Annotated in this window: 55 protein-coding genes (2 of these 55 only partly in view); 5 read left to right on the top strand and 50 right to left on the bottom strand. The window is 39.8% G+C overall.

Translation table 11 applies throughout. From position 1 onward, the window contains the following. The 4 genes from coaE to I7804_RS09985 all read right to left on the bottom strand — a co-directional run. Window positions 1–383 carry the 5' portion of a dephospho-CoA kinase gene (coaE, locus tag I7804_RS10000; protein WP_248403235.1) on the bottom strand. The gene continues 235 nt to the left of window position 1, outside the view, so only the first 383 of its 618 coding nucleotides appear in the window; the start codon lies at window positions 381–383; the stop codon falls past the left edge of the window. A gap of 433 nt (window positions 384–816) precedes the next feature. Continuing rightward, a complete protein-coding gene (polA, locus tag I7804_RS09995) occupies window positions 817–3,885 on the bottom strand; it encodes a DNA polymerase I (RefSeq protein ID WP_248403234.1) in 3,069 nt (1,022 codons plus the stop codon). A 107-nt stretch (window positions 3,886–3,992) separates the two neighbouring features. Next, window positions 3,993–5,267 (bottom strand): hypothetical protein, encoded by a 1,275-nt coding sequence (locus I7804_RS09990; RefSeq protein WP_248403233.1) that lies wholly within the window; start codon window positions 5,265–5,267, stop codon window positions 3,993–3,995. Then, window positions 5,257–6,627, bottom strand: coding sequence for a radical SAM protein (locus tag I7804_RS09985; protein ID WP_248403231.1), 1,371 nt, complete (start codon window positions 6,625–6,627; stop codon window positions 5,257–5,259). The genes I7804_RS09990 and I7804_RS09985 overlap by 11 nt, the downstream gene beginning before the upstream one ends. Window positions 6,628–6,816: 189 nt before the next feature. Here I7804_RS09985 and I7804_RS09980 point away from each other — a divergent pair, with 189 nt between their 5' ends. Further along, on the top strand, window positions 6,817–7,242 hold the full coding sequence (locus I7804_RS09980) for a hypothetical protein (RefSeq protein ID WP_027204942.1): 426 nt from the start codon (window positions 6,817–6,819) through the stop codon (window positions 7,240–7,242). Window positions 7,243–7,255: 13 nt separating this feature from the next. After that, the gene (locus tag I7804_RS09975) at window positions 7,256–7,492 is read left to right on the top strand and encodes a zinc-ribbon domain-containing protein (protein WP_022755789.1); all 237 of its coding nucleotides are present in this window, start codon (window positions 7,256–7,258) and stop codon (window positions 7,490–7,492) included. Between the two features lie 42 nt (window positions 7,493–7,534). Here the strand turns inward: I7804_RS09975 and I7804_RS09970 are convergent, their stop codons facing one another. The 35 genes from I7804_RS09970 to I7804_RS09795 all read right to left on the bottom strand — a co-directional run bounded on the left by I7804_RS09970 (window position 7,535) and on the right by I7804_RS09795 (window position 43,522). Continuing rightward, window positions 7,535–8,500, bottom strand: coding sequence for a GNAT family N-acetyltransferase (locus tag I7804_RS09970; RefSeq protein ID WP_248403229.1), 966 nt, complete (start codon window positions 8,498–8,500; stop codon window positions 7,535–7,537). After that, window positions 8,490–8,690, bottom strand: a complete 201-nt coding sequence (locus tag I7804_RS09965; protein WP_248403228.1) for a hypothetical protein — start codon at window positions 8,688–8,690, stop codon at window positions 8,490–8,492. The genes I7804_RS09970 and I7804_RS09965 overlap by 11 nt, the downstream gene beginning before the upstream one ends. Before the next feature lie 43 nt (window positions 8,691–8,733). Next, window positions 8,734–9,246 (bottom strand): GNAT family N-acetyltransferase, encoded by a 513-nt coding sequence (locus tag I7804_RS09960; protein ID WP_248403226.1) that lies wholly within the window; start codon window positions 9,244–9,246, stop codon window positions 8,734–8,736. 386 nt (window positions 9,247–9,632) lie between these two features. Next, window positions 9,633–9,869, bottom strand: a complete 237-nt coding sequence (locus tag I7804_RS09950) for a GNAT family N-acetyltransferase (protein ID WP_248403225.1) — start codon at window positions 9,867–9,869, stop codon at window positions 9,633–9,635. After that, window positions 9,851–10,084, bottom strand: a complete 234-nt coding sequence (locus I7804_RS09945) for a hypothetical protein (protein ID WP_248403224.1) — start codon at window positions 10,082–10,084, stop codon at window positions 9,851–9,853. Before I7804_RS09945 ends, I7804_RS09950 begins: the two co-directional genes overlap by 19 nt. A 23-nt stretch (window positions 10,085–10,107) precedes the next feature. After that, on the bottom strand, window positions 10,108–10,674 hold the full coding sequence (locus I7804_RS09940; RefSeq protein ID WP_026493806.1) for a TetR/AcrR family transcriptional regulator: 567 nt from the start codon (window positions 10,672–10,674) through the stop codon (window positions 10,108–10,110). Between the two features lie 147 nt (window positions 10,675–10,821). Then, complete coding sequence (locus tag I7804_RS09935; protein WP_248403222.1) at window positions 10,822–11,253, bottom strand: GNAT family N-acetyltransferase; 432 nt, start codon at window positions 11,251–11,253, stop codon at window positions 10,822–10,824. Between the two features lie 329 nt (window positions 11,254–11,582). After that, on the bottom strand, window positions 11,583–12,377 hold the full coding sequence (locus I7804_RS09930; protein WP_248403220.1) for a class I SAM-dependent methyltransferase: 795 nt from the start codon (window positions 12,375–12,377) through the stop codon (window positions 11,583–11,585). Window positions 12,378–12,462: 85 nt separating this feature from the next. Then, window positions 12,463–13,017 carry an NAD(P)H-dependent oxidoreductase gene (locus I7804_RS09925; protein WP_248403218.1) on the bottom strand — a complete coding sequence of 185 codons (555 nt, stop codon included), beginning with the start codon at window positions 13,015–13,017 and terminating at the stop codon, window positions 12,463–12,465. 245 nt (window positions 13,018–13,262) lie between these two features. Continuing rightward, a complete protein-coding gene (locus I7804_RS09920) occupies window positions 13,263–13,808 on the bottom strand; it encodes a DUF402 domain-containing protein (RefSeq protein ID WP_248403216.1) in 546 nt (181 codons plus the stop codon). 90 nt (window positions 13,809–13,898) lie between these two features. Beyond that, a complete protein-coding gene (locus tag I7804_RS09915; RefSeq protein ID WP_248403214.1) occupies window positions 13,899–14,102 on the bottom strand; it encodes a hypothetical protein in 204 nt (67 codons plus the stop codon). 104 nt (window positions 14,103–14,206) lie between these two features. Beyond that, window positions 14,207–14,728 (bottom strand): HIT family protein, encoded by a 522-nt coding sequence (locus tag I7804_RS09910; protein WP_248403212.1) that lies wholly within the window; start codon window positions 14,726–14,728, stop codon window positions 14,207–14,209. A 275-nt stretch (window positions 14,729–15,003) separates the two neighbouring features. Then, window positions 15,004–15,768: a carbon-nitrogen hydrolase family protein gene (locus tag I7804_RS09905; RefSeq protein ID WP_248403210.1), complete on the bottom strand. Its 765-nt coding sequence runs from the start codon at window positions 15,766–15,768 to the stop codon at window positions 15,004–15,006. Between the two features lie 146 nt (window positions 15,769–15,914). After that, on the bottom strand, window positions 15,915–17,207 hold the full coding sequence (locus tag I7804_RS09900) for a hypothetical protein (protein WP_248403208.1): 1,293 nt from the start codon (window positions 17,205–17,207) through the stop codon (window positions 15,915–15,917). A gap of 20 nt (window positions 17,208–17,227) precedes the next feature. Then, window positions 17,228–17,365 (bottom strand): hypothetical protein, encoded by a 138-nt coding sequence (locus tag I7804_RS09895; RefSeq protein WP_248403207.1) that lies wholly within the window; start codon window positions 17,363–17,365, stop codon window positions 17,228–17,230. Window positions 17,366–17,513: 148 nt separating this feature from the next. Then, window positions 17,514–17,744, bottom strand: a complete 231-nt coding sequence (locus I7804_RS09890) for a hypothetical protein (protein ID WP_248403206.1) — start codon at window positions 17,742–17,744, stop codon at window positions 17,514–17,516. Continuing rightward, a complete protein-coding gene (locus tag I7804_RS09885) occupies window positions 17,732–18,244 on the bottom strand; it encodes an NUDIX hydrolase (RefSeq protein ID WP_248403205.1) in 513 nt (170 codons plus the stop codon). The genes I7804_RS09890 and I7804_RS09885 overlap by 13 nt, the downstream gene beginning before the upstream one ends. A 425-nt stretch (window positions 18,245–18,669) precedes the next feature. Further along, complete coding sequence (locus I7804_RS09880; RefSeq protein ID WP_248403203.1) at window positions 18,670–19,440, bottom strand: tyrosine-protein phosphatase; 771 nt, start codon at window positions 19,438–19,440, stop codon at window positions 18,670–18,672. 112 nt (window positions 19,441–19,552) lie between these two features. Then, entirely contained in the window at window positions 19,553–20,707 is a 1,155-nt protein-coding gene (locus I7804_RS09875) for an AAA family ATPase (protein WP_022755678.1), read from the bottom strand. Between the two features lie 766 nt (window positions 20,708–21,473). Continuing rightward, entirely contained in the window at window positions 21,474–23,561 is a 2,088-nt protein-coding gene (glgX, locus tag I7804_RS09870) for a glycogen debranching protein GlgX (RefSeq protein ID WP_022755677.1), read from the bottom strand. A gap of 31 nt (window positions 23,562–23,592) precedes the next feature. Beyond that, on the bottom strand, window positions 23,593–25,458 hold the full coding sequence (locus tag I7804_RS09865) for an AMP-binding protein (RefSeq protein ID WP_110073730.1): 1,866 nt from the start codon (window positions 25,456–25,458) through the stop codon (window positions 23,593–23,595). Window positions 25,459–25,737: 279 nt separating this feature from the next. Further along, entirely contained in the window at window positions 25,738–26,823 is a 1,086-nt protein-coding gene (locus tag I7804_RS09860) for a glycosyltransferase (RefSeq protein ID WP_022755715.1), read from the bottom strand. Between the two features lie 44 nt (window positions 26,824–26,867). Then, window positions 26,868–28,604 (bottom strand): ABC transporter ATP-binding protein, encoded by a 1,737-nt coding sequence (locus I7804_RS09855; RefSeq protein ID WP_248403201.1) that lies wholly within the window; start codon window positions 28,602–28,604, stop codon window positions 26,868–26,870. Beyond that, on the bottom strand, window positions 28,601–30,361 hold the full coding sequence (locus I7804_RS09850; RefSeq protein ID WP_110073732.1) for an ABC transporter ATP-binding protein: 1,761 nt from the start codon (window positions 30,359–30,361) through the stop codon (window positions 28,601–28,603). The genes I7804_RS09855 and I7804_RS09850 overlap by 4 nt, the downstream gene beginning before the upstream one ends. A gap of 15 nt (window positions 30,362–30,376) precedes the next feature. Continuing rightward, a complete protein-coding gene (locus I7804_RS09845) occupies window positions 30,377–31,456 on the bottom strand; it encodes an acyltransferase (RefSeq protein ID WP_248403199.1) in 1,080 nt (359 codons plus the stop codon). A gap of 12 nt (window positions 31,457–31,468) precedes the next feature. Beyond that, complete coding sequence (locus tag I7804_RS09840) at window positions 31,469–32,767, bottom strand: hypothetical protein (RefSeq protein WP_073388458.1); 1,299 nt, start codon at window positions 32,765–32,767, stop codon at window positions 31,469–31,471. 38 nt (window positions 32,768–32,805) lie between these two features. Next, on the bottom strand, window positions 32,806–34,101 hold the full coding sequence (locus tag I7804_RS09835) for a hypothetical protein (protein WP_073388456.1): 1,296 nt from the start codon (window positions 34,099–34,101) through the stop codon (window positions 32,806–32,808). A gap of 12 nt (window positions 34,102–34,113) precedes the next feature. Then, window positions 34,114–36,684 (bottom strand): GH3 family domain-containing protein, encoded by a 2,571-nt coding sequence (locus I7804_RS09830; RefSeq protein WP_248403197.1) that lies wholly within the window; start codon window positions 36,682–36,684, stop codon window positions 34,114–34,116. Next, window positions 36,684–37,772, bottom strand: coding sequence for a glycosyltransferase family 2 protein (locus I7804_RS09825; RefSeq protein WP_248403195.1), 1,089 nt, complete (start codon window positions 37,770–37,772; stop codon window positions 36,684–36,686). Before I7804_RS09825 ends, I7804_RS09830 begins: the two co-directional genes overlap by 1 nt. Before the next feature lie 299 nt (window positions 37,773–38,071). Beyond that, window positions 38,072–38,548: a GNAT family N-acetyltransferase gene (locus tag I7804_RS09820; RefSeq protein WP_027206537.1), complete on the bottom strand. Its 477-nt coding sequence runs from the start codon at window positions 38,546–38,548 to the stop codon at window positions 38,072–38,074. 73 nt (window positions 38,549–38,621) lie between these two features. Then, window positions 38,622–39,041 (bottom strand): helix-turn-helix domain-containing protein, encoded by a 420-nt coding sequence (locus I7804_RS09815; RefSeq protein ID WP_248403193.1) that lies wholly within the window; start codon window positions 39,039–39,041, stop codon window positions 38,622–38,624. A gap of 77 nt (window positions 39,042–39,118) precedes the next feature. Then, complete coding sequence (locus tag I7804_RS09810) at window positions 39,119–40,216, bottom strand: acyltransferase family protein (RefSeq protein WP_248403191.1); 1,098 nt, start codon at window positions 40,214–40,216, stop codon at window positions 39,119–39,121. Between the two features lie 269 nt (window positions 40,217–40,485). Further along, window positions 40,486–41,427 carry a carbohydrate kinase family protein gene (locus tag I7804_RS09805; RefSeq protein WP_248403189.1) on the bottom strand — a complete coding sequence of 314 codons (942 nt, stop codon included), beginning with the start codon at window positions 41,425–41,427 and terminating at the stop codon, window positions 40,486–40,488. Between the two features lie 32 nt (window positions 41,428–41,459). Further along, on the bottom strand, window positions 41,460–41,789 hold the full coding sequence (locus tag I7804_RS09800) for a zf-HC2 domain-containing protein (RefSeq protein ID WP_022758719.1): 330 nt from the start codon (window positions 41,787–41,789) through the stop codon (window positions 41,460–41,462). Window positions 41,790–41,887: 98 nt separating this feature from the next. Then, window positions 41,888–43,522: a class I adenylate-forming enzyme family protein gene (locus I7804_RS09795; protein ID WP_022755700.1), complete on the bottom strand. Its 1,635-nt coding sequence runs from the start codon at window positions 43,520–43,522 to the stop codon at window positions 41,888–41,890. Between the two features lie 204 nt (window positions 43,523–43,726). Between I7804_RS09795 and I7804_RS09790 the strand changes: the two genes are divergently transcribed. Together I7804_RS09790 and I7804_RS09785 are read left to right on the top strand one after the other, a co-directional pair. Then, window positions 43,727–44,020, top strand: coding sequence for a BrnT family toxin (locus I7804_RS09790; RefSeq protein ID WP_248403187.1), 294 nt, complete (start codon window positions 43,727–43,729; stop codon window positions 44,018–44,020). Beyond that, on the top strand, window positions 44,017–44,256 hold the full coding sequence (locus I7804_RS09785) for a CopG family antitoxin (RefSeq protein WP_248403185.1): 240 nt from the start codon (window positions 44,017–44,019) through the stop codon (window positions 44,254–44,256). The genes I7804_RS09790 and I7804_RS09785 overlap by 4 nt, the downstream gene beginning before the upstream one ends. 49 nt (window positions 44,257–44,305) lie before the next feature. Here the strand turns inward: I7804_RS09785 and I7804_RS09780 are convergent, their stop codons facing one another. The 7 genes from I7804_RS09780 to I7804_RS09750 all read right to left on the bottom strand — a co-directional run bounded on the left by I7804_RS09780 (window position 44,306) and on the right by I7804_RS09750 (window position 53,241). Then, on the bottom strand, window positions 44,306–46,138 hold the full coding sequence (locus I7804_RS09780; RefSeq protein ID WP_248403183.1) for a glycosyltransferase: 1,833 nt from the start codon (window positions 46,136–46,138) through the stop codon (window positions 44,306–44,308). Window positions 46,139–46,309: 171 nt separating this feature from the next. After that, entirely contained in the window at window positions 46,310–47,470 is a 1,161-nt protein-coding gene (locus I7804_RS09775) for a glycosyltransferase family 2 protein (protein ID WP_248403181.1), read from the bottom strand. Between the two features lie 129 nt (window positions 47,471–47,599). Continuing rightward, entirely contained in the window at window positions 47,600–48,655 is a 1,056-nt protein-coding gene (locus I7804_RS09770; RefSeq protein ID WP_248403180.1) for a hypothetical protein, read from the bottom strand. Between the two features lie 138 nt (window positions 48,656–48,793). Then, window positions 48,794–49,786 carry a glycosyltransferase family 2 protein gene (locus tag I7804_RS09765; RefSeq protein ID WP_248403179.1) on the bottom strand — a complete coding sequence of 331 codons (993 nt, stop codon included), beginning with the start codon at window positions 49,784–49,786 and terminating at the stop codon, window positions 48,794–48,796. A 53-nt stretch (window positions 49,787–49,839) separates the two neighbouring features. Beyond that, window positions 49,840–50,490: a hypothetical protein gene (locus tag I7804_RS09760; protein ID WP_248403178.1), complete on the bottom strand. Its 651-nt coding sequence runs from the start codon at window positions 50,488–50,490 to the stop codon at window positions 49,840–49,842. 58 nt (window positions 50,491–50,548) lie between these two features. Then, complete coding sequence (locus tag I7804_RS09755) at window positions 50,549–52,321, bottom strand: hypothetical protein (protein ID WP_248403176.1); 1,773 nt, start codon at window positions 52,319–52,321, stop codon at window positions 50,549–50,551. 152 nt (window positions 52,322–52,473) lie between these two features. Further along, complete coding sequence (locus I7804_RS09750) at window positions 52,474–53,241, bottom strand: hypothetical protein (RefSeq protein WP_248403174.1); 768 nt, start codon at window positions 53,239–53,241, stop codon at window positions 52,474–52,476. A gap of 481 nt (window positions 53,242–53,722) precedes the next feature. Here I7804_RS09750 and I7804_RS09745 point away from each other — a divergent pair, with 481 nt between their 5' ends. Continuing rightward, the gene (locus tag I7804_RS09745; protein ID WP_248403172.1) at window positions 53,723–54,238 is read left to right on the top strand and encodes a helix-turn-helix domain-containing protein; all 516 of its coding nucleotides are present in this window, start codon (window positions 53,723–53,725) and stop codon (window positions 54,236–54,238) included. A gap of 113 nt (window positions 54,239–54,351) precedes the next feature. Here the strand turns inward: I7804_RS09745 and I7804_RS09740 are convergent, their stop codons facing one another. The 4 genes from I7804_RS09740 to I7804_RS09725 form a co-directional block, all read right to left on the bottom strand. Then, a complete protein-coding gene (locus I7804_RS09740) occupies window positions 54,352–55,416 on the bottom strand; it encodes a hypothetical protein (RefSeq protein WP_248403170.1) in 1,065 nt (354 codons plus the stop codon). A 245-nt stretch (window positions 55,417–55,661) separates the two neighbouring features. After that, on the bottom strand, window positions 55,662–56,519 hold the full coding sequence (locus tag I7804_RS09735) for an Rpn family recombination-promoting nuclease/putative transposase (protein WP_248403168.1): 858 nt from the start codon (window positions 56,517–56,519) through the stop codon (window positions 55,662–55,664). Window positions 56,520–56,562: 43 nt separating this feature from the next. Next, window positions 56,563–57,294, bottom strand: a complete 732-nt coding sequence (locus I7804_RS09730; RefSeq protein WP_248403167.1) for an ABC transporter ATP-binding protein — start codon at window positions 57,292–57,294, stop codon at window positions 56,563–56,565. 68 nt (window positions 57,295–57,362) lie between these two features. Then, a protein-coding gene (locus I7804_RS09725) for an ABC transporter permease (protein WP_248403165.1) crosses the window boundary here: on the bottom strand, window positions 57,363–57,671 show its 3' portion. It continues 789 nt past the right edge of the window; only the last 309 of its 1,098 coding nucleotides appear in the window; its start codon lies off the right edge, out of view; the stop codon is at window positions 57,363–57,365.

Below are 57,671 nucleotides of genomic sequence, written 5' to 3'. Positions count from 1 at the left end.
AATAGAGCTGCTTCTATGAAAAGATAATCAATATCACCTAACGTTTTCTCTTTATCGATGATATCAGCGATATATTTATTGGTTGCAGGATGAAGGATATCATTTACCTTTTGTAACAAAGTATCATCTTTAAATATAGCTGCTGCCATTTTCTTCTTGTCTATCTCGCTGTAGCAGCCGTCAGCATTCACTTCCAGGATGCCATCCCCAAGCAGATCCACAAGGGCATCATAGGCCGGCATTCCTTTTTTCTTAACATCATTGGCAACATTGTCAGAGAAGATGACTTTGCAGTTACATATCTCCATAACCCTGGTAAGGAGGGCGCTTTTGCCTGCGCCGACTCCCCCGGTTACACCTATAATTTTCATAAATAACCTCATGTCGCGAGCAAAGTAAGTGACTAATGGCTTAAATTGATGGAGCTCGCGTCATCAATTCAGATTTGAAAATGGAACATTTTCAAACCTAATGCTCCTATTAATGATCTATTTTAAAATACGAAAAATACAATTATTTGCAGACTTCCCACTTGGGCGGGCCGGCATTCCCAAAGTCTTTGCAGGGGCAGGCAGTATATATATCATTGCCATGCTTTTAATAGTTTTATTAAATTCATGAGCGTGATAGATGGAGATTTTCATTATGCCCGGGGTCCACATGTCTGAGCGAAGCGAGTTTGGACCCCAGAATGAAAAGCTCCAGATATCATGCCATGAATTATAAAACTATTAACAGCATGGCAATGATATATATACTGCCTGCCCCCCTGCAAAGACTTTGGGAATGCCGGTCCGTCCAAGTGGGAAGTTTTAGTTATTTAGCTTCAAACCAGTCAGATCCTACACTGCACTCTGCAATAAGCGGTACCTTAAGGTCTGCTGCCTTCTGCATCTCTTCTGTAAGAAGACTCTTAACAACATCAACTTCATCAGGTGCTGTCTCTATAAGAAGTTCATCATGGATCTGAAGTATAAGCCTTGACTTAAGGTTCTCTTTTCTTAGTCTCATGAATACTCTTATCATAGCTACCTTCATGATATCTGCAGCTGTTCCCTGAATAGGCGCATTCATGGCAACACGCTCACCGAACTGCCTGCGCATGAAGTTGGATTCCCTAAGTTCAGGTATAGGCCTTCTCCTTCCAAATGTCGTGATACTATATCCATGATCCTTGGCATATGCAACAGAAGCTTCCTGATAAGCCTTAACTCCAGGGTATGTCTTGAAATACTCTTCCATATATCCCTTGGCTTCTTCGCGGCTTATACCAAGATCATTGGCAAGACCGAACACACTGATGCCGTATACGATACCGAAGTTAACCGCCTTGGCATTACGTCTCTGAGTGTCAGTAACCTCTTCAAAAGGAGTATGGAATACCTTGGAAGCTGTTGCTCTGTGTATATCCTTGCCTGATCTGTAATCTTCAAGAAGTCCCTCATCAGCGCACATATCTGCAAGGATTCTAAGCTCTACCTGGCTGTAATCGGCATCTGCAAATACGTACCCATCCTTGGGAACGAATACCTTACGAATAGCTCGTCCCAGTTCTGTACGCATAGGAATATTCTGAAGGTTAGGCTCAGAAGATGAGATTCTTCCTGTTGCAGTTATCGTCTGATTGAATACTGTATGAATCCTGTTGTCGGATTCGATATAGTCTGCAAGGCCGTCTGCATAGGTACTCTTAAGCTTGGTAAGTGCTCTGTATTCAAGGATATCCTTGACAAAAGGGTGCTCCGGTGCAAGCTTATCAAGTACGTCAGCTGATGTAGAATATCCGGTCTTGGTCTTCTTGCCGCCTTCATATCCAAGCTTTTCAAAAAGTATAACTCCAAGCTGCTTGGGAGAATTGATATTGAACTCTTCTCCTGCCTCTTTATAAATATTGCACTCAAGCTCTGCTATTCTTCCTGTGAGCTGATCTCCATACTCTTTAAGAGCATCGCGCCTGCAGATGATACCTTCTTTTTCCATAGAATATAAGACAAAAGAAAGCGGCATCTCAATATCATTCATAAGATCAAGCATCTTGGTATTCGCAAGCTTCTTCTCAATAATCGGCGCTGCGAGTAGTGATGTATTGGCAATTTCTGCAGCATACTCAACGATCTGTTTAAGAGCATCTTCCGGAAGGATCTGAGGCTCCAGGGCCTTCTTGGACTTCTTGGAAGACTTCTTGGCAGAATCATCATCAGCAGGCATAGGTATTCCAAGATCCAGTGTCATCTGCTGTGGAACCTCTATAAGTTCTTTAAGGCTGCTCTTACCAAAGCGCTCCTTATAGCTTCTCATCATCCTTCCAAGATGCTCTCCTGCTATATCTTCAGGAGTGTAGTCGTCCTTTAAGGGATTAAGAAGGTAAGCGCCTATAAGTATATCAAAATCACCTTTTTCCTTCTTATGGTCAATTTCATATGGGGTAAAAAGATGGTAGGTATTCTTAATATCAAAAGTTGTAAGTCTGCAATCCTTGGACAGATCTTCAAGAACCTTACCTGCGTATTCTAAAGTAAACTTCTCTGTATGCCTTAAGAAATATGCTTTGCAATTCTCGTAGGATATGCCAAGACCGATGAAATCATCAGGATCTTTGGAATCTTCTATGACGCTATAGCCTATAAATCTGTCATTATTACCTGCAGCATACTCTTTCGCTTTTCTTATAATATCTTCTGCTTCGTCAAATGAAGTAACTGATATAGCTTCTATCTGCTGCGGAACCTGTTTAAGGAGATTTATAATAATCTCATCCTGATTATCACCAGCTTCTTCTATATTACCGGTAGATGAAGACTTAGTATTTAAATTACTTGTATCAGCAACAGCCCCTGCAGATGCCTTATCAACAGATACTCCGTCCAAAGCTGCACCCTTAATAGCCTCTCCATTTGAAGCGATTCCATTAGGATCAGCTGCATTAGATACTGCATTGGAAGCTGCATTAAAAGCTGCATCAACAGCATTCGTATTACCCGATTCTCCAACACTTGCAAAAGCCTTATCAACAATTTCCTGAGAGAACTTGGATAAGAGTCTCTTAAAGCCAAGCCTCTTATACTCTTTGTATGCATTTTCATTTAAATAGTTAACACGTTTTGCACTGTCCCATGGAAGTTCAAAGTCTGCATCCGTCTTGATAAGAGCCAGAGTATATGAAAGGTCGCAGCTTTCTTTATTGGCCTTAAGTGACTCTCTTATAGCATTCTTGGTGATCTCTTCTACATGCTCATAGATACCTGCTATAGAGCCATAAGTCTGCATGAGTTCCTTGGCAGTCTTAGGTCCAACTTTAGGAACTCCGGGGATATTATCAGATGAATCTCCCATAAGAGCCTTAAGTTCTACGAACTTCTCAGGAGTTACGCCCCATTCATCTATAACTTCCTGGGTGTGATACCTCTCTACAGTTGTCTGTCCGCCCTTAGTCTTAGGGTTAGCTATAAGGATATTGTCACTTGCTATCTGCAGAAGGTCTCTATCTCCTGATACAAGCGTTACGATCATACCCTGAGATTCTGCTCTTTTTGCAAGTGTTCCAAGGATGTCATCTGCTTCAAGTCCCGGCTCTTCATAACGCCTTACGCCCATAGTATCAAGAACCTCTTTAAGAAGCGGCACCTGCTCATGGAGCTCTGCCGGCATAGGTTTACGGGTTCCCTTATACTCTTTGAATATATTATGTCTGAATGTAGGCGCACTAGTATCAAAGGCAACGACTACGTAGTCAGGATTCTCCTCATCAAGAAGTTTGAAGAAAATATTTAAAAAGCCAATAACCGCATTGGTATGAAGACCTTCGGAATTGGTCAGATCAGGCATACCATAAAAGGCCCTGTTAAGAATACTGTGTCCATCGACAAGTAAAAGTTTTGATGCCATATTAGTCCTCTTTCTATAAATGTTACCGGAAGTTATATCCGATGATGAACAAGGTTGACGACGTGTTCACCTTTGATCTTAAATCAGCAAGTCAGAATGCTTATTCATCATGATCTTGCAATAATTCTGTGAATCTGCTTTGTATCTAACATTGTACCATAAAAATCCTTGGTACTGCAGCCTGCCCGGCCACCGCCTGCACAAGCACATGCGCAGGCGCATGCACAGCCTCCTCCGCCTCTGTAGCTGCCATAATGCCCGGATCTTCGATTAGATAAAGTCTTTTCATACTCCATTATATGATCTCTTCTATATTGTTTCATATAATCAGAAAACGTCTTCCTGGGCATTCTTTTTACAGATCTTCCTTTTATATATGCATCCATAGACCATATTATTGCCTTTATTTCAAAAATAAAACTTGAAAGCGAAAGTGAAAGCACTGCTATCAACATTATAAATATTAATAAAAATCCTATATCATCAGAATAATCCTTAAGCTCTTCGTTATAGGAATCACTTACTTCAAAATCTTTTTCCGGCAGATCTATACTTATCTCAAAACGGCGTCCTGCTTCAAGCGATCTCGTAAAGAAGATCATCCCGTCTTCCTCTTTAATATTCGTATTTTCACATACAATATTGGAGGTCTTGGAATTGTCATGAATATCCCATATAACCATTACGCGGTCCACGTCTATTTCATCAAACCACCCCGGAGTATAGCTATAATGCCTAAATGCTCCGCTATCAGTATAGAGCCTGTGCGCATGTATAGAAAAAGAAAATTCTACTACATCCCCTTCTCTATAGGAGTCATCAAAATCTATACGCACATAATCACCAGAGTTCTCTATATAATATATAGAATCAATATTATCGCTTAATGCTTTTATATCTTCTGTGTATTTATTTGGTATACCTACCTTAACCCATGTAAGTTCATCGTCATAAGAATCCAGCACAAGCCAGCGTATGCTGTAAGTCATATAGAGTGATCCGTCTTTCATATCAGGACTTATCTCAATGACATAATCAAGGATTTCATCACGATGATCACCTTTATAATCCGATACATCAATATGATCCGAACCTCTATCATATGCCCTGTACCCTATATTGTATTCATTATCAAAAATATAGTCCCCGTTAGGACGATCAGAATTCTCTATAGCTACGCTACTATCTATGTTATTGCCTGTATTATTGCCATTACCATCTGATCCGTTTATCAGCACAATACAAAATACAAAAAAACAATATAATAACAAAAATGGAATTATTATCTTCAAAACATTTTTTACTATTCTATTTCTTCTTTTCCTGATGCGTCTTATTTTAATAGGCTTTCTCTTTGGATATCTACTTTTTCTATAACTCAATACTATTCACCTCTTGTAATGGACATTTCTGCATCATCTTGGCAGACTCATTCCTTATAGCTCTGCACCTTCTGCTATTCCAGATCTTGTCCCAGGGATCTTCAAGCATATCACCAAGAACCGGGCTTGAAAGGGCGCTCTGACAGGATACAACCTTACCACCTGGAGTCACCGCCATATTGCTAAGACACGCTCCGCAAGACGGAACATTAAGTCCTATCTTCCTAAGATCATCTTCCAAGACCTGACCGGGAGATGTGAACTGTATCTCCATATCGTTATCTCTGCAGTAATCGGCAGCTTTTTGTAATATGCTTGTAAGCTCTTCCTTCGTAAGCTGATCATCTTGCTGATCCTGTCTTATAGCATTGCCTGACGGAATCATTCCCGAACAAGTAACATAGATAACCCCTAGTTCATGAAGAAACTGAAGTGTCTTCACATAATCAGAATTAAGAGAACATAAAGGCGTATTGATACTTACAGACAGCCCGGCATTTATAGCATTTTTGATTCCATCTACTGTCTTTTCGAAACACGAAACACCTGTAAGAGATTCGTGTATACTTTTTTCATATGAATAAAAAGTAATCTGGACATTGTCTAGATCTGTCTTTCGAAGCCCTTTGCAATAATCAGGCGTAAGATTAATACCGTTGGTATTAAGTCTTGTAACAAACCATCTTGCATAAGCAATCAGCTCAAACAGATCCTGTCTCATAGTCGGCTCACCTCCCGTGAAGGTAAGCTGAGGGATTCCTGCATCATAGCAGTCATCTATTATTTCTTTCCAGTCATCTGTAGATAGCTCCTCCTGAGATGAAGCCAACTGGCCTGCTGCATAACAGTACGAGCATTTCTGATTACAGTTCCATCTGCCATCCCTAGTCATAGCACTGACCATAAGATCCATCCTGTGAGGAGCAAGCATATAGGGCGCATACTCTCCTATTGACATAAGGGGGATGTCAGCATCAGTATAACCTGTCAATGCCACATCTTCTATGACTCCCACAAGCTCATCTAAATCTGCAACAATGATATCCTTTGGAACTCTCGGATATACTTTCCTGACACAGCTATAGGTATCTTCCAGGATTTCCTTTAACTGTTCATCACTCATAGCTCCTTCACCGAATTCATTCACATGACGTATGAACTCTGTCAGAAGGATTGCCTGAGACTCTCCCAGAGGCAGGATATAATTTCCATTCAGAATACATACGGAAGGAACATTTTTATGCCAAAAGAACTTAGGCGGTACAAGGTGTATTCTCACTGCTCCCGGACCATTTGGATTAAGCGTTGTATGTGAAACTTCATCCCAGTACTTAAGTTCATATATTTTTTCCAAAATCATATAGAATCACACATCCTTTTTAGACTAGCTTTTTTAACAGCTTTATTAACTATACATTCTTTGACTTTTATACACAACGGTAACTCTTTATATAGTTTAATTGCTGGGATGAATAATACATGCTATAATGCTAGTCTATGCCCAAAGGGGGGCAATAGATTAGTAATAATAAGTTTTAGGAGGAGTAACATGCCAAAGTTTGAAAAAGTATTTAACATGGACAAGGAGAAAAATGCTGCTGCCGTTTATAAAGCTCTCGAAAATGGCCGTGGCAAGGAGCTTCTAAGTTCATTCCTTACAGAAGCACAAGGGGCCGGCGCTATGCATCTTGCAAAAGCCAATGTCATGATCACTGCTAATTATGTCTGTCACTATGGAGACTTTAAAAAGTCCTTAGTAATCCTTCCGATCAAGGACATCACCAATGTCTACAGCTCCAATTGTTTTTATGGTTCTTATGACTACAGTTTTAAGGCTGTAGCTGTTGAGACTGTTATGGGTGAAACATTCTATTTTTCAAAGTGCTCAAAGCATCAGAATGTAGCTGACTACAATACAGAGCTCGACACTCTGGCAAAGCGTTGCCGCATGAATGAAGGAAGTCTTATAGCTTAAGGAGAGAATATAAATGGTTATAATATACGGTTCAAAAAAGAAACTCAAATTAGACAAAGATCTTGGCAGATGTGTATGCCCCAACTGTCACCACCAGGTAGAGCGTACGCTTGCAAGAGAAAAGACTTATGTAACTCTTTTTTATATCCCGGTACTGGGATGGACATCAAAGAAGTTCATACTCTGCCCATGCTGCGGAGATTCAGAAGTTCTTACTGGTTCCAAGTATAAAGAACTTAAAAATGCCTGATTGTATCTAAAAAACAAGAACCGGGTGCTGTAGATTTAATGATCACAGCTCGCCGGTTCTTTTTGTATAACCATTCATCGCTTCACATGGATTTATTCTTATACAGGAAAATTTATCATAATCTTTTTCGCCATCCTTCTTAAACCAAAATGAATAATGATACTTCTTTCTAAAGCCGAGCCTCTCATAGAATTCCATATCGGAAATGACGTAAGCTCTTTTTGCTCCAAGCTTTTTGGCTCTGCCCAGCGCTTCAAAGATAACAGCCTTAGCAACGCCTTTTCCTCTATATGGGGGAATAGTACATACAGGCTCAACATAAACATAGTCAGTCCCTGCCATATACCATAGCAGACAACATGCCACCATTTCTCCCTTTTCATTGACCGCAGCAACGCCTAAATCCTTGTTAAAATGCTTCCTAATTCTTGGAATGATTTCTTCTTCACGCTCGAATTCAACTTTATCATCTCCATGGTCAAATCCCTGCCAGAAGAGCCATTGAAGTTCATAAGCATTTTCCATCGGATCCGGGCAAAAGAATTTAAGCCCGTCCGGAAGTTTCGCTTCAAGCGCATCATCAAGATTTCTCTCCATTATGATCTCATCCTGATCGGCAATTTTAAATCCCAGTTCTTGAACCATCTCTATCTCAGTGGGATTTTCATCACAGATTGCCATTCCAAAACCGGAATCGTCCTTAAGCTCATTGCAGGCATATTCCAGAACGGCCTGATATAAATCTTTATACTCCGGAAGAACTCCGCAAAAGCCCTCGCCAAAATACATATCGTAAATTGCAGCGCCAACAATTTTATCATCCACAATCCAAAGGCCAATGGAGTTCTTTAAGCTCTTATCAAATTCAGGATGTTCAATCATCCATTCAAGTCTCGCCCAGTTCCAGTTAATGTGGCTATCATCTTTCTCATTTAATGCAATGAGAAAACCACATAATGCATCATACTTGTCATCTGTGTAGTTCTTGAATTTAATATCAGTTCTCATTCTTTTTTACATCCTCTTTGATCTTTCCAAGGTAAATGCAATAGACAATTGCTACAACAATTGTAACCCCAACATAAATCTGATCCACAAGTGCGTTGTCAGCCCCAAACATAGAAAAGGCATCAATTCTTCCACAAAGCCAACCAGGATTATAGATAGGACTGTGGGCGCATGTCATTATGATATACATATATTTCAATTAAGTCACCCACTATTCTCATGATTTTATGCTCTTACTTAATAATACATTCCATCTGAAGATCATATGGCTCATCTTCCACATAAGATGAAATTGGGTCAGAACTGAGACAAAAACCCATAGCGGAATAGAAGTTTATCGTTTCCTCAGAAGAACAACAGGATGCATACAAAGCATGCGCTCCTCTCTTTAGGGCTTCCTGTCTGGCAGCTTCAAGCAGGAATCTACCAATTCCACGACGGCGGTAATCCGTGGACACGTGAAAGCTTTCTATGATCAGTCGCCCTTTATTTAGCTGGGGGATCAGCATAATCTCGCCAACCACACAGTTTTCCTCAAACGCACAGTATGTCACATATTTCCCACTGAGAATATCCTCAGCTTTTTGCAGGCGGCGTGTAGCATCCCAATCCTCGGTGAAAGGGTTGTAAACCAATATCATTTTCCCATCATGCAGACGATACACATTCTTCACTTCCTGATATCGCTGAAAGTCTTTCAATGAATCGCGTGTGAAGTTATGTTTGTCAACAAGCAAAATTTCCATATAATATTATTCCTTCCATTCAGATCTCAATAAATCCTTATTCTATCTGTTTCCATCTTAATTCTCCAATTGTTAATCAAAAATCTGTCCGGGAAGCTTTAATTTCTCCTTCGGAGGGAATGTCTTGTCAAACTCCTCAACATCTGCATCTTCGACATAGTATCCCTTAGGAGTCTGATATACCCCTGTGATGCCATCAAGATATCCCGGGATCAGCTCTCTGCACAGGAAAAATGATGCATCTGCGCCCTCCGGAAGATCATACCCTAGCAGCTCTCAAATCACACTGATTTAGGTCTGTTTTTCACTGATTTAATATAATTTCATCAAAAAAGACACTCTGTCCTTTCTGATCAAACTGTACTGGCCCTTTTCTATAACTAATATCAGTGTCCTACATGTTTTGAATAAAACACAAACTCCTTATCGCGCTTTATTTCTTTATAGCCAAGCTTTAAATAAAAACTATTTGTCCTGACATTCCAAATAGGAGTATCCAGTGTATACTCTCTTACTTCCGGAAACATATTCTCCACTTCTCGCATAATAAAGAGCCCATACCCCTTTCGAAAATACTCCGGTGCAACGAATATCCTACCAACATTCAAAACATCGTTTTCCAAAAAAGGATTGCTCCGCCAACAATGAGTCTATCATCTGTCAATTTATACAAATGCCCCTGCCGTGCCATTTTCGTATGAAATTGTAATGACATATATCCGGGAGGTCCTCCCGGTGATTCCGCACCAATCAATACATCACTGTCAAATGCGCGCTTCGATATACCGTTCAATGAAAGAGCATCAGAAGTACTTGCCTTTAATAACTGTAAACTCATCTTAAGACTCCCCACTAATTCACTCATCGTCTATACTGATCCATACCTGCTATCAGTACATTCATTGATATCTCCAGGCTTTCATCAATAGAAATCGGATTGCCAAAAGAATTGTGGATCTGAAGCATAACAAACCCCTCAAGGAAAGCTCTGTAGGTTCTAAGCAGATGATTGGCCACATCTCTTTCAATTCCCATGCTATCTGTCTGCCTAAAGAAAAATGAATACAAACCTTCTGTAGCTTCAAGTAAGGACTCATCCAAATACTTGTTATACCAAAGCATTGCCTCGAATACGCCGGGATTCTCCAAAGCAAACTTATGAAATGCCCTTCCGAAATTCGCGATGTTTTCTTTTGGATCATCCGAATCAATTCCTGCCACAACCTCCTCGGAAACCTTCTTCCAACCATAAATCATAAGCTTACGATGCACATCATCTATCGTCTTTACGTGGTTATATAAAGAGGGTTTTTTGATACCTAAATAATCCGAAAGCGTTGTAACGGTCAAATATTGTAGACCCTTTTCATTTGCTAATTCAGCAGCTTTTTCTATTATTTCTTCCTTAGACAATCCTGTTCTTGGCATATTTACTCCCATCCCATTTTACTAACAATGTTAGTTATTATTATACTAACATTGTTAGTTTTGTCAACCAAAAAAAGTGGGCATAAGGATTCTTATCCCTACGCCCGCAGATCAGTTTTAATGTCCTTTATGCTTTTCTCTTTTCAATTATTCGCAATACATACATATTGTTCCAGTTGATAACTTAAATCCGTTCTTTTCGTAAAACTTAGCCGCTGGTGCATACTCGCTTGTATAAAGAACAATGCCTGCAAGTCCTTTTTCTTTACTGTAATTTTTAACCGCATTTAATAGTTGTTTACCTATTCCATGCCCTTGTCGTTCGGGAAGTACCGCCATCTCATTAATGTATATCTCTTCTTTGCTTCCGGAAATCTTACAAAGTGCGAATATACAACCTAACACTTCATCATTTTCTTCATAAACATATCCAACAAATCTTTTCTGTTCAAAAAAATCGCGAAGATATTCTGTTGCATTTTCTGCTGTCCAATCTATTCCCCAATGTTCCATGGGGAATGCTTTTGCATAAATCATGCCACATTGTTCTAAGTCAATGTTCTTCATAACTCTAATCATTTTGTTGTCCCACCATCAAGTTCTAATTTGTCTTAGCCTATCATCAAAAATTCTTTATTACCATTGCTGAATAGTTTTCATATTGCTGAAAACCAAATTTTTCATAAAATGGTATTGTTTTCCGATGTGTAATGAGCCATTGGCGTAGGGTCATGCTCCTCCGATCAAAATATTTCTATTCATCTCATTTCCTCCTTAGGTTAAGATCACTAAACTTACAGTTATAAAAATTAATAAAAAAATAGCCCTCCTCTCTGAATATAATTCAGGGACGAGAGCTAATAAGCTTCGTGATACCACCCTAATTCACTCATATCTCGCGATATGGATTATTTCGCGCCGCGAGCTACAAAAGTGCCGTATTCTTTCTGCAGGTTGATGGCGCCGTCTTCTTCATGAAGTTTCAGCATCTTAAGAATCTCATCTCTTTCCATAGTGCCGATGCCGTGAAGAGCCTTGAGACTCTGAAGGTAATCTGCAAGGTCGTCAATATTAGTTACATGGAGTGAATCCTCGTAGCGGCGCACTTCTATATCGGCAAATTCTCTGCCCAGAACTTCGCCTCCGTTCTGGAGGGTGAAGAGGTGGTTAGGATCATAGCTTTCGCCGAAAAGTCCAAACCACTCAGCAATGATGTCGTTGAAATTGTGCTCACCGTATGTAGCACTGTAGAAGATGCCGTCGTTTTTAAGGACTCTTCGTATCTCGCTGACAGCTTTATTTATGTCAGACACGTGATAGAGCATCATGTTGGCGATTACTATATCAAAAGAATTATCTTCAAAAGGTATATTCTGGACGTCGATCTGTTTGTATTCTACGTTGTCACGCTCTCCAACGTTATTTTTGGCAGTATCGAGCATGCCTTCTGAAAAGTCAGAAAGGACAAGCTTATCGCACTTTGCAATGAGGTCGTCATGTCCGGTCCACATGCTACCTGTGCCGGTGCCAAGTTCAAGAACTTTCATGCCTTCTTTTATCTCATAACCCTCTACAAGCCAGGGGCCAAAGCCCATCTTGTTGGTTGAATACATATTGTGGAAGTTTAATCTGATATCAAGGCTTTTGGATGATGCGTACTGAGCCTTTACTGCGTCGCGGTCGTTGCTGCTTCCCATTTTCATACAAATAATCTCCTTATGTCTATTCATTATCGCTCATGTCACTCAGATGACAATCATAAGTCTAATGTATGCCCCAAGGGCAAAGTCAAATATTAATTTTATCTATACACTCGCTAACTATCGCCTCAACATCCGCGCCTACTACATCGAGTCCAACAGCCTGAATCTTCTCGCAATCTTTTATTCCATAAAAATTCTGGGCGAGAGCTTTTATATAGCCATATCCAAATTCTTCCGGAACGTAAGCTCCGCCTGCTGTTGTGACATAGTAGAGCTTATCAGCTTTGCAAAGAGGCTTGGGGTAGCCTTCGTCTGTGTATTCGAAGGTTATACCAAGTACGTTGATATGCTCGATGTACTGTTTAAGTGATGCTGGGAATGATAAGTCATAATATGGTGCGGCGATTACGATCTTTTCCGCCTTTGCGAAGTTCTTGGCAAGGTCGAAATACTCGTCTGTGAAGTCGCATCTTGCAATGCAATCATCTCTATAAGCAAGGAATTTTTCATCTGTCTTAGGGAAAGAGATGTCTTCAAGTTTTACTTCTAAAACTTCGCCATCCAGCTTTTCAAGAAGTTTATCTGCAATTCTTTTAGTTCTTGAGTTTTCTTTTACGCAAGCGTTAATAAGTAGAATCATTATGCACCTCCGTCATCAAAAACATATATACATCATCGATTTTCTAATATACATTTTATGAATATTATTAAAGCCGTTAGAACCATTGATATCGCCCATACAGCACTTAATGTTCCAACTAACGTAGTCTTTCCAAATCCCTCGAAGATTGTAGAAAGAAGTGAATATATTCCTGTATTAGATGATGAATAGTTAGAAATGGTTTCATGATTAGTTAGAACCTCCCATTCACAACTTGAAAAATATCAAAGACTCTCACTTAATATCCTGCGATATTCTATGATTTTCTGCTCGAGCATCTCTTTATTCTTGTCCAAAAGTTCCAGTACGTCGCCTGCTACCTTTCTTGCAAGTTCGAGTTCTTCCTTATTGATGACGCCATCATTATAAGCTTCTTCAAGTTCGTTTTGGTCTATAGTCTGGGGCCTGCCATCTTCAGATACAACTACGTCAAGGAATAAGTCGTAGAATTTTGCATCGCCATTTTCAGCTATATCATTTCTAAGAGTAATATCAATGTAGTGCTGGAAAATCTCACCTTCGCGGAACATTGAGGTGATCACATAGTTACCGCCTTTAGGTGCAAGTTCAAGCCACTGATACCCATTATCTGCTATACAAAGCTCTCCTTTGGGACTATCCACCATCTCAGGCTCAGTTAATCCAGTAAATGTAATAAGTCCTACTCCACCTTCGAAATATTCATCCTTTTGGTACATGTATTTAAAGTCGCGTTGTGTGTCGTTATACCACTCTCTTCTGTCTAAATTCTTTTCTTTTACTTCTAACAAATCTTTCTCTCCTAAAAAAATACTAATATCTTTTTTATGACTTTTGATCAGACTATTTACCTGCTGATCATAATCATAAGAATATGTCTATTATCTTTCGTAGAATTCCAATGCAAATAGTATAGCAAGTATAGCGATGCCATCTTTGGTCTCGTTATTTTTAAGAAGTTCTTTAACTTCACTAACAGGCATCCATACTTTATCTGCAACTTTATCTGCAACTTCATCAACGTCCTTGATAGTGCCCTCACTTTCAACTCTAGCACCGAACACGTGCATCACCTGATCGGTCATTCCGTTTGATGGTGTCTGGGAACTCAGGAAGTTTGATAGCCTTATCACTCATTTTAAAATCAATGTTACATGAATCTATATCTTTATGATCAATAGTAATATTTTTAGTATTCATAATTCCCCTTATAAAATTCTGCTCTTACTTCTCTTACTGCCTCTTCAACTTCTTCCCAGTCGCTCCCAGTCGCATTTTCCATAGCATATCTTGAAATATCTCTGAGACAGCTGACTCCTCTTCCAAACTTTTCTATCATCCAATCCTTAGTCGGGAATATCCAGATGTGAAAATGCTTAGATCGCTCCTCCTGAACCAGAGTGATCTCCTGAGCAAGTCCGAGATTCTTGATAACTCTCTCTGTTTTTGAAATAACTTCACCTATCTCCATCCACTCTTCTTTATACAACATAGAAAAAGAGTTTACGTGCCTTCTTCCTGTTATTATTAAAAAGCCCGGTATCGGAACTTCAGGATCAGCTGCAAGTACAATATTACGGCTTTCATAGATTGTTCCGCCTGGTGGAGTAAGCTCTCCTTTGACTATTGCACATCCTATGCAGTCATATCTATTAGCCTCATCAGAATAAATCTGCTGCATGTTTTCTTTTTCCCTAATAACAGTTCCCATTAGTATACCTCCATAATAATTATCACTGCTGCCAGTCAGCTTTCTTGTTTATTGTTATGTTACGGTATGCCCTTAGGGCTGGGTCAAGACTTCGATGAGTTATTTCTTTGATGATACTATATCCGAACACTGAAAAAAAGAGACTTTCTGAAGAATCATTCTTAGAAAATCTCGGCAAACGGAAATAATCAAACGGTAACGTCCCCATAACTCAAATTTTTATACATTATGGGGACGCTATAAGCACAATAACTTATCTCTGTTATATTCGTATATTATGGTTCAATGCCCTTTGCATTTGAACTAACCGGAACATAAAGAATACTTTCTTCCCCGGCAGGTGTTTGGCATTTAATTCTACCGTCCTGAAAATAAGCTGCCCCACCTTTGGCTATCTCAGATCCTTCTCTGTCCAGACATACCGAATTTACAAGACATACATCATGGCCAAAGTGCACAGACTGTTCAGCGTACTCGTATTTAATGGTTTTATTCCATTCTTCATAATTGAAATCCGTGTAAACTGGCCAGAGAACGATATCTGCATTTAGTTCCTTCATCTGTTCAACATATACATCATCCCAGAGATCTCCGCATAAACCTACTGCAAAATTCTTATCCTCAAATAAGAATGTGTGAAAACCATCTCCCTCTTTGTATTGCAAATCGGCTACTGGTTCCTTCCATCCAACAGAAACCCTGCGGAAATTATCGAGGATCTCCCCGTCTTTGTCCACGGTCAACTGACTACTGAACAAACTGCCCTCTGTTTTCTCAATATAACCAAAGGACACTGCAACGGAGTATTCTTTTGCAGTTTTCCTTATCTCATCGATAATCGGATCATTCATTTTGACAGCAATGCTCTTATCACTATCATAGTTCCATGAAAGCGAATCAAAACCTTGTAAAAAGGTCTCACCGAATAAGACAAGGTCGGCTTGCATGTACCCGTGGTCGCGGATTACAGTTTTAATCTTCTCTTTGTTGTATGTAATATCGCCGTTCCTAAAACCAACGGCTGCCAAGGCGATCATCATAGCTTTTCTCCCACTTTCATAGTAAATTATTCGGGAATACTATATCGATATATCTTTGATGATACTATATCCGAACACTGAAAAAAAGAGACTTTCTGAAGAATAATCCTCAGAAAGCCTCTACTTTTCTTAATCTTTTTAAATTACTACTGCTTTGGCTTTTCCTTCTTCTCCGTTTTGCTATACATAAAGATATCAACAGCTTTACCTTTTTTGTAAGAAGAATCATTCATGTATCTTGCGGCAGCTCTGCTCTTTTGAACATTGCTCATACCGCCTTTTAAAATGGATACATAAATAAATCCAATGATGGCTGATATCACAAGATCGATAACAGCTCCTTTTATTGTTATGCCACTTTTTCCAAATAAGAGGATCAAAAGAAGTATTATGGCAAAAGAAACTGCCATGCCGATAACGAATCTAAGCCAGTAAAGACCTTTATCTACAGGAAGGCTTCCAACCATTTCTCCTGTCTGTCCGTTTATTCCGAAGGTGTAAGAGGTGCCTTCATATTTGGTGGTCATCATCCATACAGGGAGCATGGCATATTCAGCTTTGGCATCAGTCAGATTTATATTTTCTGCTTTGGCATCAACTGTATCATAACCTGATACCTGCTCGCGCATCTTATCTCTGAAGGTATTTTTTACACGCTCATTAGCTCTTGGTCTGGCATCTTTCTCGGCAATGTCATATCTGTCTGCAAGGTAGCCGCTAAAATAGGCAGCATCATACTTCACAGCTTTAGTCATGTCAAAAGGCTCTAAAGATTCCATAACGGTGGCATCCATCTTGCTTGAAGCATCAACCGGGATTTTCTCAAAGGTCATCTCTCCGCTTCTTCTGACTCTGTAGAAATCCTTCTTCTCATATGTGTATCTGGCATCTTCTCTAGTTGATTTCTTCACGCCTTCAAAAGTCACAGTACCATCTGCCTTGCAGCTGTAAAGCCAGAAGGGAACATAAAGTCCTGTGATATTTTCGATCCTGTTACCTGATGTAAATGATTTTGGCAGTAGCTTTTTGCCTTTGACAAAGTCCTTAAGCTTTCCTTTGGCACTTTCCTTATCAACAGAAAAAGGCACAACATAATCCGGCTTATAGAGTCCTGAGAAAGACTCAGGTATTATCGCCTGATTGCCGCAATATGGGCATTCTGTAGCTGCTGTGTTATCATCAGCCACCATCTCGGCGCTACATGATGGACAGCGGTAGCCTTTTACTTTACCATTTTCATCCTGTATAAGGAGCTTTTCTGTTGTAGTCCAGGTCATGCTTGATGATGCAGCGTCCTGCTCCTCAGCTTCCTGAGCTGCCTTGGCCTGCTCTATGGAAAAACTGGCATCGCAGTATTCGCAGGTCATCTCTTCAGTCTTGCCGCTAAAAGTAAGCTTTGCGCCACAACATGGACATTTAAAATTAAGTACATCTCCCATAGTCATACTCCCTTCGTTGTTCAATCTTCAAGATGGATAATGAGTCTACCCTTACCCATAGCATCCTGATGCTGACCCTTTTGCAAAAGCTCTTCAAGAACACCTGCACAGGATGTACATATCTGTCTTAACGTTCTGTTCTTATCAAGATCTGCCACTTCTTTATTCTGTCATATTTTTTCAAAAAATAAATATGTACTAATGTACATATTTTATCTTATTTTCGTATACTTTTGTTTTTGTATCATTTTGGGAAAACAGGTATATAATTTTACATAAACCGATTTGTGAAGAGAACATCTAGGATTAAATCCATGTGAACATTCTATGCATTTTGATTGTGACTATTTTGTCCGAGATATACTTATCAATGTTTTCTATACCATCTATGGTTACAAGATTGCTATAAGTCCAGTCATCCATTGCTTCGAACGATTCCGGATAATATTCTGGATTGATGAACTCCAGAAGGATCTGTAACAGACTATCATGTATCTCACTTTGGAATATGAGGTTAACTTCTATTACTTCTCCCATATTACTTTGTCGTTCCTTTCATCGGTTATGATATGTTCTATACCGTGATGCTCTGACTGAAGATAGTCTTTCATGAATATGGGAAAAGACTTATATTGGTCAAGGTCAGCTATAGGCAGCCAGTGCATCTTCTCTTCGACTCCCTGAGTTGTGCTGTGGCTGTTGAGCTCTTTGGTTCCACGCGGCTTCATAAGGAAATATAATGCAAGTTCGTGACAATCAAGACCCTTAAGGCCGCCTTGATTTTCATCAAAGAAGTTCTCATGAATAATAGCCAGGCGATCAATCTCATAATGAACGCCTGTTTCTTCAAATACTTCTCTCTTTACAGCATCCTCTGCAGTTTCGCCCATGTGTACTCCGCCGCCAATTGAGTAGTAATAATCGTCTATTGAATTACCTGCAAAAAGAACAGAGTCCCCCTCTACGATTATGGCTGCTGCCCTGTATCTGAACCATTTGTTGTCATTAGTAAATCCGCAGTTGTATTCTTTTTTCACACTTTATATCCTTTCAGTAATTACGCAGTTGTCTTACTAGGCTTCCGAGGCTTTGGTGTAAGAAGAGACGTTTTTCCTATATCGGTAAGAACGTCATATAACGACTTGAAATTCCGAATAGTTATTTTTTTAAGTTTCATTTTGCTCATTTAAATATGCTCCTTTCAGAGAAAAATACCTTATCTAAATCAAAATTAAGTATAACGCTTTTCTCAAATAATGCCATATCTAATTTTTGCATTATTCAATGTTTTAGCGCATTCACACGTTTTTAAATGTATCTAAAATGGCATTTTTACCTTTATCTAAATAGATATTTAAATATCTGTTTATCTCCAAAAAGTCATCATCTAATTTACAAGAATACTAAAAAACTTCCAGATCTGAATGTTTTAACCCAATCTGGAAGTTTATAATAATATTTTCTATCTACACATCTTAGTAACTATTTTAGCCTGAAACTCCGCATCAATCCCGATATTTTCAAATAATTCCTGAACGGTACCATGGCTTTCTTCGATAAGTTCGAAGAATCTGTACATATTGTTCTCGTTAGGTATAACGATGTTCATGTCGATTTCAGGAAAGTTTTCGTGAATCTGTTTGAATCGCTCTTCGTTATTGAGCTTTGTTCTCATATAATCGTAGACGATATCGCTTTTCCTGACTCCGCACAGCCATAATAAAAGTGCTGAAGTTACGCCTGATCTGTCTTTTCCGGCGCTGCAGTTGAACATTACATTTGTTTTGGCGTTTGCAATAGTCTTAAATACCTTTGCAAGGTTCTCAGAATGAGCGATCTTGTAGTAGCTATCCGGCACAACCTCTACGCTTTCCGGGATACCGCTTCCTTCTTCGATTGGGATATCATGATAATCAAAGCCTTCCAGATTCGCAAGGCCGTGAGGTTTGAGTTTCTTTTCTTCGCTGTTCCTCATATCGATAATGTTGGTGATGCCATTGTCTTTCAGGAACTTAATATCTTTTTCCGAAGGGTAATTGGCAACGTCACTTCTTATCACACGGCCATACTTCGTGAGTCTGCCTGTGCCATCGATCCTGTAGCCGCCAAGGTCTCTTGTGTTAAGGGTAGTCTCAAGAAGTGAGTAAGGCATATTATCCCAGGATGTGTCGTAACAAGTTATTAAGCCTTTACCTTCTTTGAGAGCAGCAAGTTCTTTTTCACTTGATGCCATTTCAACTAGTTCCTCCTTACATCTTTCTATAAAAATGGTATGACTTTTTAACACGCCGTGAGCAAGAAATCCCACCACCTATAGAGGTGGGGGATGAATTGCTCACGGCGTGTTAAACCCTTCGTTGTCTAACAACATCTATCGTTTTGGTCACGCCTCTATCTTTTTTTACAAAGTCAGAAAGGTATGGAATGCAAAACATGACTTTACCGCGCTCTGCAGCAGCAATAATACCGTGATCAATAAGATACGCCCTGTTTCTGCTAAGTTTACTTTGAGATACTCCCAAAGCTTTAGCTATTTCAGACGTTGAGCTAAGACGATCATCCCTCATGCACAAAGACATTTTTATCAGGTATTGTTTCTCATTTTCCGGAAGCTCTTCAAAAAGAGGAACAAGTGCTCTCTGTTCATATGCAAATAGCGCATTCTTCTCAGCTTCCAACAGCTCATCTTCAGTTACAGTATGCTTTTTATCCGGGTTATGATTATTGACCTGCAAGATCAGGTGATAACCAAGAAGTTGCATAATATATGGGTGTCCAAAACTGCTCTCGTTAATTCTATTCAAAAAGGTATTATCTATCTGTAGTCCTTTGATACCGGAGAACACTTTTTTAAGAGCATCTTCAGCTTCATCCCAGGTAAATAATCCGATTTCTTCATGTGATGCGCGTCTAAGATACGTACAGCCTTCATGCCTCGTAATATTTCCATATGCGTAAGGAAGGCCTGCAACCGCAAGCATGATATCATATCCTTTTCGTGAAGCCATCTGAAAGGCATTACAAAGAGATGAGACATCTTCAATTGGAACCTTTTGAATTTCATCCACTGTAACAAGTAAACCTTGTTTGGACTTAGCACATGCATCCAGAAGAATAGGCTGAAGAAGTTCTCTGCCAATACGCTTAGTTTTAGAGACAGATCCTCCGCTGATTCCACCGCCAATTCCAAGCACGCTGACACTAGCCTGAGGACTAATAGTATTGGTCACCTCATCGTACCCGCTTAATTCATGCATCAGTTGCTCAATAGTATTTTCCGGACCAAGATCTATGACTCTTCTGTTTTTCTTACTAGCTCTTATAGATAATTGCTCTAATAAAGCAGTCTTACCACAACCTCGTGTTCCAGTTATAAATATCGCTCGCTCATCGCTTCCAGAATCGACCATGGCAAGGTCAAAAAGACCAAGGATTCTGTCTCGACCAAAAAACACATCCGGTTTGCCACCAAAAATAGGTGAAAATGGATTAGAAAACATGATAATACTTCCTTTCCATAAGTGTAATTGACAATCAATTATTATCTATATTTAATTTTATGCTTTTTATACAATTATGTCAAATATGTCAATATATCTGTTTTATGAATTTTATGTACTTGCAGCCTTTTTATGCACTTTATGTTAGGATGATGTTTTTATGTAATCAGATGAGTTTTATACATCAATGACAATTTCATGTATTATGCTAAGCAAATTGAAAATCCAACACTCTAATCCCTTATTTCTTTTGCTCAATCTCTAAAGTAACATCTTTTAACCTCATGTCGCGAGCAAAGCGAGTGACTAATGGTTCAAATTGGTGGAGCTCGCGACACCAATTTGGGTTTGAAAGTGGAACACTTTCAAACTTGATCTCCAGAATTGAATACCCGTCAAAACAGCTATACCATGCAGCTTGTTGTTATTAAAAATTATTACCGTTCCATCCCCTGTTTTCTTTTACCAAGTCATAAAGCATTGCTTTTCCTCCCATATAGTGTTATGCAGATACCAAACTGCTAAGTGCCTCAAAAAGCTCTGGCTTCTCATCTTTCATTCGGATAGGTCTTCCTTCACGATTTAAAAATGCATGTGAAGATGTATATATTCCATGTATAAAGCTCCTAAAAACTTTTTAGCTTATTCTCTTTACATATAGTAATACTATAACAAAAAAGAGCCGTGTTACAGTATATTTTCTGCACACGACTCTCAAAATCTTAATTCAAATCTCTTCGAGCTTATCGACATATATATCAATCGCTCATTTAGCAATCAGTACAAGTGTAGACCTTGCGCCAAGCATAAAACTGCCCTGATCACCCAAAGTCTTTTCTTTACCTTTTGAATATACATCTCCGCTACTACTTAGTCTTAAATGCCATTTCATTCCCTGAGGAATTATTGGAAGTTCGTAGTATACATCTTCCCAATATGCATTAACTGCAACATATATAAACGCATCTTTTTTAGTTCCTGCCCTTGCATGATCCTGGGCATACATATATGAAAAGCACAGATTTGATGCGCCCTCATCAAGCTGCCATGGCTTGGCAGAATGGAAAGAAAGTTCCGGATAGCCGGTCCCATTATTTCCAAGATCAAAAGAATTTTCTCTTATAACCGGGTACTCATTCCTAAGTGCCACAAGGTTCTTCACATACTCAAACAGGTCCTTGTTCTTATCAAAAAGTGACCAGATAATATATGAAATCTCACTATCCTGACAATAGGCATTATTATTACCCCACTGGGTATTGGCAAACTCATCTCCGGACAGAAGCATAGGAATTCCCCTGCTTGTCAGAAGGATCGTCAACATATTTTTCATCTGACGTTTTCTAAGATCAATAATTTGAGGATCCTTTGTATCTCCTTCTACACCGCAGTTCCAGCTTTCGTTGTCATTGCATCCGTCATTATTGTTCTCGCCATTGGCTTCATTATGCTTTTCATTGTACGAAACAAGGTCATAAAGAGTAAAGCCGTCATGGCAGGTCACAAAATTTATAGATGCTCTGGGTCCTCTGAAGCGATATAAATCATCTGATCCTCTTATTCGTCTGTAAAGCTCAGGAGCTGACTCTCCGCTTCCTTTAATAAAATGCCTTAAGCAGTCGCGATATTTACCATTCCATTCCGAAAAACGTCCAAATGCAGGAAAACTTCCAACCTGATATAAACCACCTGCATCCCAGGCTTCGGCTATAAGAAGACTCTTACCAAGTACGGCATCATTGGCTATCCTTTCAAGAAGTGGCGGATAAACCATAGGGGCGCCAGCTTCATCCCTTGACAGAATGGATGCAAGATCGAATCTAAAACCGTCCACATGATATGCAGAAACCCAGTATCTGAGGGCATCTAAAACCATGTCGCGGGTAACAGGATTATTACAGTTCATGGTATTACCACAGCCACTGAAATTGTAATACCAGCCATCCGGGGTCAGCAGATAATAGGTTCTGTTATCTATACCTCTATATGAGATATAAGGCCCATTTTCATTGCCCTCTGCTGTATGATTAAAAACAACATCGAGTATTACTTCTATACCATTTTGATGAAATTTCTTTATTAAGTGTTTTAGTTCATCCGCTTCCATACCAAAAGGCGCCGATGCAGCAAAACCTGCTTTGGGGGCAAAAAAGCATACTGTTGAATAGCCCCAGTAGTTGTACAGAGTCCTGCCACCAACTTCCCTTGAGTTTTCAAATTCATCAAATTCAAATACCGGCATCAACTCTACGCAGTTAACGCCCAGCTCTTTTAAGTATGGGATTTTCTCCGTAAGACCGGCAAAAGTCCCCGGATGCCTAACCCCACTTGAATCATCCCTGGTAAAACTCCTAACATGAAGTTCATAGATAACAAGATCCTTTTCAGGAATCTCAAGGGGCTTGTCCCCTTCCCAATCATAATCTTCGCGTATTATCTGACCACGCAGGGGCTTTAGCTTATCCCCATTATCTTTCCTTCCCCAAACACTTCGACCTGATACGGACTTGGCATAAGGATCAAGAAGAACCTTATCTTTATCAAATCTAAGTCCATCCATAGGGCTATAAGGTCCGTCAAAACGGTATCCATACTCGATAGTTTCGATATTAAGTCCGAAAACCATCATTGAATATACATTACCTATCCTGTATTCCTCAGGAAAAGGTATCTCAACAAAGGGTTTATCCTGACCATGGTGATATAAGACCAAAGTACAGGACACTGCTTCCTTTGAAAAAATACTAAAATTAACTCCACCATCTACTATGGATGCTCCAAATGGGAATATACGTCCACTCCTGTACTCAAGATCTCCGATCTTTTGGGTGGGAAAAGAATCTATTAATTGCATGAAACTATACCCTCTTCATAAACATTAGATCTTACTTTAGTTTTTCTAATACATCCTTTTTAAGACTCACAACATCTATCTTACCTGTACCAAGCATAGGAAAGTCGTTATAAACTACGAAATAGCTTGGAATCTTATATTTGGCCAGTTTCTTTGAAAGTTCAATCTTAACAGCTTCCTGGTCAAACTCTTTGCCCTCTTTAACCTTAATGCACGCGCAGACTTCTTCTCCAAAGAACTCGCTTGGAACGCCGATGACTTTGACGTTATTAACAACGTCAAGTGAAGATATCGCTGCTTCAATCTCCTGCGGCATGATATTCTCACCGCCCCTTATGATAAGCTCTTTAAGCCTTCCTGAAAGATGAAGATAGCCCTCTTCATCCAAAAAGCCAAGGTCACCTGTATGAAGCCATCCCATATCATCGATAGACTGACTTTCTATATCAGTCTTATAATATCCTGTCATCAGATTAAATCCCTGTACAAGTATCTCTCCGGATGTGCCGGTAGCGCATTTTTCGCCGGTTTCAAGGTCTCGTATCTGAACCTGAATATTGTCAACAGGCTTACCTACAGTAGTAAGCAGATGCTCGTCGCTGTCGCCATAAGTTGAGATGGATACAGGTGCCATCTCACTAAGACCATAGGATGACATAAAGTGGTCATTGGGAAGATTTTCCTTGAACATCAGGATCTGTGCCTTGGTTGCCGCCGCACCTGAAATGATGGTACAGCGAACAGACGAAAGTTTATCTTTTGTAAAGTCCTTATTATTGATGAGCGCAATGAGCATGGTCGGGACTGAATGGAAAAATGTGCACTTCTCCTTATCAATAAGTTCCAGAATAGTACCAGTCCTTATGTTACTTGGAAAATACAGAGTCGAGCCTGCTATTGCATTTGCAAAAAGACCTGCTACAAGACCAAATATATGAAACAGCGGAAGTATAAGGCAGGTTCTGTCCTTATTAGTAAGTGTCTGATCCTTATAGTTAGTATTGGCTGCATTCAGAATATTGTAGGCGGATAAAAGAACGCCTTTGGGCTTTCCTGTAGAACCGGAAGTAAATATGGTGACACATGGCCAGTCAGCCTCTACAAAGTCCTGAAATTTGTACCTGATTGCCTCATATTCATCTCTTCTTTCCCGTATATCCTGTCTGTCATTTCTAATGGAGATAAACTCGCATAAAGGACAGCCTGATTTTTTGAGCTCGTCAATAAATGCTTCCTGATCCTGCATCTCAGGCATACTTCCATAGCAAAAATGAGTGATATCGCCGATTGTAGCAACCTTAGCAACATCTGCAGCACTCATATTGAAATTAAGGAGCTGAGCCATAGCACCAAGCTTTTGGATGGCAAAAAAAGTAAGAACCCAGTTTACGGAATTGACACCGCACAAAGCTACATGAGTTCCTTTTTTTATTCCCTTATTGGCAAGACCCTCAGCGATTATCTGTGAATAAATATCTATGTCTTTCCAGGAAAACTCTCCCCTGTCATCAACAAGAGCAACAGCATCCGGAGTATTTTCAACCTTTTTGGCCAAAAAAGCCTTAAAGGACAGGTTCATATATGTTGAGATATCATCTTTAGTTGTTTCAAGCGGAATGATCTGATCAAAACCAGTTGTCGCAAAAATATCATATATCTCTTGAGACACATTGACTACCTTCATCTTATCGCCGCTGAATTTCTTTCTGCAGACAAGTATCTCACGAAGTCCTGCTGAAGATATGTAGTTAAGATCCTTAAAGTCAAACTTGACCTTTTCAACTTCCGGTGGTATCTGTGCTATCTGCTCTCGAAGAAGCGGCGAGGTGGTTGTATCAAGACGCCCCTCAAGCGCGATCATCATTTCGTTACCACTTAACATTTTTATTATCTCCATATTTTAACCTCATGTCGCGAGCAAAGCGAGTGACTAATGGTTCAAATTAGTGGAGCTCGCGACACCAATTTGGGTTTGAAAGTGGAACACTTTCAAACTTAACCTCATGTCACGAGTGAAACGAGTGACTAATGGTTCGATATTGGTGGAGCTCGTGACACCAATTCGCGTTTGAAAGTGGAACACTTTCAAACTTGTTTTCTCCACAAATCAAAGAATCATCACTTACAGCTTAGCCAGCGCATCTCAAGCTGCGTATTCTCCCAAACCCCAAGATCATCACTTAAGGCTCTGCTTGTACATCTCAAGCTGCGCATTTAAGCCCTCATAGGTGATATCATCGATAAGATAAGAAGGTGCCGGCGGCTCCTTTGCATTTTTCATGAAGAAGTATCTTAGAGCAAACTGTGCCTGGTTCCCAAAGTGCTCAATAAAAAGCTCAGAAGTTCGATCGTCACATAGCAGCTTATCTTCCCCAACCGACTGAAATGCCGGAACAAGATAGATCATATCCATGACATCATTCACATACTTAAGTACCTTTTCCTTATCTTCAGGATTATCTTTAAAATATGGAATCTCATTCATCTTTTCCGTGAACTTGTCATTACCACTGAATGTAGCTTCAAGAAGCTTAAGCATGTAAGATACATCCTTCCTGCCCCTTGACAGGCTCTCTCCTATCATTCTGTAGATTATGCACTTGTATGGAAGTATCACATACTTGCCTGCACGCATAAGGCATTCAAAGGAAAACAGAACATCCTCTGACATCTTGATAGATGCAAAGCGGATATTGTTGTCCATGATAAAGCTCTTTTTAATCATCTTGCCCCATACATTTCCGTTGTAGGTGCCATTTAGCCAGTTGGAAAGCCTTACTCCGAAATCCTGCGTAAGAAGAGTCGCTTCACCCGGTATGTCCTTATCCTTGTCCTGGGGAAGGTAGTTTTCCTTTGGAACAGACATGATATCCATAACATCCGGCTTATGCACAGGAAAAAAACATCCTGTAGTATGCACTACATCAGCATCAAACTTCTTAGCTGCCTCGTACATCTTCTCAAGGCCCTCTTTTATAATTCCATCGTCGCTGTCAAGGAAGGTGACGTATTCGCCCTTTGCTTCTTCAAAAGCCCTGTTTCTGGCTTCAGCAGGACCCTGATTTATATCCTGCCTGATAAGGACAACCCTTGGTTCATCCTTATAATGCTCCTTAACAACTACATAGGAATCATCCGGAGAGCAGTCATCCACAACCAGTACCTCTATATCCTTAAAGGTCTGGTTCAAAAGTGCATCTATACTGTACATTGCCGTCTTTTTGGCTTTGTACATTGGCATGATAACAGAAATAGCTGGCATATTGCATCCTCCTTAACTTGTGAAAAGACCTTTCAAAAAAGCTGTTATGTAGCATCAATACCTGCCTTGTAAAGCTCACTATAAAAGCCTCCGGCATCTAAAAGCTCCTCGTGATTTCCAGTCTCAACTATGTCACCGTCCTTAAGAACAAAGATGACATCAGCATTTTTAATTGTTGAAAGTCTGTGTGCGATAACAAAACTAGTATGCCCTTTAGTCATATCATCAATTGCCTTCTGTATAAGCTTTTCTGTTCTTGTATCTACCGATGATGTAGCCTCATCAAGGATCATTATCGGTGAATTCTTAAGCATTGCTCTTGCTATTGTTATAAGCTGCTTTTGTCCTGAAGATACATTAGCAGTTTCTGACAAAACAGTATCTACGCCATCCGGCATTGCATCAACAAGGAACTTTATCCCTGCTCTTTCAATAACACCTTCCAGCTCCTCATCATCAACATTTTTAGTGGAATAGACAATGTTTTCTCTTATGCTTCCTTTAAAGGTCCAGGTCTCCTGAAGCACCATCGCAAAAAGATCATGAAGCTTTGATCTTGGAATATCCTTTATAGGCACGCCATCTACAATGATAGAGCCTGAATTAAGCTCATAAAAGCGCATCAGAAGGTTAATGAGTGTAGACTTTCCCGCGCCGGTTGGTCCGACAATCGCAACCTTCATTCCAGGCTTAATGTGTGCACTAAAGTCCTTTAATACGATCTGTCCCTCAACATAGCCAAAGCGCACATTCCTAAAGACAACATCGCCTTCAGTCTTGGACACATTCTCCCTGCCTTCATCTGTCTCTTCCTCAAGTTCAAGGTATTCCATTATTCTCTCACCGCACGCAATTCCCGGCTGAATACTTCCAAGTGCCTGTATTATCTGTGTGAGGTTCGATGTGACCATCTTGATATACAAAATAAATGCAACAATCGTCTCTATCTGCATCTTCCCAAGGATGATCATGATTCCGCTCACAAGGCAGACTACAACGTATGTAAAGTTACTTACAAAATCCATGAAAGGAGTAAGCACGCTGATAAAAAACTGCGATTTAAAAAGTGCTCTGCTAAGATCCTGATTTTTTTCATCAAACTGCCCAAGGACTTCTTCCTCTCCATTAAAGGCTTTGATAAGCATATGGCCGGTGATCGACTCATTTATCATTCCATTCATATTGCCAAGAAGCCTTCTCTGTTCTTTGATAGCGTTTGTCCCCATCTTTGCAAAAGAGGCATTGATAAAAAGTCCAAGTAAAATGCTGGCAATAGAGCAAAATGCCAAAAGCGGATTTATAACAAAAGTCACAATAAGACAGCCCAACACTATGATAAGTGAGAATACTGCCTTACCAAGGTTGGAAGATATAGCCGCCGAAAATGCATCGCAGTCATCAGTCATTCTGCTCACCGTATCTCCAAGAGCTGTTGTGTCAAAATAGTTCATCTTAACACGGTCTGTTTTATCATTCAGGGCACTTCGAAGATCTTTTACCATATTCTGTCCTGCAATGGTAAGACACCATGCACCAAAGTAGCTTGCTATGAAGCTTATGATAATAACTACCGCTGTCTTTATGGCAACAACTCTTATCGCATCAAAGTCCATCACATTTGTATAAAGGCTCTGCGAAATTAGCGCAGCTATATTTTTAATCATGTTCGGGATCACTACGTTTAAAAGAGATCCTATGCTTCCAAGTACGATGCCTGCAACAAAATATGTTTTATATTTTTGCCCGAATACTGCGATCTTAGAAAATATATTATTCTTCATCCGGTCGCCTCCGTATCCGTCTGTGAAAGGACAATCTCACGATATACATTACAGCTTGTCATAAGCTCATCATGAGTACCCATTCCGACCATTCTTCCATTATCAAGGACGATAATCCTGTCTGCGCTTCTGATAGTGGATATTCTCTGTGCAACCATCAGTACCGAAGCACCGGAAAGAGTTTCCTTAAGTCCCTCTCGCACAGTCTTGTCAGTCTTATAATCAAGAGCAGAGAAGGAATCATCAAAGAGGAATATCTCAGGATCGCGGCAGATAGCTCTTGAGATTGTAAGTCTCTGCCTCTGTCCACCAGAGAAGTTCGAACCGCCCTCCTCAACATGCGCATTATACCCGCCTTCCTTTGCTCTTATAAACTCATCTGCTTTTCCAAGCTTTGACGCTTTTACTATCTCCTCAATAGTCTTTTTCAACTTACCATTGTCGCCAAAATCAATGTTTGAAACGATCGTTCCGGAAAAAAGGAAGCTCTTTTGCGGAACATAGCCAAAGATATTTCGAAGATCCTTAAGCTTCATCTTCTTAATATCAACGCCGTCAACTAAAATTTCTCCTTCTGTCGCTTCATACAGCCTTGGTATGAGATTTAAAAGTGTCGTCTTGCCACTGCCTGTACCTCCAACAATCGCAACAGTCTCGCCCTTTTCCATCCTGAAGGATATGTCTCTGATAGCATATTCACGGCTTCCAGGATACATAAAGCTAACATTTCTGAATTCCAGAGTTCCGCATATTGCAGGATCTTTTGCAAATGCCTCCTCCGGATCCATAATCATGGTCTTTTTATTTAAAACCTGTGCAATACGCTTAAGCGAAACAGATGCATTAGGCAAAAGAACCATAATAATGATCAGATATATACAACTGCTAATAAGCATAGAAAGCATCGACACAAAGACGATCATTTCATTGCTGACGCTTGAACGCAGGCTCTTGGCTGAGTCTGCAACAATATATGCGCCCATTATGTATATGATGACAGTAAGTGAATACATAACCATATTAGAAAATGGTGCAAATAGTGCTGAAGACTTATCATAGCGAAGAAGAAGATCTGTTATCCTCTTATTTGCCTCTTCAAATCTTTCTTTTTGCTTCTCATAGCCATTGTATGCATGGACTACACGTATGCCATCCAGATGCTCCCTGTCAATGCGAATAAGTTCATCTTTGGCATACTGTGCCTTATTTACTATTGGAAGAACCAGTATTGCAATAGCTGACAAAACCGCAACAAGTATGGCCACCGCTGTAATCGTGGCACTCCTGTAATAGACATTGGCGCCCGAGATCTGCGCAGTAACCCAGATGATCATTATCGGTGATTTAATTAGCGGCTGAAAACCATTTACAAAAAAATTCTGAATCTGATATATATCAGTAGTACATCTGGCTATAAGGCTTGATGTACCAAAGTCGCCAACTTCCTTTAGCGAAAAATCTATGATCTTCGTAAAAGTCTGTCTACGCACCCTTCTGTCAAGCGCAGCTCCTACTTTTGCAACCAGATAAGCCACAAGGAATGAAAAAACAAGCGACAAACCAGCATATGCAAACATTATGATTCCATATTTTATCTCCTCTGAAATATCTGCTTTTCCAGAATAGACAAGATCAGTTAGTTCTCCCATCACGTTAGGAATCTTTATTTCAAAAAATACCTGCCCCACGATCAAACAGACGCAGATAAGCATATACATATACTCTTTGAATGAAAGGAGCTCTGCTATTTTTTTCATGCTCTTGTTTCCTCTTTATTTTTTACCTGAAGAACATTTTTCGATCACATGTCCAAAGACAAAAGAAAGAACATATACCAGAATAGAATTACCGGTGCCAATAAGGAACGGACTTGAGTTTCCAATTTCCAGATATGGAACCTTGAAGGCAGCTTCCTCGATGAGAAATAATACCATCATTATTGCAGGATGAAGAAGATAAACCCAGAAAGTCAGAAGAGAAAGATATCCAAAGTCCTTTTTTATATCAATGATGGTAAAGCCGGCAACATAAACCAGGGATGCGATCACAAGTATCAGGTTATATGGGGCCATTGGTGTAACATAACTAAACAAGGTACTATTATCCCTGATCGCCAGAAAAATAATATACTCAACAGCTGTTATGACTGTTGCAAGAACAATAAGAAAACATCCGAGTCCATTTTTTCCTTTTCTTTCAAGCGCCCATTCATGAACGACATATCCCATCATGAATACACCAAGAAGCTGTGCGCAATAGCCAATTCCCCAAAAAAGGGATGATGGATTTACAAGTGCATCGATTATGCCCCAGATGCAGACTATAAATGCTATTTTTTTAAAGCCGGCTTCTCCTGTCTTCTCCTTGCCAAGAGCAACAAAAGGAGCCATAAGATATAATCCGATGAGCGTATACATATACCACATATGCTCAGAAGGTATACCTTTCAAAAAGCTTATTCCCTGGAACAATAGAGCCTGAGGATACGTCAGATCTTCTATTCCATATGCCAATCCATAAATTCCTGTTTTCCAATAAACAAACGCATTAAACAGCCAGTAAAAAAATGAAAAAATAACTGTCGGAATACCAAGCTTTTTCCAGGTTTTTTTATAGAATGTGCCAATGTCCTTTGTGGATGATGCCTTAAGAACAAACGCTCCGGAAAGCATGATAAAAACAATTACTGCACTTGTTGTTATCTGCCTTATAAACATAAAATAATGATAGTTGAAATTAAGCTCTCCAAGGTCTGACACCAGATTTCTTTCAAATGTACAGACATGCAACGAGACAACCAGATACGCTGCAATGATTCTCAACAGATCGAGTCCATTTTCTCTCTTATTCATATATTTACTCTGTTATAAATAAAAAAACCCCTTAACATTTGCATCATCCATCTTAAATCGGCCATAGTCCCTGAGATCTGCGTCAACATCCATAGCCTTTAGCTTTGAATATACAGTATCGATAAGGCCCGTCTCTTCAAAGTTCTGTCCGACTATTACCATTCCTTTTCCTCCAAAGGTCAGCATTGTAAATACAGGAGAGGCTTCAAGATTGGTAAAATAGATATCAAAGTCCTTTACATATTGCATCATGTCCTTAGGAAGCTTCATAAGACCAATATTGGACAGAAGATAGCTCCTCATAGGTTCCTGCGTACTTGAAGCTTTACTCTCCATCATCTGTAGCATGGCTTCATCTCTTAGAGAAATCTGTTCGATCATGGTAAGGAACTGTGCAGTGCCCTTCATGGTATAGGCAAGATATTCTATCTTAGTCTTTTCACCAAGCTTATCTCTGAGCGACTTGTAACGCTCTTCTCTTCCTTTTCCTATAATATCCCTTGTAATCGGTATGCTTATGTTAACGGTAAAGTTGGACTGTGCGCGGCTTCCCAGCTTTTCTCTTACATCTACAGGGACATCTGCTACTACAGTCGCATCTTTTACGTCATAATACTCGTACATGGTGCCTGATATAAGGTCATGGAAAAAAGTAAGAGGAGATGCGCCAAGAGGTTTTATCTTATCCATCAGCTTTTTAAAATCCCAGCTAAGCACAAGGCGCTTAGTATATGGCGTTCCGCTCATAACCTTCTCTTCTGTAGGACAGAAGATTTTTGATACAGAAGTCTCTTCTACATTATTTTCCGGTGTTATCTCTGATATGCGCTCAAGAAGATGATCTGTCAAAGTCTTATCAGACAGGTCAGCCTTGGTATAGATCATTCCTTCTGTGTCTATAGTCTTTCCTGTATGAACAAGATAGTAATAGATAAGCGTCTGTGAAAAGGCCATGATACCTCTTCCATCGCCAATGCCATGGGATGCTTCAATATAGATCTCATCATCGCCGTAGAGAACACGAAACAGATATCTATAAGTATCCTCTGATCCTAAATTTCTTAATCTGTCGTCCTTTTTAAAAACAGGCATAGGAGCGTCATTATCTTCCATGACGAGTTTTCCCTCCCTATCAACTACAGGCTTAAGACCAAAGTATGGAAAAGATTCTACCGCATCCTTTGTCGCTTCAAGAAGCGCATCATAGGATATATCCTCTGTCAGACGGTAGCGGTACTCAATTACTGCTGCCTTTCCTCCACTTGATAAAAACAGGAACATCTTATTGTTTGTTCCAATATCTGTACTCATGACTATTTCCTCCGCACACAATTTATGTATCAAAGACATCAGTCATATAATCTTTTTCCCTTAAGAGAAAGTCTTTCTCTAAGCGCTACATATTTAAGCTTTATTTCTTTTTCAGGCATCACCCTGGCATCAAGCCCATAAGTTTTAAGATGTTCACAAAATGCATCAGAAAAACCTTTTAGTGATCCCTTTTTCATGGATGTCAGAACAAAATCACCGCCGCAGTCACAGATATTAAATACTATTCCGTCTCTGGCTCCGCTAATAAGCGAAAAATCTGTTATATGCTTATCGTATGAATCAGCATTAAGTTTCCCGATATAGCTGATAAAAATCGAGTCTGATGGTGGGAGCGGAATACTGCTGTACATATCATACTTGGCGTCGTAGCCCTTATAGCCTTTTGACATACCAAGAAAATCGACCTGCGATTTTGCTACAGACAGAAGGTTATCACGAGCCATCTTTTCTTTAAGACTTGTGCGCATAGCTTTGCACTGGTCCTTGATATCCAGCTTAAAAAGCTTATCAGGGTCATAGTAGATTGCCACATCGCCTGTTGTATTTCTAAATGTATAGTCAACTCCAAGAACGCTTCTTAGGTTGATCGGCACATTGATCTTGACCTGCTTTTTATTGTCTGGATACATTTTCTGGATAGTCTGGCTCATGAGCACTGCAAAAGCTGCTGCAGGTGACGAATCATTTTCTTTTACAAAACTCATGAAATCCTTGTCAGATATCCTGATGCACTGGACATAGCTTTTGGCATCAGCCTCTTCGTGCTCTGAGAATCTGAAGATCTCATCTTCAGGCGGAGCAGCAAAAGGTGTATCATTTGGGGTAAAAGGCGGGATTTCCTTTTCATAAGGCTCGTCAAAATATCCGCACTTTTCATCAGCTTCTTTTATCAAAATGTTATCTGCCTTGTACTCACATCCATCCTTGATGGAAAAATAGTGATACAGCAAAGTCTCCATTATCCTCTTTGATGAGACACCGTCAGTAAGGCCATGATAAAGATCCATACGAAGCTTGTTACCATAGTACAAAAAGCCGATAAGATGACCATCAAATTCATCTGTTCCAAGTACTATGTCCTTATTCCCTTCAATCAGGGTCGTATCCGTATCTGTATCTTTATAGAAGAATTCGCCATCCTTTTCTTCGATGGTCCACTTTAAATATGGATGCACCTTTTGAGTCTTTAGAAGTGCTTCTTTTAATACATTCCCGTCAATATCCTCATCAAATGTCAGTTCCTGCCTCATTCCACAATAAGCCCCGTCAAAATAGAAATACATCTCGCCCGAGATTATCCTTGATAATTCCACTTTAAGTTCCTCCTATACCTCGTATAACCTGTAGGTTTTAAAGAGCTTCTCATCAGAAGATGCGTGTATTATCCTGATTGGCTTTGGAGCTTTTCCCTTCACAATGTCAGCATCTGCTGAAGGAAGGAAATGGATCCTGATCTTATCAATCTTGCCAGCTTTTCTTGCTCTTCCATATGACGGTATCACCTTTGAAAGCTCCTTTTCTGCAATCTCCTGAACAAGCTTTGCACTATAATTGCCCTCTTTTTCAGGTTTTAAGAAGAGTTCGAAGCAGTTCTTTTTATCATTTGCAAATAGACAATAATCGTAAGTTATCATACCGGCTTCTTCATCTATCTTCTTACCAGCCTGCCTGAGTGACAGTGTATTTATGGATACACCACTAACAGTAACTACATCCTTTCTGTCATAACAGTAGCGCACATAGGTCTGACCGTCCTGTATCTTTGTGGCTTCAACTATGATTCCGCTTCTGTAGCGGTAAAGTCCTGCCATGTTCGAAATGATGACTTCGTAGTGCTTGGATATCTCGAGTTCTGACGCTATAAATGTCTTGTCTTTATCTGAATCCTCCGGCAAAAACTCAAGGAATGAATCTTTTTCCATAATGATATAGGTATTTTCTCCGGGAGCAGATACTTTTCCTATAATGCCCTCGGCAATGCCAAGATAGCCATAGTCAAGTGGTACGCTCCCTATATACTTCATGATCTGCCTTGAATAAACAGCATTTTCGCCGGAGCCTGCTGAAATTATAAGATCAAGATTTTTCCAGATTTTGGGCAATACATTTTCAAACCCCTGTTCAAAAATTGTTCTAAGCTCTTTTGCTCGCCTTTTTGAAGGTTTCAAAAGTTTTGAAAGCTCTTTCCTTCTGCCTTCAGCAAGACCTGATACTTCAGATACTCTTCCGCTTGCAATATCCTCTACAAGCATCTCCCACATACACTTAAGGAACCTCACCATATCAAGGATATTTACGGTAAATGGCACGATGATCTGTGAGACATCAGGGTCTGCGAGCGCAAATAAAAGCTTTGCATATCTTAAATCCTCGCCGGGATTTTTAAATAATACGCTCTCTGGCGCTGTGATAGTTCCATACTTATTTTCAGTACTTCTAGCATGCGAATTATAGATATCAGATTTCCTGATACCAGCAAGAACTGTATCAGCAACTGAATGAAGTAGTGCGCCATCATTAAAGCGGATAGTCCCTGATTCTCCTGCACTCTCTATTGCTAGGAATGTCGAGTATCTGGCCGCTTTAAGCTCCTCAATCAGCACATTCTGATATACAGAAACAAATGGCGCAGTCTGAGGCACCAGAAATTCTCCACCGTCAGGACACAGCTTACTTGAATAGGCAACTACCTTCTCCTTGCAGATCAGGTTACTCTCTCCTATTCGGGTCATAAGCTTAATAAGCGGCCTGTACATACTGTAATCAGAAAGAGGCACCTTCTTTTGGTAATCCACCACCTTGTGTATACTTCCAAAACCATACCTTTGCCCGTATTCTGTATCTGCATTTGCAAGAAGTATTGGAAGGAGCGAACTTTTCGCCATTTCATCATTATCTTCTTCTCCGAGAATTATCATGCGGGCACGCTTCATGAAATGTTCAGCCATCTGGGCATTAAAGAACTTGGCATCAGGCTCAAGAGGACCTAAGATACCAAAATATTTGTGCATAAGGTTGTATATTCTTTTCCTAAACTCATCGTCAAGACCAGGTGTTATCGCCATCATCTCGGCAAGATAACCAAGGACTGGCCACGCGAGTTTTTCAAGCTTAAAGCCTCCCTTTACAGTCACATCAAAAATGTTTGCAAAGTCACTTGCAAGCTTTAAAAGGCTCTCGGGTGTGTGGTTCATATCCTGCGCAAGAGAGCCGTGGTTCATAAAGTACACATATACAATTGTCTGAGGAAGTATTATGATCTTTTTGGCTTTACCAAGACATTCCATGCTAAAGCAGACATCTTCGCCATATTTCATGTCCAGGGAAAAGCCGATATTGTATTTACTCAGAAAATCCCGTCTTATGAGCTTACTCCAGATAGTAAGGCCACCTGCATATATAAGGTCATTGAGCTTTTCATCGCCCTTTTTGAACTCAAGCATATGAACCGTCTGATCAAACCTTGCTCTTGTATCAATTGCCTGAATGACAGTCTCATCCTCAGGAAGGGTCTCTGCTCTGAAACTTGCAATATCTGCCTCGGTTTCCTCCATGCCTTCAACAACTTCCTTAAGACCATCATCAGTAAAAAAGTCGTCAGAATCAAGAAAAGCGATATATTTGCCCTGTGCCTTTGTAAGCGCATAGTTTCTGGGGCTGGACGGTGTCCTCTTGTCATTATTCAGGATATATATTTTGACATTGTCATCTTCTTTGGTGAGCTTTTGTACCGCATCAGCATATGAATCATCAGAATTATGGACAACAACCACCCACTCAATGTTCTTAAAGCCAAGTGTCTGCCTCTTTAAGGAATCATAGCCTCTTTTAAAGAATTCTATCTTCGTGTTATGAAACGGTGTTATAACCGATACCAGATATTCTTTTTCACCCATTACTGTGCTCCTTTTTCCTCAGCTTCTTTTCTGCTCTTCCAAAATGACGGAATATTAAGCATCTCATTGACGTCAATAACATCTTTAACATCGTCATGGGAATTTAAAAACTCAAATAGTGCAAAATCAGAAAGATCGCCAAAGTTATTATTAAACAGTTCCTTTAGCTCTTTGCATTCATACAGCTCTTTTGCACCGATTTTCCCGCAGGCAGGCTGGATATATGAGGACTCTAAAAGATTTAGAACATAGGTTTTGATCTCATCTATTTTGCTCTTGTTACTTTCAAGGTATGGAACGCCTTTTACAGTATCATCGATAAGCTTTGTAATCTTCATCTGCGTTGTAAGCGCATTTATAAGCGTCTTAACCTGCTTCTGACCTCTTGTTAGAGACGCGCCTCCTATGCGGTACAGATACCACTCACCCGGAAGCTTGGCATATTTCCTGGCTTTTAAAAGACACCCCAGGCAAAAAACCTGATCTTCAGCCATCTTGGTATCACCAAACCGAAGATTATTGTCCTCAATAAAGCTGCGCCTGTAGAGCTTATTCCATATACTCCAGTGAATGTGGTGCAAATGCCACTCTTTTAGCCTGTCTTCTACATTATCAGAAAGGATTGTGAGCTTATCAGGTCTGTCTCCCTCATCGAGAGTAACTCTGTAAAGCTTATCATCTGTAAGCATACCTAAATTATCAGGAGCATCATCTACTGTCTGTATCAGCGCTCCCGTCACATGAATAACGTCGGCATCAGCCTCTTTTGCTGCATCGTACATGGCTTTGTACGCATCTGGCCTTACCGCATCGTCACTGTCTGCAAAGGCGATGTATTCTCCTCTGGCCACGGCGATGCCTGCATTTCTTGCTGCTCCCGGTCCCATATTCCTGGGCTGGTCAATAAGCTGTACTCTCTCATTGTTGCCAAAGTGCTTTTTGCAAAGCTTCATGCTGTCATCACTCGAGCAGTCATTTACTATAATAACCTCAACACTATCAAGACTCTGCCTAAGGAGTCCGTTAACACAGTCTACGATATACTTCCTCGCGTTATACATGGGTACAATTACAGATACATCAAACATCTATGCCTCCTTAACCTAAATCGCATAAAAACGCCGATGAGAAAATGACAAATCCCAGCCTATTTATAAATAATTTCGAGATAAAAAAAAGATACCGATTATTTTATCGGTATCTTTTAATGTCAATTTAATGGTAAAAAGGGTTAAATTTTTGTTCAGCATCTTGGCCCATCTGGTTAAGGAATTAAGAGCATCTACTTCACTACTATCAGTAACGATCCTATATTTCAGCGGCTGAAGATTTGCTCCTGATGCAGAATTATCCGAGACCACAAGCAGTGCTATACCAGATTAGGGGTCTACAGATTTTTCATAAAAAATCTGTTCATGGTACTATGAACCACCTCTTTAGGACGCACTATCTCTTTATAACCTTTCTTTTCATAGATATGGATAGCGGCCTGAAGGTTATTATGAGTCTCCAGATATGAAGCTTTGTAACCTGCTTCTCGCATCTTATCTTCAATGAAATCTATCATTTCGTAGCCAAGTCCGGAACCTTTTGCCGAATCTGTAAGATATAGTTTTTGCAGTTCAGCGGTATCTTTCATCGGTTCAAATCTATCATATCCTATTCCACCAATGACTTCACCATTATCGTCTTCAATGACGTAGTACCTTCGCTCATCATTGCCATAATAATCACTAAGGTGGTCTAGTCCCTCATCGAAATATACCGTTCCGGGAATATCAAGATTAAATTTTTTCAGGTTATCTCTTACAAGCGCTGCAACTGCTGCATTGTCAGACGCTGTCATTTCTCTGTATTTAGGCATAGGCATCCTCGCATGGTTCATTTAAGCTCATACTGTATATCAATAGGGGAGTCGATGGGAACAGTTCTGTGAGTCACTTCAGTTTTTCAATCATACCGGCTAAAGCCAAAAAGCTTTCAGATTTGACTAAGGCAATTCCCTGTCCTTCATCTCCGAGAACAACCAGTTGATCCCCGGGAGAGATATCAAACAGCTTTCTGGCCTTGACCGGAATCACTATCTGGCCCTTTTCTCCCACTGTTACAAGGCCAAAGAGGTGCTTGCCCTTAGGCGGAACAGCGAATCCCATATTGTCCTCCGGCTCGTAATTGGCAAGGTCATCTAAAGAGACTCCAAAAATATCCGCAAGCTGCTTGCATTTATCAAGATCAGGAATGCTCTCTCCGGCTTCCCATTTGGCAACGGATTGCCTTGTGACTCCGAGCTTTTCTGCAACATCCTCCTGAGTCATCTGTGAGAATTTTCGCAACTGAACCAGATTATCCTTGAACATGGTTTATTTCTCCTCGTATATTATGTAATGGCAGGACTGCTCAAAAGTCCTGCCATATCGGTCGGAACCATTCCAAATCATGACTTCGTCATGATGGTTCCTCCCCTCTTAATTCCCAGCACTGCCCATCTGAAAAACGGTATTCGTGAAATGATGGCATACAGGCCATATCCGAAAAGAAATCCCGCTGCAAGACTTAAAATGTAGCATGCAGGCGCAGGCAAAAGCCCCGTTTTTGCAAATATAAGAGCAACAGTAGATATTCCAAGGTAATGGAATACATATAGTCCGAAGCTGTGATCTGACATCCATTTGGAAAAAGATCCTGAAAAGTCCCCAAAGCGTGCCATACCCGCCAGCATTGCCAGCGATCCCACATACGCATCAAGCGCATATAAGAAGCCTCTGTTGATTGGCTTGTCCGCATAATTATCGCCGAAATTCATAACCGCGAATACAACACATATAGCCACTGCTGCCACTATCAAAGGTACTGCTATCTTCTTCAGTTTTTCGATCACTTCATCATTTGAAAACACGAAATAACCAAGCATAAAGAAAACAAAATAAAATGCAATTCTGTAAACTGAAACAATAGGAGTATTAAGAATCTGCGCTGCTCCCCAGATTGGAAAAACAAACAGTGCGATCAGCCACAGAGGAGTCTTAGCACCGGCAGCCAATAGCTTTCCTTTTTCGATCTTTCTTATAACCACCAGTAACACGCAGTATATCCACAGAAGATGCATGTACCAGAGCACTCCGCTTCCGGAGGCAACCATTATCAGATAGATAACCGGTTTGGGAACTCCCGCTGACGCAAGTCCTTCAAATCCGCCTCCAAGCGACATGCTCACATACCCTTGAATGAATTGAAATACAAAAAGACCTATAGTTGATGGTACCAGTAGTTTTAAAGATCTGGACTTTATGAACTCCTTATCCGAATGTGAATCCAAAGACAGTCTGGCACTTATTCCGGAAACCACGAAAAGAACCGGCATAAACCATGGATAGACCAGATACTGATATATGTCGTAGTACTGAACCGGCAGATCTGTGATCTTTCCAAGACCACCAAGAACGCCCTCAGCGTTATACATATAAAACACATGATAGATCACAACGATAACGACAGTAGTCCAGCGAATGTTGTCCAAATAGTGTTTTCTCATACTAATCCCACCTTTGCAATTTATTTTAACATAATTTTATTGCTCTAATAAGTATGAGTCCACCAATCAAAATTAACATTTAAGAAGCATTTGTGTTAAGAATTATTGCACTAGTTCTGCAAGATGCCGGAAGACATATGAATTATCATACCTTTTTCCCATAAAAGAAAAAGCTACTTTGAAGTTTTTCCTTCAAAATAGCTTTTTCTGTCATGAACGGTCTTATTATTATCCTATGAACCTTATAAATATCATCATAAATCCTGAAATCATTCAAAATCCTTGATCTTCGATGCATCAATTCCAAACTCTTCCGGAAGGAATCTCGGGCATACATTCTCTTTGGTAGCAATAACAGATGCTGCAAGTCTTGTTCCTATCTCGCAGGATTCTCTGAAACTCTTGCCATATGTAAGACCGATGGCTACACCTGCAAAGAAGGAATCGCCTGCACCGGTAGTATCTGTAACTACAACCTGCCTGGACTTAACATATCCGGATTCACCGTCACAAGTAGCATATACAGAGCCCAGCTCTCCGAGAGTTATTACCATCTTCGGAATCTGAGAAGCCTTGAGCTTGCATACAAGGATCTCACGCAGCTGCTCCGGATCCATATCATCATATACATCAGAAAAGAATATTCCGGCTTCTTGCTGATTGCAGACAAAGCATGCACAGTTCTTCAGAAGATCTCGCCTTTCTACTGCTATAGTCATATTCGAAACTACAGCATATACCTTCTTGTCATACTTTTGTGCAAGAGCAAAAACTCTTTTAAGAATATCTTTTTCCATATCGAACTCAATGATGATACTGTCGGCATCTTTGAAGATCTCATCACCCTGTTCATCGAGGATTCTTGCGATCTCGCTTAGATCGGGGCGCTTGGAGATCGATGCAACAACATCACCTGAGTTATCAAATATAGCAAGCCATGAGCCAAGTCCGTCCTTGACTTTCCTGATATATTTGGTGTTGACCTTATGGTTTTTGAGCTTATCAACAACATCAATGCCGATACCTGTCTCGTCAACAAGTCCTACAAATGTGGGTCTTAACTCAACATTGGCTATATCCTCTGCTATGTTACGGCTTACTCCTCCATGTACCTGTACTACATTACCTACATTTCTCCCACCGGCAATATACTGCATGGAAGGATAGCCCTTAATATCAACAAAAACAGCGCCAATTACAACAATACCCATATTTACCTTAATTCCTTTCGTACCCTTAGGGGTTAAAACAAAATACGAAGCGTGAGCATAAAAAGTGCCACGGTTTCTGCCACTACTATTGCTCGCAGGATCCATGAAAATCTTTCGAGTCTGTAGAGCCTGTTCAGACGAGCATGCGCCTTTAATAGCTTTTTGTCAAGTTCTCCAGCAAGGTTGAATTCATCGCCCATACTAAGGCTCTGAAGGCCCCTACCTACCAGAAATTGTATAGTAAGCTCTTCTCTGCAATCAGGACAACTGTCGATATGCTCCAAGAACTCAGCAAGTTCCAGATTTTCAATAGATTCGTCAAAAAAAGAGGGAATACACCGCTCTGCTTCCTTGTGTGTCATAACTGTCTTCCTTCAGGTCATCATCAGGCAAAATAGGTAAATTCAAAACTATCTACAACTATCCTGATCTTCTAGTATAAGACCGGATATAAGTTCTATCAGCTCCTATTCTCCATAGCGACAAGATTCTCAGCGCCATGCATCTTTCTAAGCTTTGGTTTTTCTATCTTGCCTGTGGCATTACGTGGTATTTCTTCGAAGAAAATGGTTTTAGGTCTCTTATATCTTGGAAGACCCATGCAATACTCATTGATTTCTTCTTCTGTACATATCATACCATCTTTTACTTCAATTATGGCAGCAGTTTTTTCTCCAAGTCTTGGATCAGGAATTCCGATAACTGCTACATCCTTGACTTTATCGAAAGTTCTAATGAAATTCTCAATCTGAACAGGATAAATATTCTCTCCGCCACTGACTATTACATCCTTCTTGCGATCTACAAGAAAATAAAATCCGTCCTCATCCTGCATAGCCATATCACCCGTATAGAGCCAGCCATCTTTTAAGATCTTGGCAGTCTCTTCCGGATTATTATAATAACAGGTCATAACGCCGGGCCCTTTGACACACAGTTCTCCGACATCACCCTTGTCCACTTCTTCATCATCTTCATCAACTATCTTGCACTCCCAGCGATATCCGGGTATGCCGATAGCGCCAACCTTATCGACGTTCTCAACTCCAAGATGTACGCATCCGGGGCCGGTAGACTCAGAAAGGCCGTAATTAGTATCATACTGATGATCAGGAAAATATTCAAGCCATCTTTTGATAAGTGATGGCGGAACAGGCTGTGCTCCGATATGCATAAGCCTCCACTGGTCAAGATCATAATCATCAAGGCTAAGTCTGCCACTGTCAAGAGCATCCAGAATATCCTGTGCCCACGGAACCAGCAGCCATACGATCGTACACTTCTCGCTAGATACTGCAGATAATATAACTTCTGGCGTAGCACCTTTTAAAAGCACAGCTCTGCTGCCTGCAAACAAGCTTCCCATCCAGTGGAACTTGGCTCCTGTATGGTATAGAGGAGGTATACATAAAAAGACATCATCTCTTCCCGTTCCATGGTGCCTTGCTTCCATCTCTGCTGCCTGCGACAGGCTCAGATGCTTATGAAGGATTGCCTTAGGAAAACCTGTTGTTCCTGATGAAAAATAGATTGCAGCAAAGTCATCATCTGTAAGAGGAAGATGCGGCGACTTAGAAGAACAGTCAGCAACAAGCTCTCTATAACTCTCTGCAAAACTCGGACAATTATCACCTACATAGAAAAGAAGACGTCCTTTTGAAAGGCGCTCTGCATATGACTCTATACGTCCTATGAATTCAGGTCCGAATACTATAATGTCAACTTCTGCAAGCTCTGTACAATACAAGATCTCTTCTGCATCGTATCTGAAATTGAAAGGGACTGCTATAGCACCTGTTTTTAACACGCCGAAATAAACAGGAAGCCACTCAAGACAGTTGTACATTATGATCGCAACTTTATCATTTTTCTTAATGCCTCTACTAAGAAGCAGATTGGCAAATCTATTGGCCTTCTCATCAAAGACCTTCCATGTGATCTGTCTTCTGTAAGGCTCAAACCTTGTTGGCTCTATAAGATCATACTCTTTCCAGGATATACGTCTGGTATCGGCCATCTCCGGATTAAGCTCTACAAGAGCGATCTCGTCCGGGTATAATTTTGCATTTCTTTCAAGAAGTTCTGTAACTGGCATAGCCTGTGGTCCCCCTTTGACCTCATAATATTTGATGATGCGCGAAAAACATATATGAAGAAGATTCTTTTGGAAAAAGATTTTCTTTTTCACTTTAACGCTTCAACGTATTATATTTAAAGTATCACATATACGGTCAAACGTCAATGTCCGTTTGCTTTCTCTATACTTGAAAAGTATTGACTATGTATGTATAATATATGTATGGAAGAATTAAGTTTTGAATGGGACGAGAACAAAAACGAAATAAACAAGAAAAAACATGGCGTTTCTTTTGAAGAAGCCAAGACTGTATTCTATGATACATATGCCCTTTGCGAATTTGATGACAACCACTCCGATACCGAAGAACGTTTTAGGATTCTCGGAGTCAGTAAACGTGGTAATGTTCTTATAGTTGTTCATTGTATCAGAAGTAAGAATACAATCAGAATTATATCTTCACGTAATGCAACCACTAGAGAACGCGAAGGCTATGAAAGGAGTCGATACATATGAAAAAGATAGATGATGATGATGAATTTTTAGAAAAAGAGTTCGACTTTAGCAAAGCAATAAGAAATCCATATGCAAAAAGATTGCATAAAAAAATCACTATGAACATAGATGTAGATGCACTTGATTATTTTAAAACACAATCTTCTGCATCCGGAATTCCCTATCAGACATTGATCAATCTGTATCTTGTCGATTGTGCTACATCTAATAAAAAATTGGAATTAACCTGGAAATAATATCTACGTAACTTGTTCAAAGCGGTCTGCCAAGGCAGACCGCTTTGAGTTATAGTAAACGAAATCTTATCATTATCCATATGCAATATTTTATACTACGCCAAAGCCATTTATAATCTCTACGCATCACAGCACACTTCCTATCCGCGGGCTGGTAGAGGATTACATATCTTCTCCTATAGGGCTTCCAGGGAGAGTCCAGGGGAGTGACTATACTTGTACTCCTATATGCGGGAAGAAGCCAGCCATTTATCGATATCATCTTCCATATACCGGATTCATACTTTTTATGGTCATAGTATTCCCTTAGCTGATCCGGTGTTATCACTTCATTGTATCTGGCTGCCATCTTCTCAAGTTCAAGTCTATGCCTGTCACTTATATTAAGATCACAAATAGGCTTAAAAGGCACAATAGTTTTATAAATCTCAGATACCTCTTTATGCAGAGCTTCAATATCTGTATCCCTCAGCCACTGTATACCTTTCATATAGTCTATGACCGCCTTATAGATAAGTTCGATATCACCATAACGCATGCATATTAGAGATCCAATGATCCGTTTAATAAGGCGTATCTTCACTGCCTTCAAAGATGTATCCGGATAGAACATCTTCATGGATATAAGTTCATTCCTCGTATTGTAATACTGCTTGACTCCGGTAAAGGAAAGTTCAAACCCCTGATGCCATACATTAATACCATTTAGAAATACCACCCCATTACGCTCAGCCAGCTTCATTCCAAACTGGATATCATCGTGATGTACGAACAATGGCAATGGCAAGTTGTCCCTTGTGATCACTTCCATAGGATAGCAGCAACACCACCAGGCGCCGTACCTGTCCCTCTCATGCTCGGTTCCAGTCATCCAGGTCGCCGCAGCATTCTCATAGCTTCTCATATCAACAAGAGGATGCTCATTAACTATCCTGAAATTCTCAAACCATTCTCCTGCCGCGTGCTGTATATATCTATAATCTTCACGAAAAAGAGCTCCGCCTACAGATATCATTGCATATTCTTTTTTCAAAAAAGAAAGAAAACCATAAAGCCTTGTAAAAAGATCCGGATCAAAAACAGCATCATCATCCATCATTAGAAGGTGAGTCAGTGACAGCTCTTCTCTCCTATTCATTGCTTCTATCATGCCACGGCTAAATCCTCCGGCACCGCCGGTATTATCATTAGGAATAACTTCTATATTATTGGTAGATGCTACGAGATCCGTAAACTCCTTACAATCTCCAAGAGACTTGCCATTATCTATGATAAAAACATGAATATGCCCGGAAGCCTCAGGAGTATCAGACTCAGTCATAGAACTATTATTGCCTTTGAAACCGGGTTCTATACCCAAAACATTGGAGGCTTCTGTCCGATCACCTTCCATCCATCTTATTAAAGACTTCATGTTACGAAGGACATACTGCTCACGCTTGTAAGTACATATGTTAAGGCCTAGATTCACCGGATTACGCATACGGCTACTACGCCCTTCATAAAAACCCTCAACATATGTTATGGCTGAGCGCAAAGTTTTTCCCAAGCATCGCCTAAGCCTGAACCAGAATACTCCCTTGTCATACTGTGTATATGGGTATGCAAAGCGACCTTCTATGATACCGCTTCCAGCGTCCATGTCCTTCTTTAGATCTATGCTCCTTATCACTTCCCTGTCGTGCATAAGTTCCAGCACATCGTAGCCCGAACATTTAAGGACCAGTTCAAGCGAATCTATGAATGTATACTTTTTGTGTTTTTCTATATAGAAAAGATTGAAATAGCCATCATACAGATCGAAGATATCATCTGTGTGGAAGTATAGCTCCGGTTCATTACATATATCCGTTGATGGATGCAGAATAGTCTGAAGATTCATGGCAAACCTCTAATTTTTTCACTATAACCCTATTACCGCAAGCAAAGAAAGTGACTGATAGTTCAAATTCGTGTAACTTGCGATACCAATTTAGTTTTTAAAACAGGACATTTTCAAACTTTACTCGCAGTGCAAAATGCTGTTCAGTATATTTCAAGATAAATTGTAGGATCAAAGTATTCTTTGAAGTGTACTCTGCATTACATGAAGCATATATAACCCAAATGGGCTCTTCATCCTTGCAACAAATACTACAGCTTTAAGCCTTGGCTCAAGTACTTTAATATCAATATTGTCAAAAGCTTCTGCGTACTCTTTCATATTCATCGTATTTCTTGCAATTCTAAGCTTTTGTATCAGGTCATAAGGACTCATTGGACTAAAAAAGCATAACCGACATAATATTGCAAAAGACTTGATAACACGTGCATAGTAAGCAATGTATAAAGATTCATCACAATTATCTGATTTCTCCACTAACTCATTATTATCATAACTTTTTTCGAAATCATGACTCTTTCCTCCGCTTTTTACACTTCTGATGTCATCTCCTATCATCTTGAATACTTCCAGATCTTTTTGGATCCTATCCGGGTCATATTTATTGGTTATAGATTTTTTATTGAAACAGTAATGATACAGCTTCCTATGAAGGTATGCTACTTTGGGAGAGCATCCGAAAGCAAGATAGTTGAATGTCATATCATCAAGTGTCTTAAGCTGTTCCGGGAAAATCAGATTATTGTCATTAAGAAAGCTCTTTTTATAAAGCTTATTCCAAGGGGCCGCTATTGCGATATCGCTTTTATGGGTGGACTGATACTGATCTTTAATATGCAGATTAGTACTATAACGCAGCATATAAGGATATAGAATAGCGCATCTAAGATTCATGATATGATCCTGCGCTTCAATGATCATACTATCATCTGCAAGGACAAGAGGCTCTTTTTCTCTGACTGCATCAAACATGACAATATCTGCATCCGTCGTCTCTGCGTACTCGTAAGAAGCCCTGCAGTAATCAGGTGATACATAATCATCCGGATCAACAAAAGCTATCCACTTACCTGCTGCGCAGAAAAGACCTGCATTGCGGGCTGCTGCCGGACCTTGATTGGACTGATGTATCACTTTAATGACAGCGCCGCCTATCTTCTTAGCATTCGCCGCATAATTTCTGCATATGGATAGCGAGTCATCTGTCGATCCATCATCTACAAGGATGATCTCTATTTCAGACAGGGTCTGCGACAAAAGGTGCTGCATACACCTGTCAAGATAGGCTTTAGCATTATATACAGGAACTATTACAGATACCTTCACTCCCATATCGAACCTCAGTAATATCAGAAAATAACTCAGCCTTCCTACTTAGACAGTGCAGCATCACCAAAGGCTTTGCTCTGCCTAAGCGGAAAGGTGTCAGGAAAAAATCCACGCCCAGACAGCGCTGTTAAATTACTGCTTCCACCCAAAAGTCTCGATAGCTTTAGACAGCGCTTCCGAATCTCCCCTTCGAACAAAATGGTGATTCTCATCCTCTATAAAGATCTCATGATTAGCCCTGGAATCTCCAAGGATCATCTTCTTGTTCATAGCTTCGTATATGAATGCCTTGCCAGGGATAGTGCGATCCTGCTTGCCATCGCCATATGCAAAATGCCCTGCAAGACACAGATCCGCTCTCCTTATCCTTGCTGCCAGTTCTTCCTGAGAAAGCCATGGCATTATATCTATACACGAATATCTTTCGACTATATGTTGTAAGGCATCATCAAGTCCTCCTATATAAGTCATCCGGATGTCCCTGCCTTCATACTTTCTTGCAAGAATCAGATATGCTTCTATAACAACATCTATTCCCTGCAAAGGAAGTCCTGTGCCAAAATACAGCACTTCAAAAGTTCTCTTATCCTGAAGATATTCAGCTTCTTCTGTGGCCAAATACGTCTTTTCATCTTCAGGGGACGCTTTATAGATAGATGACTCTGCTTCTAAGTAAAAAGGTTCTATATCGCTGCGCCTATATCCAAGAATTTCTGATCCGAAGAAATCAGCATCAGCTTCGGTATCCGTAAGTACATAATCCGCGTCTTCAAGCACCTTCCTGTCTAGAGATTCAAGATATCTTGATAGCGGATTACCAGTACCTATATACTTCCTATCAAGAACTATAGTGTCATATAAAGATAAGAAAAAATCCGCTACAAACACAGGTCTATCTAATCGTTCCTGTCTTCCGGCCTTTTTTCTGATATACTTCCAGATAAGTTGCGGGAGGAATCCTACTATTATCACATCATAATAGGAAAGATCTATAGACTTTAGTCTGCGCCTCAAATCGAATACTCTTGATATAGGACCAGCCTTCTCAGAAGATATCACAAGACTCTCCAAAGCGCATTCCAAAAGGACTCTTCTAAACTGGAGAGTCCTAATATAATCAGCATTCTTGACTGTAATATATATTACTTTACGTCCTCTTAGAATCTCTGTCAGGCGAGAAGGTATCATACGCGCCTCATCAAAAACTACTATTGTGCCCCTATCCATCTGGACAAATCATATATACATTTTTGAACTACGAACACGCAATAAATGCGTGTTTCTGGAATATACGTTCAATAAATCATATTATTGACTCACAGGCATCTACCTGTAATAGATCCTACATTTCTCATGCTCAGTTATATCAGCCTGTTTGACGCCGTCATAATACATCTTTCTGGTGTGATACTGAGTATCCTGAAGTATCTTGCGATTAGCAGTTATCGTATCACCCAGTATTCCTATCATCTGACACATAGCACCTATTATGATCAAGGTACACCCCAGTATCAGAGACTGTACATGTCCGGCTCCACCATACTTAATAAATAGATATATGAACCTGATCCATACTATAAGTCCAGGTATGATTGGGAACAAAGACAAAAACTGGAAGAATTTTAAAGGTTTATAAATAAGATACGCTCTTAATATAGTGAGCATTGAAGTTCTGACATAACCCCACATAGTATGGGCAAGCCTTGATGGCCTTAGGGTTGGATTGACCCTTATAGGCACTGATACTATCGGAATCTTCTCTCTTCCCGCCTGCACTATTGTTTCCAGCGTATAGGTATAGTCATTTACAACATTTAGTTTTAGTGCCGCTTCTCTGGAAAAAGCTCTAAAGCCCGACGGAGCATCCGGAATCGTAGTCTTTGATGCCTGACGTACAGCCCAGGAGCCGAGGCGCTGCAATTTTTTCTTGAGAAAAGAAAAATTCTCATTCTCTTCGATTGGTCTTTCACCAATCACGATGTCAGCACGCCCCTCGAGGATTGGTTCTATGAGCCTTGCAATATCATCACCGCAATACTGATTGTCAGCATCGGTATTGACGATTATATCAGCACCATTTTCCAGACATACATCAAGCCCTGTCATGAAGCCCTTTGCAAGTCCCTTGTTCTGGGTGAAATTAACGATATAATCAACTCCCCAGTCTCTGGCAACCTGCGTAGTCTTATCAGAACTTCCGTCATTGATGATCAGGTATTCAATCTTATCAATGCCATCAAGCTCCTTGGGAAGGTCATCAAGAGTTGTGATAAGAGTATTCTGTTCATTGAAACATGGAATCTGAATTATCAGTTTCATATGGATGACCAGGCTCCTATGAATTATCGTTACAATCTTTTGTTAACATCTTCTTATAATATATTTTCTTTAGATTTACTATCTTCAAGTTTATTATCTTCAGTTTTACCTTCTATAGAATTACCAGCTTTGTTTTCACCGTTTTGAGCTATATCCTCTTGATCATTCTTATTGCCAATTACAGCAAGTACACTGACTGCAATCATGCATACACACAGGAACACCATTACAGTTATCCATATCACGGTATTCCGCTTAGCCTTCCTCTCCTGCTCCAGCGTATCTTCGAGTATTTCATTATATGCTTCCTGCTGCTTGAACTCTTCGTGCAAGGCTTTGTCACTTTCTTCTCTAGCTTTCCTTGCGGATGATGCAAGAGATGCAGCATCAGGATTAACAGATACCCCGGTAACAGAAGCCGGCGCATCAGTTCCATCTATAGCATATTTAGGAACATACTGAGTCATTTCTTTGTAGTAGATGATATAGAAATCACCCTCCTGCCCTGTTACAAAAACAGAATCTCCAATATTTAATTCCCTTATCTTCTCAGAATCCATAGACGGCTCTTCAAATGCGTAAGTCTGCGAAACTATCGTATTTACATCACCACTTATGGCAGCATATGACATAACACTCATAGATATTGAAGAAAGAACTATGCACATGATCATCAATAGTAATATGAAATTTTTTATCTTCATAATATATATGTTCATGGTACTACTCCTTTATTTAGGCGCTTCATATTTTTACCCAAAATCATTCATTAAAATATAATTTCAGATGTCCATAATAGATAGGAGTATCATATCTATTGCAAAGCTCACCATCTAAAGGTGTATCCGCATCTGTTATGATTATTGCTCCATCAGGTAAGGAATCTATATTAACATCCTCTACTTCAGCATCAATAACATCAATTGTTTTATCCCTTAAGCCAAACTGAACAACTTCTATATAAGGAATCCCACCTTTAAAGATATGTATTATCTGCCTGCCAGGATCCTCGTTTTGAAGCTTTTCGACTTTCCTTGTCAGCTGTACATCTGTATATACATAAGGCTGTATCGAATACATATACTTATTGCAGGTTATCACCGACAATACCAGCTGAACCATGATAATACCTGCCAGTATCACCGATTCATTAGTCATGCGAGCCATTAGAACTATAAAGCATACACCCCAAGAAATAACTATTCCAAATAAAACTGCCCTTATGAGAAAAGCCTTTGAATCGCTATCAGATGGCGATAGCATGTAGCTGACTCCGGCCATAGTAAATCCCTGCAACTCACTCATTCCGGTATTGTTCCTACTGATAACCCCCAATATAGGAAGACTTAATAGTACGTCTGCCGCAGATATAATGCCTGTGATGATCACCGGATGCCCTGCATAATACATTGCATATATTCCATATATAAACAGCACCGGAATCAGCATATCCGTATATCTTCCATGGAGCAGCAGATCAAGCCTTGTATTATCAGGAGATGGAGAATCTATCAGATACACAAGAGCTACACCAATCTGTGCAAATACAGCCAGAAATATATATACTTCAAACAAAGCACGGCTCCCAGATCCTCTATTTTTCAGTGATCTGATACCCTTTACAAAAAGGGATGTTATCGCACCTATCCCCCATATTCCCAGGCCATATGAAGCAAGGCTTATATAAAGGACTTTACCAGAGATATTTTCAAACATGTATTTCATCCCTTGGAGGGAAAAAATCTTCAATATCTTGGGCAATTGACCGTTATAATCATTCCAATTGATAGTCTCTTTGGACTGAAAAGTATAAACCTCAGAAACTATGTGACTTTTGATCACAAAGCTTACTACAAATACAACTATAGTTACTGCTATAAAAGATAGTATCCCTATCCTAATCCTGCGATTGCCGCAGCTAAGCGCCCATACAAGAAGTGTCAGTATTATCGCTATAACAGTTCCTATCATTCTCATATGGACAAGATATGCATACATCGAGCATGCAGCAAGTGCAAGTCCGCCGATGATACCTGGTTTTTTCAAAAATCTGTACATCAAAAAAGAAACAAGTACAAATAAAAACAATATAAGACTCTCTGACATAGTGCTCTGCGAATATAAAGACCATGCCGGATACATTACAGCAGATGCACTTATTATCGCAGCAGCGCTCAGAGCCCTACCTTCACTATGTATATTCCTAATATCGCTTATAAAAAAATATATGATCCATACAGCAGCAATGCTCAAAGCAAAGTTAATGACTATTGCTGCTCTGTATGCTGTTACTGCGTTTTTGAAAATATTAAAGATTATATATAAAATCAGGCTGTACCCATAAGAATAGTACGAACCGATAGATGTCACCTGCGACCAGTCATATCCGCTAAGTCTTGCAGCAGGTGACCAGTAGCCAAACTCATCCGGATAGGCCCAGAAACTGTAGATACCACCTAATCCGCCAAAACATATACACAGGATGATAATAGATATAAAAACAAGAAATCGTCTGGATTTAAGATTTGTTCTCAAGGACTTTCCCTTTCACGGAGCTTTTTTGCATAATAATAAAACTCATATAGTACGCTGGATCAAAGTACCTCTTGAAACATATATATTCTATCAGTATTGCTAAAAAAATGCGGAGCAGCTTGCGATACTGCCCCGCATTGTGCCTTATGTGATCAGATTACTACTATGAAATATGTGAAATGTCCGTTAGAAGGTGTGAAAGAAACAACTGTTCCATCAACAGTAGCATCAAGAACTGTTGTATCACCGCCATCAGCTACCTGGATAACCTTAACGGTTCCAGTAGGAGCTTCTTTAAGGACAGCCTTAGCTGTTCCGCCGTTCTTAAGTGTGATATCAGCATTAATAGCATCACCAACTACTGTTCCGCCGATAGCTGCTGCAGCTGCATTAGCTGAATCAAATGCCATAGGAGATTCTTGGGCAGTCTTTGAGAATACTGTCTGCTTGTCGCCTGCAGTCTTGCCGTTAGTTGATGTAAGTACGAACGCCTTAAATGTCTTGGAATTTGTAACATCAACGGTTCCTGCTACATTAGTTTTAAGAGTTACGCCGCCAACAACTGCAGATGTACTTGCTGCTGTCTTCTCAGCCATAGTCTTATTGAGCTTCTCTCCTGCTGACTCCTGCTCTGTCTGAGTTGACTGTGTAGCCTGAGTGGTCTGCTCTGCTGTCTTGGTCTTCTGTGTTGTCTTCTGTGTTGTCTGATCTGCTGGCTCCTCATCTTTCTTATCAGAAGGATTTGGAACTGCTTGCTCCTCATCTTTCTTATCAGAAGGAACAGAACCATCCTGCTCTGACCCAGTAATAACACCAGCAGGATCACTAGCAGGATCATTAGCACTAGCCACCATAGGTACTACCATGATCGTTGCTGCCATGGATACAGCAAGGAATCTCTTTACGAACTTCATGTTCATATCGTCTTTTCTCCTTTCAACATTAAACGTTTAGGTTGGGGATAATATAAGCGATGCATCATACTTACTTTCACAATAAGTAATTATGATAACCGCATACTTATATTTTACGATATTCTGAATATTAATCAACCTTATTTTGATATTTAGAATATCTTTACCGTTACATCTATTTTTATCGGATGATAACTTTTAAAGTTAATCATTTTATCTTATAAATTACATATGATATTATTAATATCTTTGGTCATTTCAATTTTCTGTATCATGGTAGAATTTTATTGTTCTAAAAGCTCCCAATATCCCATTTTAACTAGGTTTTGAATATTGCAGATCTGATTTAGCTGGTATCTGTCAATTTCAAAATAAGTTTATATTTAGGCTTCTATTCATAGAACTATATACCACGTAATTAGTACGTTTTTCTGAAATCTATGTTCAGGAAGTAATTTTTACTATTTATGATTTAGGTGGAAAAAACATGTCAGAAACAAGATTTTCAGTTTATTTAAGGCTATTAAGAGAATCCAAAGGGCTAAAGCAAAAGGATGTAGCCAATAAGCTAGGCGATACAAGAGCCACATACTCCCACTACGAGAATACGAGACTCACTCCACCTGCGGATGCATTCTACAAGATCGGCAAAATGTATAATGTTCCAATTGAAAAGCTCATCCGCCTGTCATTAATACCCCTTAATCCTGAAAACGATCCCGATTTAGACCCTGAGATTCTATCTCTAGATGATGAGCTATTTATGGATCCAGTCAACGAGAAGAAACCACCAAGTGATTATGTGGAAGTAATCAGGAAGATGTCGGACATACACAATGAGTTCCTGCTGTCAATGAACAACAAGTCCAAGCATACACTCGCAAAAGAGCTTAGCACCTTCGACAAAGAACTGATTTTCTACTATCATATGCTACCTGAAGACATGCAGCTTGTAGTTATCGATCTACTACGCGATATATTGGTAAGGACTAGCGAAAATTAAGATCTTGCATATAAAAACTCCTAACGTGCTGCAATTGCGCGCAGGGCATTAGGAGTTTAACTTTCTGTTAAACAAGAATTTATGGAAAACTACTTGCCATTTACAATACCATTTCAAATACAGTATTCTTTTATATATTCACCAAAGTACGGCAATGCAAGACCAATGTATGAATGTCTTGTATTAACTATTCCCCTTTTAATAAGTCTATCACGATAAACGGAATAATTGCCGACTTTTTCCATCATCTTCATTACTTCATCTCTCTTATACTCGGATTTATTTCTAATGAGAATTGCCAATTCTCTGTCGCCTTCTGACATTTCTTCCCAGATCTTCTCATATGCATATGCATACAGTTCTGACTTAAGTTGCCCTACGATATCCTCAAATTCTTCTTTATCTCCATTCCGAAAATACAAAACTCCAAGTTCCTGAAATGCATATGGATATCCTTTTGTGATTGCTGCAAGTTCTTTAGCTTTAGAAAGATCTACGTTAAGCTTATCCTTATACATTTCAGACATTTTTATATTGTTTAGAGGGGCTGTCTTAATGGTTGTAGCCCTTCTAAAGAACGTGAGATTCTTAACATTACTCAGCTGCTCGATATTCTCATAAAGTCCGGTACATACAAGATATATTGAATATCCGGCTCTTAACCACTTACCATACTCTGATGCAAAGACTATCATATCAGGTGTCTTTGAAACTTCATCAATTCCAATAAGGATTTTCTTACCTTGAGAGGTTAGCTTTGCAAGCATATCATCAAGTTCTACGCCTATATCAAAAAACTCACTATTCTTTTCTTTCGTAACGCCTATACTGCCTCCGGCACCAAGAACACTTCCGGATACATTCATACTTACACTCTTGGGTTTATCTTTTATTATTTTTTCTTTATACATGAATGATGCTAATTGCTTGAGCATATCTCTGGCAGGAGTCAGACGGCACACTATCCAGCCTTCTTTCTTCCAGTCATCTGAAGATAATTCTTCCTCTATCTTGGCAAGCAGTACAGTTTTACCAGAGCCTCTTACCCCTGTTATCTTGTATACAGACTCAGATGGATTATCGTATCTAAAATTATCGATTATCTCCATCTCCTGCTCTGTAGGTATATATGTGTAATTTGGCACTTTACTGAATGTAGTGGTAAAAGGGTTTTGCATGATATCCTCTCCTTTTTGATCACTTGGTGATTTTATACTTCATGATTGCTTTTATAGTTTTTTATATACTTTATGATTTCTTTTATGGTTTTTATACATTTTTATACTTACATTAATATTTTATACTTTTTTATACTTTTCAACAAGTTGTTTCCTGATATCTGTAAATATAAAAAACTCCTGACGAAGGTGATTTCATACCTTACATCAGGAGTTGCTCCTTGTTATTCAGTCACGTAGTGCTACTACTGAACTTTTATAAATTCTGACTTTTGTTTTTGATCAAAATTATATAGTTCTTCATATATCTTGTCAGCATTATAATCCGGTGCATACTTTGAAGCAATTTGGCTGATACGTTTAATATGTTCCTCATCCTCAAGCAGGTCAGTCGCTATCTGTTCAATAGACTGACCAAGGCCAATCTTACCGCAGACCAGCTTGATGAGTTTTATTTCCTCACCAATGCCAAGGCCTTGTTCTCGTCCAATCCTACGCTCTTCCTGAACATTGACAGTAGCTTTAAAGTTAGCAAATAAATCACTCATATGACGCTCCTTTATCTGACTTACAAAGTCCTGAACCTCATCCTCTGAAACACGATGCTTCCTTAGTAGTACAGCAACTACTCTGGCAAGAACGTCAAGTACATCTTGAGGTGCATTGGCAGATAGATTGTCCAAATAGTCTTTGGGCAGATTCAGCGAACTAAACTCATCTGTATTCCTTATCTTATTAAGAATCATGAGAAGTGATAACCCATCATTCTTCTTAATAAGCTCTTCGTTCCCGTGATCAGCAGTATTGACTAAATGATATTCATAATCCGGAATATATGGTCTAAAAATGTCAATTAGTGCCACTCTGCTCTTCAACGTCTTGTCTGCAGTCCAGCTACTTTCACCATTGTAATACACAATCGGAAAAACAGGCGGATACTTAAAGCCTTTAAGCTTACTAATATCCGGCACCCTCTTCTCCTCACGCCTCTCATAGTCATCCAAAATATAGACCATGTAGCGCAATATCTGCATACTTACATTATAGTCTACGCTGGATTTGTGTTCAATCAGGGCATGAGGGCAAGTACTAATTATATTCATATGGACCTTATGATTTTTTAATAATCAATGTCCCACCTCAACCTCAAGTGCTCATAAACTCCGCATAATGCTCCAAAACCTCTGTAGGCTCTCCCATCTCCCTGATTTCCCCATCATGCATCCACATAACCTTATCGCACAATTCTTTTAAAGTATCAATATTATGGGACACGATGATAACTGTCCTGTCATCATCCATAATCAGCTCCTTCATCTTGGCAAGACTCTTTTTCTTAAATCTCTCATCACCTACAGACAGTACCTCGTCGACCAGCATAATATCTGTCTCCAGCATAGCTGTAATAGCAAAGGCAAGCTTAGAATGCATACCACTGGAATAAGTTCTGACAGGTCTATCTATAAAGTCACCAAGCTCTGCAAACTCTATTATCTCATCCATCCTAGCTTCAATCTCCTTTTGTTTAAAACCAAGAAGAAGTCCAGACAGCATGATATTGGCTCTCCCCGTCAAAAGAGGCTTAAATCCAACCCCAAGCGCCATAAGAGAGACAGAATGCCCATGCAGATCTATAGTCCCAAAGTTCGGAGAGAATACTCCCGCTATAGACCGAAGAAGCGTTGACTTTCCGCTTCCATTCTTACCGATAATACCAAGAATGCCTCCCTTCTCAACAGTAAAAGAGACCCCTTTGACTGCTTCAAAGACCTCGTCCCTAGTCTTCTTGTGAAAAAGAGAACTCCTGATAGAAATATTATTCAAAATACGGTAACTTATACTAACATCTTTAACTTCAACAGCATATTCCTTAGCCATCCAAGCGCCCTCATATCTAAAATAAAAACAAAGAAACAAGTCGTTACAGCAGCTACTTTCATCAAGTTTCAGATAACTTTCACATAGGAATTCTCATTACTATAAACTGTAAATATACCAAGAGCGGACAATACCAATGATATAAATGCCCAAACTCCTAATAGGCCAAACGCCGGCATCTGCCCATAAAGAATGCAATTCCTCATACTAGACATGAAAAGCGCCACAGGATTAAAACTCTCAACAATATCGCCAAATGGCTCCGGGAATCTCTTCGAAACAGAGTAGAACACACCAGATAAATACATGAGCATCTGAAGCACAATTCCAGTAATATAGCCAAGGTCATTGACATACACTCCGTAGTGCATCATGAT

It is taken from the genome of Butyrivibrio fibrisolvens (assembly GCF_023206215.1).
Classification (GTDB): Bacteria; Bacillota; Clostridia; order Lachnospirales; family Lachnospiraceae; genus Butyrivibrio; species Butyrivibrio fibrisolvens_C.
This window is presented reverse-complemented; position numbering and strand designations above follow the sequence as displayed.

Excerpts from the sequence above, each read along its gene's own strand:
- polA (WP_248403234.1), bottom strand. The coding sequence starts at position 3,885 with ATGGCATCAAAACTTTTACTTGTCGATGGACACAGTATTCTTAACAGG.
- I7804_RS09985 (WP_248403231.1), bottom strand. The coding sequence starts at position 6,627 with ATGATTTTGGAAAAAATATATGAACTTAAGTACTGGGATGAAGTTTCA.
- I7804_RS09980 (WP_027204942.1), top strand. The coding sequence starts at position 6,817 with ATGCCAAAGTTTGAAAAAGTATTTAACATGGACAAGGAGAAAAATGCT.
- I7804_RS09975 (WP_022755789.1), top strand. The coding sequence starts at position 7,256 with ATGGTTATAATATACGGTTCAAAAAAGAAACTCAAATTAGACAAAGAT.
- I7804_RS09970 (WP_248403229.1), bottom strand. The coding sequence starts at position 8,500 with ATGAGAACTGATATTAAATTCAAGAACTACACAGATGACAAGTATGAT.
- I7804_RS09965 (WP_248403228.1), bottom strand. The coding sequence starts at position 8,690 with ATGTATATCATAATGACATGCGCCCACAGTCCTATCTATAATCCTGGT.
- I7804_RS09960 (WP_248403226.1), bottom strand. The coding sequence starts at position 9,246 with ATGGAAATTTTGCTTGTTGACAAACATAACTTCACACGCGATTCATTG.
- I7804_RS09945 (WP_248403224.1), bottom strand. The coding sequence starts at position 10,084 with ATGAGTTTACAGTTATTAAAGGCAAGTACTTCTGATGCTCTTTCATTG.
- I7804_RS09940 (WP_026493806.1), bottom strand. The coding sequence starts at position 10,674 with ATGCCAAGAACAGGATTGTCTAAGGAAGAAATAATAGAAAAAGCTGCT.
- I7804_RS09935 (WP_248403222.1), bottom strand. The coding sequence starts at position 11,253 with ATGATTAGAGTTATGAAGAACATTGACTTAGAACAATGTGGCATGATT.
- I7804_RS09930 (WP_248403220.1), bottom strand. The coding sequence starts at position 12,377 with ATGAAAATGGGAAGCAGCAACGACCGCGACGCAGTAAAGGCTCAGTAC.
- I7804_RS09925 (WP_248403218.1), bottom strand. The coding sequence starts at position 13,017 with ATGATTCTACTTATTAACGCTTGCGTAAAAGAAAACTCAAGAACTAAA.
- I7804_RS09915 (WP_248403214.1), bottom strand. The coding sequence starts at position 14,102 with ATGACCGATCAGGTGATGCACGTGTTCGGTGCTAGAGTTGAAAGTGAG.
- I7804_RS09910 (WP_248403212.1), bottom strand. The coding sequence starts at position 14,728 with ATGGGAACTGTTATTAGGGAAAAAGAAAACATGCAGCAGATTTATTCT.
- I7804_RS09905 (WP_248403210.1), bottom strand. The coding sequence starts at position 15,768 with ATGATGATCGCCTTGGCAGCCGTTGGTTTTAGGAACGGCGATATTACA.
- I7804_RS09900 (WP_248403208.1), bottom strand. The coding sequence starts at position 17,207 with ATGGGAGATGTACTTAATTTTAAATGTCCATGTTGTGGCGCAAAGCTT.
- I7804_RS09890 (WP_248403206.1), bottom strand. The coding sequence starts at position 17,744 with ATGGGAGAAGTAATAGAAGTTAACCTCATATTCCAAAGTGAGATACAT.
- I7804_RS09880 (WP_248403203.1), bottom strand. The coding sequence starts at position 19,440 with ATGGCATCAAGTGAAAAAGAACTTGCTGCTCTCAAAGAAGGTAAAGGC.
- I7804_RS09875 (WP_022755678.1), bottom strand. The coding sequence starts at position 20,707 with ATGTTTTCTAATCCATTTTCACCTATTTTTGGTGGCAAACCGGATGTG.
- glgX (WP_022755677.1), bottom strand. The coding sequence starts at position 23,561 with ATGCAATTAATAGATTCTTTTCCCACCCAAAAGATCGGAGATCTTGAG.
- I7804_RS09865 (WP_110073730.1), bottom strand. The coding sequence starts at position 25,458 with ATGGAGATAATAAAAATGTTAAGTGGTAACGAAATGATGATCGCGCTT.
- I7804_RS09860 (WP_022755715.1), bottom strand. The coding sequence starts at position 26,823 with ATGCCAGCTATTTCTGTTATCATGCCAATGTACAAAGCCAAAAAGACG.
- I7804_RS09855 (WP_248403201.1), bottom strand. The coding sequence starts at position 28,604 with ATGAAGAATAATATATTTTCTAAGATCGCAGTATTCGGGCAAAAATAT.
- I7804_RS09850 (WP_110073732.1), bottom strand. The coding sequence starts at position 30,361 with ATGAAAAAAATAGCAGAGCTCCTTTCATTCAAAGAGTATATGTATATG.
- I7804_RS09845 (WP_248403199.1), bottom strand. The coding sequence starts at position 31,456 with ATGAATAAGAGAGAAAATGGACTCGATCTGTTGAGAATCATTGCAGCG.
- I7804_RS09840 (WP_073388458.1), bottom strand. The coding sequence starts at position 32,767 with ATGAGTACAGATATTGGAACAAACAATAAGATGTTCCTGTTTTTATCA.
- I7804_RS09830 (WP_248403197.1), bottom strand. The coding sequence starts at position 36,684 with ATGGGTGAAAAAGAATATCTGGTATCGGTTATAACACCGTTTCATAAC.
- I7804_RS09825 (WP_248403195.1), bottom strand. The coding sequence starts at position 37,772 with ATGTTTGATGTATCTGTAATTGTACCCATGTATAACGCGAGGAAGTAT.
- I7804_RS09820 (WP_027206537.1), bottom strand. The coding sequence starts at position 38,548 with ATGCCTAAATACAGAGAAATGACAGCGTCTGACAATGCAGCAGTTGCA.
- I7804_RS09815 (WP_248403193.1), bottom strand. The coding sequence starts at position 39,041 with ATGTTCAAGGATAATCTGGTTCAGTTGCGAAAATTCTCACAGATGACT.
- I7804_RS09810 (WP_248403191.1), bottom strand. The coding sequence starts at position 40,216 with ATGAGAAAACACTATTTGGACAACATTCGCTGGACTACTGTCGTTATC.
- I7804_RS09805 (WP_248403189.1), bottom strand. The coding sequence starts at position 41,427 with ATGGGTATTGTTGTAATTGGCGCTGTTTTTGTTGATATTAAGGGCTAT.
- I7804_RS09800 (WP_022758719.1), bottom strand. The coding sequence starts at position 41,789 with ATGACACACAAGGAAGCAGAGCGGTGTATTCCCTCTTTTTTTGACGAA.
- I7804_RS09795 (WP_022755700.1), bottom strand. The coding sequence starts at position 43,522 with ATGCCAGTTACAGAACTTCTTGAAAGAAATGCAAAATTATACCCGGAC.
- I7804_RS09790 (WP_248403187.1), top strand. The coding sequence starts at position 43,727 with ATGGAAGAATTAAGTTTTGAATGGGACGAGAACAAAAACGAAATAAAC.
- I7804_RS09785 (WP_248403185.1), top strand. The coding sequence starts at position 44,017 with ATGAAAAAGATAGATGATGATGATGAATTTTTAGAAAAAGAGTTCGAC.
- I7804_RS09780 (WP_248403183.1), bottom strand. The coding sequence starts at position 46,138 with ATGAATCTTCAGACTATTCTGCATCCATCAACGGATATATGTAATGAA.
- I7804_RS09775 (WP_248403181.1), bottom strand. The coding sequence starts at position 47,470 with ATGGGAGTGAAGGTATCTGTAATAGTTCCTGTATATAATGCTAAAGCC.
- I7804_RS09770 (WP_248403180.1), bottom strand. The coding sequence starts at position 48,655 with ATGATACCTTCTCGCCTGACAGAGATTCTAAGAGGACGTAAAGTAATA.
- I7804_RS09765 (WP_248403179.1), bottom strand. The coding sequence starts at position 49,786 with ATGAAACTGATAATTCAGATTCCATGTTTCAATGAACAGAATACTCTT.
- I7804_RS09760 (WP_248403178.1), bottom strand. The coding sequence starts at position 50,490 with ATGAAGATAAAAAATTTCATATTACTATTGATGATCATGTGCATAGTT.
- I7804_RS09750 (WP_248403174.1), bottom strand. The coding sequence starts at position 53,241 with ATGAACATGAAGTTCGTAAAGAGATTCCTTGCTGTATCCATGGCAGCA.
- I7804_RS09745 (WP_248403172.1), top strand. The coding sequence starts at position 53,723 with ATGTCAGAAACAAGATTTTCAGTTTATTTAAGGCTATTAAGAGAATCC.
- I7804_RS09740 (WP_248403170.1), bottom strand. The coding sequence starts at position 55,416 with ATGCAAAACCCTTTTACCACTACATTCAGTAAAGTGCCAAATTACACA.
- I7804_RS09735 (WP_248403168.1), bottom strand. The coding sequence starts at position 56,519 with ATGAATATAATTAGTACTTGCCCTCATGCCCTGATTGAACACAAATCC.
- I7804_RS09730 (WP_248403167.1), bottom strand. The coding sequence starts at position 57,294 with ATGGCTAAGGAATATGCTGTTGAAGTTAAAGATGTTAGTATAAGTTAC.